This window comes from Paenibacillus sp. FSL H7-0703 (genome assembly GCF_038003485.1).
GTDB classification, from domain to species: Bacteria; Bacillota; Bacilli; order Paenibacillales; family Paenibacillaceae; genus Paenibacillus; species Paenibacillus polymyxa_B.
Genome location: NZ_JBBOPF010000003.1, coordinates 57,672 through 114,898 on the forward strand (window position 1 = coordinate 57,672; position 57,227 = coordinate 114,898).

General features: G+C 46.4%; 64 protein-coding genes and 1 other annotated feature (2 of these 65 cut by a window edge). Of the genes, 6 read left to right on the forward strand and 58 right to left on the reverse strand.

Going from position 1 to position 57,227, the window contains the following annotated elements; all coding sequences use genetic code 11:
• Window positions 1–201, forward strand: the end of a protein-coding gene (locus MHB46_RS25605; RefSeq protein ID WP_069289817.1) for a YitT family protein. Its footprint begins 669 nt before the window's first position; only the last 201 of its 870 coding nucleotides appear in the window; the start codon falls outside the window, past its left edge; it ends in the stop codon at window positions 199–201.
• 77 nt (window positions 202–278) lie between these two features.
• Here MHB46_RS25605 and MHB46_RS25610 read toward each other — a convergent pair whose 3' ends face one another.
• From MHB46_RS25610 to MHB46_RS25650, 9 genes are all read right to left on the reverse strand, one after another.
• On the reverse strand, window positions 279–1,124 hold the full coding sequence (locus MHB46_RS25610; protein ID WP_341163910.1) for a sporulation protein YpjB: 846 nt from the start codon (window positions 1,122–1,124) through the stop codon (window positions 279–281).
• An 18-nt stretch (window positions 1,125–1,142) separates the two neighbouring features.
• Entirely contained in the window at window positions 1,143–1,448 is a 306-nt protein-coding gene (locus MHB46_RS25615; RefSeq protein WP_341163911.1) for a hypothetical protein, read from the reverse strand.
• A 243-nt stretch (window positions 1,449–1,691) separates the two neighbouring features.
• A complete protein-coding gene (locus MHB46_RS25620) occupies window positions 1,692–2,336 on the reverse strand; it encodes a DUF1405 domain-containing protein (RefSeq protein ID WP_341163912.1) in 645 nt (214 codons plus the stop codon).
• A gap of 173 nt (window positions 2,337–2,509) precedes the next feature.
• Window positions 2,510–2,689 (reverse strand): IDEAL domain-containing protein, encoded by a 180-nt coding sequence (locus tag MHB46_RS25625; RefSeq protein WP_013371655.1) that lies wholly within the window; start codon window positions 2,687–2,689, stop codon window positions 2,510–2,512.
• Between the two features lie 22 nt (window positions 2,690–2,711).
• The gene (locus tag MHB46_RS25630; RefSeq protein ID WP_023989153.1) at window positions 2,712–3,218 is read right to left on the reverse strand and encodes a gamma carbonic anhydrase family protein; all 507 of its coding nucleotides are present in this window, start codon (window positions 3,216–3,218) and stop codon (window positions 2,712–2,714) included.
• A gap of 52 nt (window positions 3,219–3,270) precedes the next feature.
• Window positions 3,271–4,380: a hypothetical protein gene (locus MHB46_RS25635; RefSeq protein ID WP_341163913.1), complete on the reverse strand. Its 1,110-nt coding sequence runs from the start codon at window positions 4,378–4,380 to the stop codon at window positions 3,271–3,273.
• 165 nt (window positions 4,381–4,545) lie between these two features.
• The gene (locus MHB46_RS25640) at window positions 4,546–5,148 is read right to left on the reverse strand and encodes a histidine phosphatase family protein (protein WP_068941607.1); all 603 of its coding nucleotides are present in this window, start codon (window positions 5,146–5,148) and stop codon (window positions 4,546–4,548) included.
• Window positions 5,149–5,218: 70 nt separating this feature from the next.
• Window positions 5,219–5,845, reverse strand: a complete 627-nt coding sequence (locus MHB46_RS25645; RefSeq protein ID WP_254325417.1) for an anti-sigma factor — start codon at window positions 5,843–5,845, stop codon at window positions 5,219–5,221.
• On the reverse strand, window positions 5,842–6,438 hold the full coding sequence (locus tag MHB46_RS25650) for an RNA polymerase sigma factor (RefSeq protein ID WP_172828252.1): 597 nt from the start codon (window positions 6,436–6,438) through the stop codon (window positions 5,842–5,844). The genes MHB46_RS25645 and MHB46_RS25650 overlap by 4 nt, the downstream gene beginning before the upstream one ends.
• A 681-nt stretch (window positions 6,439–7,119) precedes the next feature.
• On the opposite strand from MHB46_RS25650, the gene MHB46_RS25655 reads away from it, so the two are divergent.
• The gene (locus MHB46_RS25655) at window positions 7,120–7,734 is read left to right on the forward strand and encodes a class I SAM-dependent methyltransferase (protein WP_341163914.1); all 615 of its coding nucleotides are present in this window, start codon (window positions 7,120–7,122) and stop codon (window positions 7,732–7,734) included.
• Window positions 7,735–8,013: 279 nt separating this feature from the next.
• On the opposite strand, the gene MHB46_RS25660 is transcribed toward MHB46_RS25655, so the two are convergent.
• The 21 genes from MHB46_RS25660 to mtrB form a co-directional block, all read right to left on the reverse strand.
• A complete protein-coding gene (locus tag MHB46_RS25660) occupies window positions 8,014–9,102 on the reverse strand; it encodes a prephenate dehydrogenase (RefSeq protein ID WP_341163915.1) in 1,089 nt (362 codons plus the stop codon).
• Window positions 9,103–9,128: 26 nt separating this feature from the next.
• Window positions 9,129–10,232 carry a histidinol-phosphate transaminase gene (hisC, locus tag MHB46_RS25665; protein WP_341163916.1) on the reverse strand — a complete coding sequence of 368 codons (1,104 nt, stop codon included), beginning with the start codon at window positions 10,230–10,232 and terminating at the stop codon, window positions 9,129–9,131.
• Between the two features lie 57 nt (window positions 10,233–10,289).
• Window positions 10,290–11,096 (reverse strand): tryptophan synthase subunit alpha, encoded by an 807-nt coding sequence (trpA, locus tag MHB46_RS25670; RefSeq protein WP_023989161.1) that lies wholly within the window; start codon window positions 11,094–11,096, stop codon window positions 10,290–10,292.
• Window positions 11,093–12,289: a tryptophan synthase subunit beta gene (trpB, locus tag MHB46_RS25675; RefSeq protein ID WP_013310713.1), complete on the reverse strand. Its 1,197-nt coding sequence runs from the start codon at window positions 12,287–12,289 to the stop codon at window positions 11,093–11,095. The genes trpA and trpB overlap by 4 nt, the downstream gene beginning before the upstream one ends.
• Entirely contained in the window at window positions 12,286–12,957 is a 672-nt protein-coding gene (locus MHB46_RS25680) for a phosphoribosylanthranilate isomerase (RefSeq protein ID WP_341163917.1), read from the reverse strand. The genes trpB and MHB46_RS25680 overlap by 4 nt, the downstream gene beginning before the upstream one ends.
• Window positions 12,954–13,748, reverse strand: a complete 795-nt coding sequence (trpC, locus tag MHB46_RS25685; protein ID WP_069289827.1) for an indole-3-glycerol phosphate synthase TrpC — start codon at window positions 13,746–13,748, stop codon at window positions 12,954–12,956. Before trpC ends, MHB46_RS25680 begins: the two co-directional genes overlap by 4 nt.
• The gene (trpD, locus tag MHB46_RS25690; protein ID WP_025723078.1) at window positions 13,738–14,784 is read right to left on the reverse strand and encodes an anthranilate phosphoribosyltransferase; all 1,047 of its coding nucleotides are present in this window, start codon (window positions 14,782–14,784) and stop codon (window positions 13,738–13,740) included. Before trpD ends, trpC begins: the two co-directional genes overlap by 11 nt.
• Before the next feature lie 34 nt (window positions 14,785–14,818).
• Complete coding sequence (gene trpE / locus MHB46_RS25695; RefSeq protein WP_341163918.1) at window positions 14,819–16,369, reverse strand: anthranilate synthase component I; 1,551 nt, start codon at window positions 16,367–16,369, stop codon at window positions 14,819–14,821.
• 385 nt (window positions 16,370–16,754) lie between these two features.
• Complete coding sequence (gene aroH, locus MHB46_RS25700) at window positions 16,755–17,129, reverse strand: chorismate mutase (protein WP_013310718.1); 375 nt, start codon at window positions 17,127–17,129, stop codon at window positions 16,755–16,757.
• 2 nt (window positions 17,130–17,131) lie between these two features.
• Window positions 17,132–18,226: a 3-dehydroquinate synthase gene (aroB, locus tag MHB46_RS25705; RefSeq protein ID WP_322159782.1), complete on the reverse strand. Its 1,095-nt coding sequence runs from the start codon at window positions 18,224–18,226 to the stop codon at window positions 17,132–17,134.
• A gap of 1 nt (window position 18,227) precedes the next feature.
• Complete coding sequence (gene aroC, locus MHB46_RS25710; protein ID WP_341163919.1) at window positions 18,228–19,397, reverse strand: chorismate synthase; 1,170 nt, start codon at window positions 19,395–19,397, stop codon at window positions 18,228–18,230.
• Between the two features lie 229 nt (window positions 19,398–19,626).
• Window positions 19,627–20,427, reverse strand: coding sequence for a CheR family methyltransferase (locus tag MHB46_RS25715; RefSeq protein WP_341163920.1), 801 nt, complete (start codon window positions 20,425–20,427; stop codon window positions 19,627–19,629).
• A 30-nt stretch (window positions 20,428–20,457) separates the two neighbouring features.
• Complete coding sequence (ndk, locus tag MHB46_RS25720; RefSeq protein WP_061829211.1) at window positions 20,458–20,901, reverse strand: nucleoside-diphosphate kinase; 444 nt, start codon at window positions 20,899–20,901, stop codon at window positions 20,458–20,460.
• A 110-nt stretch (window positions 20,902–21,011) separates the two neighbouring features.
• A complete protein-coding gene (locus MHB46_RS25725) occupies window positions 21,012–21,986 on the reverse strand; it encodes a polyprenyl synthetase family protein (RefSeq protein WP_254325409.1) in 975 nt (324 codons plus the stop codon).
• Window positions 21,983–22,849: a menaquinone biosynthetic enzyme MqnA/MqnD family protein gene (locus MHB46_RS25730; RefSeq protein WP_165177225.1), complete on the reverse strand. Its 867-nt coding sequence runs from the start codon at window positions 22,847–22,849 to the stop codon at window positions 21,983–21,985. The genes MHB46_RS25725 and MHB46_RS25730 overlap by 4 nt, the downstream gene beginning before the upstream one ends.
• Window positions 22,806–23,465, reverse strand: coding sequence for a UbiX family flavin prenyltransferase (locus MHB46_RS25735; protein ID WP_061829214.1), 660 nt, complete (start codon window positions 23,463–23,465; stop codon window positions 22,806–22,808). The genes MHB46_RS25730 and MHB46_RS25735 overlap by 44 nt, the downstream gene beginning before the upstream one ends.
• Window positions 23,465–24,337 carry a UbiA-like polyprenyltransferase gene (locus tag MHB46_RS25740; RefSeq protein ID WP_028540635.1) on the reverse strand — a complete coding sequence of 291 codons (873 nt, stop codon included), beginning with the start codon at window positions 24,335–24,337 and terminating at the stop codon, window positions 23,465–23,467. The genes MHB46_RS25735 and MHB46_RS25740 overlap by 1 nt, the downstream gene beginning before the upstream one ends.
• Window positions 24,330–25,058: a demethylmenaquinone methyltransferase gene (locus tag MHB46_RS25745; RefSeq protein WP_061829257.1), complete on the reverse strand. Its 729-nt coding sequence runs from the start codon at window positions 25,056–25,058 to the stop codon at window positions 24,330–24,332. The genes MHB46_RS25740 and MHB46_RS25745 overlap by 8 nt, the downstream gene beginning before the upstream one ends.
• Window positions 25,059–25,067: 9 nt before the next feature.
• Window positions 25,068–25,937, reverse strand: a complete 870-nt coding sequence (locus tag MHB46_RS25750; RefSeq protein WP_341163921.1) for a heptaprenyl diphosphate synthase component 1 — start codon at window positions 25,935–25,937, stop codon at window positions 25,068–25,070.
• Between the two features lie 116 nt (window positions 25,938–26,053).
• Entirely contained in the window at window positions 26,054–26,605 is a 552-nt protein-coding gene (locus MHB46_RS25755) for a hypothetical protein (protein ID WP_061829217.1), read from the reverse strand.
• A gap of 98 nt (window positions 26,606–26,703) precedes the next feature.
• Entirely contained in the window at window positions 26,704–26,934 is a 231-nt protein-coding gene (gene mtrB / locus MHB46_RS25760) for a trp RNA-binding attenuation protein MtrB (RefSeq protein WP_013310730.1), read from the reverse strand.
• 37 nt (window positions 26,935–26,971) lie between these two features.
• Here mtrB and MHB46_RS25765 point away from each other — a divergent pair, with 37 nt between their 5' ends.
• Window positions 26,972–27,265 carry a hypothetical protein gene (locus tag MHB46_RS25765; RefSeq protein WP_250261099.1) on the forward strand — a complete coding sequence of 98 codons (294 nt, stop codon included), beginning with the start codon at window positions 26,972–26,974 and terminating at the stop codon, window positions 27,263–27,265.
• Window positions 27,266–27,336: 71 nt separating this feature from the next.
• Here MHB46_RS25765 and MHB46_RS25770 read toward each other — a convergent pair whose 3' ends face one another.
• The 5 genes from MHB46_RS25770 to MHB46_RS25790 all read right to left on the reverse strand — a co-directional run bounded on the left by MHB46_RS25770 (window position 27,337) and on the right by MHB46_RS25790 (window position 32,806).
• Complete coding sequence (locus MHB46_RS25770; protein WP_013310732.1) at window positions 27,337–27,609, reverse strand: HU family DNA-binding protein; 273 nt, start codon at window positions 27,607–27,609, stop codon at window positions 27,337–27,339.
• 247 nt (window positions 27,610–27,856) lie between these two features.
• Complete coding sequence (locus tag MHB46_RS25775) at window positions 27,857–28,843, reverse strand: ABC transporter permease (RefSeq protein WP_341163922.1); 987 nt, start codon at window positions 28,841–28,843, stop codon at window positions 27,857–27,859.
• Complete coding sequence (locus MHB46_RS25780; protein ID WP_341163923.1) at window positions 28,840–30,357, reverse strand: sugar ABC transporter ATP-binding protein; 1,518 nt, start codon at window positions 30,355–30,357, stop codon at window positions 28,840–28,842. Before MHB46_RS25780 ends, MHB46_RS25775 begins: the two co-directional genes overlap by 4 nt.
• 67 nt (window positions 30,358–30,424) lie before the next feature.
• Window positions 30,425–31,540, reverse strand: a complete 1,116-nt coding sequence (locus tag MHB46_RS25785; RefSeq protein ID WP_341163924.1) for a sugar ABC transporter substrate-binding protein — start codon at window positions 31,538–31,540, stop codon at window positions 30,425–30,427.
• A 333-nt stretch (window positions 31,541–31,873) separates the two neighbouring features.
• Window positions 31,874–32,806, reverse strand: a complete 933-nt coding sequence (locus tag MHB46_RS25790) for a zinc-binding dehydrogenase (protein ID WP_341163925.1) — start codon at window positions 32,804–32,806, stop codon at window positions 31,874–31,876.
• 131 nt (window positions 32,807–32,937) lie between these two features.
• Between MHB46_RS25790 and MHB46_RS25795 the strand changes: the two genes are divergently transcribed.
• Entirely contained in the window at window positions 32,938–33,849 is a 912-nt protein-coding gene (locus MHB46_RS25795) for an MmyB family transcriptional regulator (RefSeq protein ID WP_023989180.1), read from the forward strand.
• Window positions 33,850–34,180: 331 nt separating this feature from the next.
• On the opposite strand, the gene spoIVA is transcribed toward MHB46_RS25795, so the two are convergent.
• The 15 genes from spoIVA to MHB46_RS25870 all read right to left on the reverse strand — a co-directional run bounded on the left by spoIVA (window position 34,181) and on the right by MHB46_RS25870 (window position 48,086).
• Window positions 34,181–35,659, reverse strand: a complete 1,479-nt coding sequence (gene spoIVA / locus MHB46_RS25800) for a stage IV sporulation protein A (protein WP_023989182.1) — start codon at window positions 35,657–35,659, stop codon at window positions 34,181–34,183.
• A 421-nt stretch (window positions 35,660–36,080) separates the two neighbouring features.
• Entirely contained in the window at window positions 36,081–36,431 is a 351-nt protein-coding gene (locus MHB46_RS25805; RefSeq protein ID WP_165177234.1) for a 2Fe-2S iron-sulfur cluster-binding protein, read from the reverse strand.
• 39 nt (window positions 36,432–36,470) lie between these two features.
• Window positions 36,471–37,121 (reverse strand): hypothetical protein, encoded by a 651-nt coding sequence (locus tag MHB46_RS25810; protein ID WP_165177236.1) that lies wholly within the window; start codon window positions 37,119–37,121, stop codon window positions 36,471–36,473.
• 178 nt (window positions 37,122–37,299) lie between these two features.
• Window positions 37,300–37,575: a stage VI sporulation protein F gene (locus MHB46_RS25815; RefSeq protein WP_013310741.1), complete on the reverse strand. Its 276-nt coding sequence runs from the start codon at window positions 37,573–37,575 to the stop codon at window positions 37,300–37,302.
• A 166-nt stretch (window positions 37,576–37,741) separates the two neighbouring features.
• Complete coding sequence (locus tag MHB46_RS25820) at window positions 37,742–38,782, reverse strand: NAD(P)H-dependent glycerol-3-phosphate dehydrogenase (protein ID WP_039271042.1); 1,041 nt, start codon at window positions 38,780–38,782, stop codon at window positions 37,742–37,744.
• Window positions 38,775–39,383 (reverse strand): glycerol-3-phosphate 1-O-acyltransferase PlsY, encoded by a 609-nt coding sequence (plsY, locus tag MHB46_RS25825; RefSeq protein ID WP_039271041.1) that lies wholly within the window; start codon window positions 39,381–39,383, stop codon window positions 38,775–38,777. Before plsY ends, MHB46_RS25820 begins: the two co-directional genes overlap by 8 nt.
• 11 nt (window positions 39,384–39,394) lie before the next feature.
• Window positions 39,395–40,717: a ribosome biogenesis GTPase Der gene (der, locus tag MHB46_RS25830; protein WP_013310744.1), complete on the reverse strand. Its 1,323-nt coding sequence runs from the start codon at window positions 40,715–40,717 to the stop codon at window positions 39,395–39,397.
• 147 nt (window positions 40,718–40,864) lie between these two features.
• A complete protein-coding gene (gene rpsA / locus MHB46_RS25835) occupies window positions 40,865–42,091 on the reverse strand; it encodes a 30S ribosomal protein S1 (RefSeq protein ID WP_013371699.1) in 1,227 nt (408 codons plus the stop codon).
• A 120-nt stretch (window positions 42,092–42,211) separates the two neighbouring features.
• Window positions 42,212–42,805, reverse strand: coding sequence for a lysophospholipid acyltransferase family protein (locus tag MHB46_RS25840; protein ID WP_013310746.1), 594 nt, complete (start codon window positions 42,803–42,805; stop codon window positions 42,212–42,214).
• The gene (gene cmk / locus MHB46_RS25845) at window positions 42,802–43,509 is read right to left on the reverse strand and encodes a (d)CMP kinase (RefSeq protein ID WP_338532518.1); all 708 of its coding nucleotides are present in this window, start codon (window positions 43,507–43,509) and stop codon (window positions 42,802–42,804) included. The genes MHB46_RS25840 and cmk overlap by 4 nt, the downstream gene beginning before the upstream one ends.
• A 129-nt stretch (window positions 43,510–43,638) precedes the next feature.
• Window positions 43,639–44,298: a flagellar brake protein gene (locus MHB46_RS25850; protein ID WP_165177242.1), complete on the reverse strand. Its 660-nt coding sequence runs from the start codon at window positions 44,296–44,298 to the stop codon at window positions 43,639–43,641.
• A gap of 165 nt (window positions 44,299–44,463) precedes the next feature.
• Window positions 44,464–45,849: a germination protein YpeB gene (gene ypeB / locus MHB46_RS25855; RefSeq protein ID WP_061829227.1), complete on the reverse strand. Its 1,386-nt coding sequence runs from the start codon at window positions 45,847–45,849 to the stop codon at window positions 44,464–44,466.
• A 265-nt stretch (window positions 45,850–46,114) separates the two neighbouring features.
• Window positions 46,115–46,810 (reverse strand): glutamic-type intramembrane protease PrsW, encoded by a 696-nt coding sequence (gene prsW, locus MHB46_RS25860; RefSeq protein ID WP_165177245.1) that lies wholly within the window; start codon window positions 46,808–46,810, stop codon window positions 46,115–46,117.
• Between the two features lie 86 nt (window positions 46,811–46,896).
• A complete protein-coding gene (locus tag MHB46_RS25865; protein ID WP_013310751.1) occupies window positions 46,897–47,511 on the reverse strand; it encodes a genetic competence negative regulator in 615 nt (204 codons plus the stop codon).
• Between the two features lie 197 nt (window positions 47,512–47,708).
• Window positions 47,709–48,086, reverse strand: coding sequence for a hypothetical protein (locus MHB46_RS25870; RefSeq protein ID WP_165177247.1), 378 nt, complete (start codon window positions 48,084–48,086; stop codon window positions 47,709–47,711).
• A 94-nt stretch (window positions 48,087–48,180) separates the two neighbouring features.
• Between MHB46_RS25870 and MHB46_RS25875 the strand changes: the two genes are divergently transcribed.
• Complete coding sequence (locus MHB46_RS25875; protein ID WP_341163926.1) at window positions 48,181–49,107, forward strand: polysaccharide deacetylase family protein; 927 nt, start codon at window positions 48,181–48,183, stop codon at window positions 49,105–49,107.
• 139 nt (window positions 49,108–49,246) lie between these two features.
• Here the strand turns inward: MHB46_RS25875 and MHB46_RS25880 are convergent, their stop codons facing one another.
• A complete protein-coding gene (locus MHB46_RS25880) occupies window positions 49,247–49,588 on the reverse strand; it encodes a hypothetical protein (protein WP_039271029.1) in 342 nt (113 codons plus the stop codon).
• Complete coding sequence (locus MHB46_RS25885; protein WP_025723057.1) at window positions 49,585–50,172, reverse strand: type II CAAX endopeptidase family protein; 588 nt, start codon at window positions 50,170–50,172, stop codon at window positions 49,585–49,587. The genes MHB46_RS25880 and MHB46_RS25885 overlap by 4 nt, the downstream gene beginning before the upstream one ends.
• Before the next feature lie 185 nt (window positions 50,173–50,357).
• Window positions 50,358–50,607, forward strand: a binding site (T-box leader).
• Window positions 50,608–50,868: 261 nt separating this feature from the next.
• On the opposite strand from MHB46_RS25885, the gene serA reads away from it, so the two are divergent.
• A complete protein-coding gene (gene serA / locus MHB46_RS25890; RefSeq protein ID WP_039271025.1) occupies window positions 50,869–52,461 on the forward strand; it encodes a phosphoglycerate dehydrogenase in 1,593 nt (530 codons plus the stop codon).
• A gap of 220 nt (window positions 52,462–52,681) precedes the next feature.
• On the opposite strand, the gene MHB46_RS25895 is transcribed toward serA, so the two are convergent.
• The 6 genes from MHB46_RS25895 to MHB46_RS25920 form a co-directional block, all read right to left on the reverse strand.
• The gene (locus tag MHB46_RS25895) at window positions 52,682–54,124 is read right to left on the reverse strand and encodes an ATP-binding protein (protein ID WP_071641423.1); all 1,443 of its coding nucleotides are present in this window, start codon (window positions 54,122–54,124) and stop codon (window positions 52,682–52,684) included.
• 1 nt (window position 54,125) lies between these two features.
• Entirely contained in the window at window positions 54,126–54,842 is a 717-nt protein-coding gene (locus tag MHB46_RS25900; protein ID WP_029517311.1) for a response regulator transcription factor, read from the reverse strand.
• A gap of 109 nt (window positions 54,843–54,951) precedes the next feature.
• The gene (locus MHB46_RS25905) at window positions 54,952–55,710 is read right to left on the reverse strand and encodes a pseudouridine synthase (RefSeq protein ID WP_165177252.1); all 759 of its coding nucleotides are present in this window, start codon (window positions 55,708–55,710) and stop codon (window positions 54,952–54,954) included.
• A gap of 78 nt (window positions 55,711–55,788) precedes the next feature.
• On the reverse strand, window positions 55,789–56,319 hold the full coding sequence (locus tag MHB46_RS25910; protein WP_013310760.1) for a spore maturation protein: 531 nt from the start codon (window positions 56,317–56,319) through the stop codon (window positions 55,789–55,791).
• A gap of 7 nt (window positions 56,320–56,326) precedes the next feature.
• Window positions 56,327–57,070 (reverse strand): nucleoside recognition domain-containing protein, encoded by a 744-nt coding sequence (locus MHB46_RS25915; RefSeq protein WP_039271021.1) that lies wholly within the window; start codon window positions 57,068–57,070, stop codon window positions 56,327–56,329.
• A 59-nt stretch (window positions 57,071–57,129) separates the two neighbouring features.
• A protein-coding gene (locus tag MHB46_RS25920) for a D-alanyl-D-alanine carboxypeptidase family protein (protein ID WP_341163927.1) crosses the window boundary here: on the reverse strand, window positions 57,130–57,227 show its end. 1,165 nt of this gene lie beyond the right edge of the window; only the last 98 of its 1,263 coding nucleotides appear in the window; the start codon falls outside the window, past its right edge — the gene reads right to left on this strand; its stop codon occupies window positions 57,130–57,132.

The window sequence follows — 57,227 nt, forward strand, 5'->3', positions numbered from 1 at the left end:
ATTAGGGACATGGATCGTGGAGTTACTATTATTCCGGCTGTAGGTGCATTTTCCAAGCAGGCCAAGCATGTTGCCTATTGTGTCGTGCCTCGTCAGGAAATACGACGTTTGCACCAAATTGTTAAATCGGTTGATCCACGGGCGTTTATTATCATACAGGATGTGCATGATGTACATGGAGAGGGGTTCAAAGAGGAATAGCCCGGAAATCCGGGCGATGGGCTAACCTATATGGATGGCTCAGCAGCCAACGACGCGAATATTCGAATTTTGCATCGTTATCCAGAGAAACCAGCTCGATATTTACGATAACCTGCATAGGCCAGCGCCAGCAGAACAATCATGCCGATTGCCAATTCTGCCCGGCGCTCACTTTCACGCGGGATAAATGGCGCCAGGGCAGAAGCGTCTTTTTCACGTCCAAACAAGGCATTAAACGTCGGATTTCCCTGATCCAACGCCCCTCTAATCGCTGAGGCATCTGCATTTTGCTGATCCCCCAATCCTTTGACGTAGGAAATCCATGAATCAGCCCGGACAACTTCACTTGTTCTGCCATGAATCAATGCTGCTGTACGGATCGTCTCATAGTGGTCCTCCAGCACCGCGGCTCCAGCTTTGAAACCCTTCATGTTGCCTTTAGCAAACTGGCTGTTCAAGCCACTAACATCTTCTTTTAAAATCTTATAATACTGCTGCCATAAGGGCTGACGCGGATGTGCAAGCGCATCTGTCGCAAGTCGTAAATTGGCCGCAGCCTTCACCCATTCATCCGGTGATGCTTGGACGGACTGTGTAGCTTGCTGCACCTCAAGGATGCTGCCAGACAAAGCATGAATGGCCTCTACAGATAACGCTGCTTGCACCTGTCCAGTGCCAAACCATCGACTCACTTCGGCTACATCCGCGCGCGCTTTTTCAATGTTCCCGTCCATCACATCTCGGTACAGTATCGCAGCTGCATGATCCAGTTCCTCAATCTCTTTTGTATTTCCTACGGGTTTTGACTGATCACGCGCTTCTGCCACACCTGGAGGGACGCAGACGGACAGCAGCAGGACCATAGATAAAACAACACTCGAAACAATACGTATCATAATTTGAAACGCCTGACCCCTAATCATGGGACATCCCTCCTCACCTTACTGTATGGCAAGGTTACCGAGACTAGAACTTGCTTTAGGACAAATGGTATCCCCCTCAAAATCTGCAACCACAATCGTGTCATATTGAGGTATATACATAAATTTATCTTTAAAAAACGAGATGCCATAGAATAAAACCAGCCAATCACTACTTTTCGCAGCAAAAAGTGAATACGGATTTAATCTAGCGCTTTTATTTTTCAGTAAATTTAAATCCGACTGCTCCTCTATGTTCAATTTCTCAACTTTAATGTCTACGTTGTTTGCGGTTACTTTCCGGTTTAATTGATATTCTTGTGCCAAAACAAACCCGAATTTAGGATGAAAATTCTTCACCCTATCATTGCGAACAAATACATAGCATCACAGTTGCCCTGCCGTACGTAAGGGATATATTTATCATTCCAAAAGCCCAATTGATACCAAGCTTCAAAATCAAAGCCAAAACTTTGTTTGGCTAAATGATTAAAGCTCTTTCTTATTTTATGATCATCACGGTTCCTTTTTTAAATATATATTCTTTTTGGTTTATAACAATGTTCATCTTTATTTCTCCACTTCTACTCCCATTCGATTGCGCGCAAACATGGCAAGCCATGCCGCTATAATACTGACAAGGGTCAGCATATAGGTAAAAGCACGCACTTGTGGTACATCATCCGTTAGCGTCTTCGGAAGATACGGATATATACCAAATGTATAATCCATTGTATCATTTAACAATGTCCAGAGTGTGGCTAGGCATAAAGCAGTCCATTTGCAGGTGAAAAAACGCACGAACAGCAGTGCTTCGACCGCCATTGCCGTGTGAGATGCCACCAGCATCCAATCCTGCCATATCATATGTCCCCCCTGCGCAACTCCCCAAAAAATAATAGCTGAAGCCCAGATGCCATATTTTACACTCGTGACAACAGCCAACGCCTCGATGATCTGGCGAATGACCTTCAAACTCTTGAGACGCGGAGAATAGAGCAAAAATGCTATAGAGATCGTAAAAAACAGACTCGCCGTTGGACTATCAGGCACAAATACAATCTGCCACATTGGGTGATAATTTAGTGTATATTCCAACTGCCCCCCATACCATATGTACCCATACACCGTTCCAACCAGATTACACCAGAACAGCAGCCACAAAAAAGGCCGGCTCGTCAAGAACGACCGGCTCCACAAATAAGGTAACGACACGTCCTTCATCCTCCGTTCATACGACAGTTGCCTTGTACAGGTCCCATCCTACAAAGACTATATCATATCCAAGCGTATCAAAAAAACCTGACCGCCGCTACAGTCAGGTTTGATGATCATAATCTTGAACTAAAGATTCGTCTGAAATCCAACTTAGGATTCCTAAGATTGTTCTAACTCATTGCTTTCAGCTCATCCGTAAGATGACGAAAAGCTACTTCATCTCCGGAGGCTAGCGCCTCATCAATATCCTTGTAGAGTTTTTCACTCCGGTGTTTACGTAATGCCTCGTCCAAAACCATTTCAGCAGACAGGCCCAACATTACTTCATAAGTAACCTTCATTTTATCCATAGGATGCACCTCCAACATGAGTTTAAGAGATCCTATATTCTTTTCCTTTCGCCACATAGCTGAGTGCCGTTCGTGACATCCGCTGCAAATCTGCATCTGTCAATTCGCGCACCACTTTGGCAGGTGTACCGAGAGAAAGAGTATAGGGTGGTATTTTGGTATTTTCCGTAACGACCGACCCTGCTCCTATTAAAGCATATTCACCAAGCTCCGCTCCGTTGAGTACAATGGCCCCCATACCGATTAAAGTGCCTTTGCCTACCGTACAACCGTGGATTATTGCAGCATGACCTACCGAAATATCATCCGCCAGCAACAGGGGCTGATCCGTGTTCACATGTCCCACGACACCGTCCTGAATATTGCAGCGTTCACCGATGATGATAGGCGCCATATCTCCGCGCAGTACGGCATTAAACCATACAGAGGAATCTTGACCGATCGTTACTTTTCCGACAATTTTTGCTCCTTCTGCCATATAGACAGATGAATGGAGCTGTGGCATGTTTCCGTTATAGTGAATCAGCAACAACTTCACCCTCTCATTTTGGGTGAAATTCTATCAACATGTGTGCTGCTTGTCAATGGAGCCGTATACCCGAGTCGTTCCGCCCAATGCGGCACTCTCCCGCCAACTTCAGCCCCCAGGCCGTCATCTGTACAGATGGTCCCGTCGAATGTTCACCCTGACGAAGCATACCCAAGTGAAGCATCATTCGTATAATCCTCTGATCAAAGACCGAACGGGGCGTATCATAGTAAAACGGTCGAATCAGTGGGCCGATATGTACAAAAAGCGACTCTGAGGACGTCCAGGGCCTGGCACATTCTCCAATCCAATAGACTAGAGACAGCAAATTAGGAACGGCTCCTTTATACAATCTTAACCAAAACCTGAATAGCTGTATCATTTCTTCCTCAATTGTATGCTCCTGATGCGCTTCTCCCTTTGCCGTCAGCACAACTTGGTCCCCTTTCTCCTCAATGTACTTGGAGTGACGGGCATAATCATAAAGTAGTGCCATTCGGTCTGGATAAAACTTAAAAGAGGAGCCATACCCGAAACGCCATCCTCCCTTACCCAAAAGCGGCTCCGCAATGTGCAAATGTTCCATCAGCTGCTGCTGATTGCGACGATACCAAGCTCCCTCGGGATTTAGCGGAACCTCATGCTGCCCCATGTATTGAAGGAAAAGCCGTAAATCCTCTGCCAGCAGATGCCCTTCATCCCGGTACGACGGCGGTTCGCTTACCCGGGTCATTCCGTTTTGGAAGTCATGTACCATAACACGTCGAAAGCGCTCCTTCATATCCAACGGAATTTGGAACAAATACCTCGTATTGTGCGTCGAACCGTTGAACAACCAGCCACTAGAACGCAGACGGGTCACAATATCCCTTGGCCGCTCACCAGGATTCTCGTCCTCCTCAACAGACTGTTTGGCTATTGCAATCAATTCCTCCATGCTGAAATACGGTCGGTCATCGAACAGCAACGCGTTCAAAAACCTTACCTCTGACAACCTCAGCTCCTTGACCTGCGTCTCAAAAAAACTACTGCTGCCGAGCTTCGTCAAAATCCCCTGGATCAACTCATGTTTGGAATTAGGTTTACAGTCACAATCGTAATACACCGCGATTCTGTTCAAATGCACAATATCCGCAAATGTCAGCATATCCGCCAGATTCATTGTTCCATCGCCTCGTCACTGGACTGTCATCCGGAATTGATTCTTACCTGTTGTACCCACAGCTTTGACGGATTGTTCAGACTCTAAACCTCTTTTTTGCAAAGGTATAATTAAAAAACAAAAAAGACCACGACTCCTACGATAAGTAGAAGCCTTGGTCTTTTACTAACTTTTTGAGTTACAGTCACTTTTCTCTTGCAAATGCTTCGTGCAATTATACAAAAGTGGTGCCCAATCCATATCCTCACGCTGGAGTACACTAAGTGACAAATTGCCGATTCGTTCCGTGAATTTTTCCTGATACAGAGCCTTATACAAATTAGCCAAAAAACCGCCGTGGGAAACGACCAGCAGATTCTTGTCCCGATTTTCCGTCCAAATGGCTTCCATAAAAGCTAGTCCGCGAAGCTGAAGATCCGCATCGCTTTCCTGCCCTAGATCCAGCAGATGCCAGTCGACTCCCCACTTCTCTTCACGCTCGGCCTGGGTCATGCCCTCGACCTGACCATAAGCACGTTCTCTTAGTCGATCATCAGGCTCTAACAACGGGAGATGCAGAGCAGAAGCAATAATCTCCCCGGTCTCTTTCGCTCTGGAGAGACTACTTGTAATAAGCCCGTCCCAATGATAAGGTTCTTCCTTTAATCGTTCTGCCAGCAAGCGTGCCTGCCGACGCCCTTCCTCATTCAACGGAATATCACTGTGACCCTGGATTTTCCCTACCGCATTCCAATCCGTCAATCCATGTCTGATCAAGCCAATAAGCATCGTGTCGTTTCCTCCGCTGTTTTGTTATTCAGGCATTGTTATGAATTCATATTGGAGCCCAGCTGTCCTGCTAATTTCTGACCCTTCTCGCCCGATGGATCCAGCCCAGAGAAAATAAAGCAAGCGCAAGTGCCAATACAGACAACAACATCCAGTATTGCGGATAAGTAGGAACAATGCTAGCAACCAGCGGGTCCATAATGCCACTATTCACATCTTTAATGTGGTATTGATATTGTGGAGATGTACTTGTAGTTTCCAACAGGCCTGTCGGTAAAATACCTGTGTCCATGACAGGAGCTGCTTGAGGGGGATTTTCCTGAGAGGAGCTTCCGTTCCAGTTCAAAAACAAAAAGCTACATAAAAATACGGCCAAGAAGCCGGCGATCCATACAGACATATACTTACGGGCTGCTGGGTTCACACGCGCACGTCGATGCTCGCCCGGAACAAGCCACGGTGATTCTTCATAAATTCGATCCATGACTCTGCGATTCATTGCCTCTAGCTTATCATCTGTTATTTCAAAGGAAATATCACGAATGGCGGACCGATTTTCTTTTGACAAATTCCACTCTTTTTCTTCCGAACCATGCTCCCACCCAGCAGACGAGCTTTTGGCCCGTCTGCGCTCCGAGTCTTGTTTCGATACATTTTTGCCTGTAGCGAACAAATCCTCAGTGTCCCTGGATTTCATTGGCTGCTCATCCCTTCGTTTTCCTCATAGAGAGGCTCAAAAAAATAAGGCTCCAACTGCGTCTTCACACTGGATCTTGCCCGGAAAAGCAATGACTTCACTGCACTGACCGTCTGTCCTAAAATAGTCGCAATCTCCTGATAATCCAATTGCTCATATTCACGCAATATCAGTGCAGATCGCTGCTTCTCAGGCAATCTATTGATCGCTTCACGAACCATTTCTACCTTCTCGCCGCGAAGGACAGCCTGCTCCGGAATTACATCCGATGGAGCTACTGGTACATAACCGCTCTCCTCCAATGGAACCTGACCGCTACGGTGCTTGCGAAGCTCACTTAGCACCGTATTACGTGCAATCGTATATAACCAAGTGGAAAACGATGCGTCTACCTCGCGAAAAGAATGCAGGCTCCGATACGCTTTATAAAACGTTTCTGAGCACAAGTCCTCAGCAATCATTTCCAGGTTCGAACTTTTCAGCATATGATAAACAAAAGCTAAAATTTTACGTTGGTGCCGCCTCATTAATTCTGAATAAACCTCAACATTACCTTGTTTGATTTCCTGAATCATCTGGGAATCTGTCATCATCCGAGTGAGACCCTCCTCGCCCATACATGTGCTGTTTTCCCGTTCGATTCTGTCTATATATACCGAACAGGTCAAAAAAAGTTGCGCCCTCTGCGCAAATGGATGAAACAGCATCATGGAACATTTATTATTTTCTTACCCTATGTAGTGCCAACATTAACGGTGCTATCCCCAACAATATTCAACATCCAAAATGGACTTACCCATTGTACCACAAAATGTCCATCAGTAAAAAAGTCCAAAATCCCCACGATTTCTATCAATGCCTCCCTAACGCTGGTACCTGATTCATTTATACAGCTTTTCAGGGGATTTTAGATTTTTTCAAGATTAAATGACAAACCCATTGAAAGTGTTCTATTCAAATGCATCAATAAGGATAAATACACATAAAGAAAACGCTTTTAAAAAAATATTGACAAAATGAAAACGTATACATATAATAAAAGTACAGTATGGTTTCTCTCCACTCCTATCCTACTCAGCTACTTCACTAAAAGTAGCTACCACCCGGGGCTTTACCCGGGTGGTCTTTTTTTGTTTTCCAATACTCCTCTTTACCTTACTCACCTACCCCATATGTAGGTTGATAAAATACATCAATATTTTACCAATTATTTGGTTGTCCCATTAAAACACATTATTATATAATTAATTTTTTCAATAGATAGGGGGCAGGAAATGAATAATAAGTGGAACAAGGCTGTATATAAGATTTGGTCTCCAATTTATGATAACTTTTTCAATTCAGGTAGCTTCCTCAATTCTAGAAAGATCATATTTCAAGAAAAGTCATTTAATAGCGAGCAAAAAATACTTTTTGTAGGTGTAGGAACTGGAGCAGATTTAGAATTAATAAATCACTACGGGCTGGATATTACTGCCATAGATTATTCACCTGAAATGCTTAACAAAGAAAAGGGTAAATTTACCAACAAATCCATAAAATTCTTGGAAATGGACGCTCAACAAATGAATTTTATGGATGAGCAATTTGATATAGTAGTAGGAAGTTTAATTCTCTCAGTAGTACCTAACGCAAATAAATGCTTCGATGAGATGGTGCGGGTTTTGAAAAAAGACGGGGAAATTATTATTTTCGATAAGTTTTCTCCTAAAGGAAAAAAGCCCTCATTATTCAAAAAAACGATAAGGCCCGTTATTAAGGTGTTAGGAACCGATATAGGGTTGAATTTTGAAGAACTGCTTGAAACCCAAAAAACAAAACTGCGGATCAAAGAGGATGCACCTATAATGTTCAACGGTATGTATAGAAAGATAGTAATTACAAAATAACGCGTAGCTCCACTACCTCTTCAAGTAACAAAAAAGCGAGCGAAGAGAACCTTCACCCGCTTTAGATCTTTTCTTACTACTTCACTCCCAGAAAGTGTGGTGCTTTTAAGGCGGTCCATAGCGTAGAGGTTCATTTGAATCTGGAGAAGCGTAGCGTTCGCCTTTGCCGCCGGATTTTCCCATTAAAGAATCTGATCGAAAAAAATCCGGCGGCAAGAGCGATCGTAAGATCAAATGAATCGCGAAGCGGCCTCCTTAACGAACATCTCACTTTCCTTCCTATACCACCACTTTATACCCCATCGAATCCAGCAGAATCTTGGCACGCTCCCAATCCTGCTCTTGACGGAAGGAAAGCCGCATGATGCCTGGGACATCCTCCCGGCTTTCAATGATTTGCATATTGCTCAGATTAATGCTGTGATTACCGAGTTCCATAGCAATTCGCCCGATAATCCCTGGGGTATCCGGTACATCAATATACAGATCAAACGTGGAGACGATGACTCCTTTGCGACGCTCTGGCAGTTCACTGCGGAAGTGCCCAGCTGTCAAAAACTCGTCAGCTATTCCCTCACCGTCTTGTATTCTCAGTAAATGGGTAAAACGCTCAATCTGTTCGTTCCATTCTTCCAACAGGCCTAGTAAAACTTCACGATTGCTCAGTAAGATGTCCCGCCACACAACCGGATCACTAGAGGCTATCCGTGTAATATCACGGAACCCGCCCGCAGCCAATGTACGGTACAACGGATTTTCATCATTGTGCTTTCGCACCTGATTCACCAGCGCCGCTGCAATAATGTGCGGAAGATGGCTAATCGCACCGACAATATCATCATGCATATCAGGTTGGACACGCACAACATGAGCACTAGTATATTTTAATAAACGTTCCAGTGAACTGTATGCTTCCTCAGGCACACCCTCTGCCGGGGAAAGCACATAATATGCGTTTTCAAATAACAATGCGGAAGCTGCCTTTACACCGGAACGCTCCGAACCGGCCATCGGATGACCACCGATAAAGTAAGCGTTGCGCAAAGAAATTTCTGATGCTTTTTTGGCAATTGCCGATTTCGTGCTGCCTACATCAGTAATAATACAACCCGTTTTAAGCGGTAGCTTGCTTAACAGTTCGAGATAATGTTCCAATAAGCCCACAGGTACGCATAAAAAAATAAAATCGGCATCCTCTGCCGCTTCTTCAACCGAAAGAGTCGCGGTGTCCACGACACCACGGCTTAACATCGGTTCCATCAGTTCAGGGAGATGGGCATGGCCGACAACAGTAATATCCGGCTTCCCTTTAAAACAAAGTGCGAGGGACCCACCAATCAGTCCCACGCCGAAAATGGCAATCTTCATCAATTATCAAATCCCATCTGCGGAAATTATAGGCGTACTTTCGCCGCTTCCGCCCCCAGGACCTGTTCCAGCACACGAATAAACAACTCATTTTGCGGCTGTGATCCAACCGACACCCTAATATATGTCGGATATTTATGATGACCTGCGCGAATAATCACACCTTTACGAAGCAACTCCTGGAATACCTCACCGGATGGACGACGTACATCCAGCATAATAAAATTACCATGTGCCGGGAAAGACTCCAGCCCCAGACGCTTGAGTTCATTTTGCAAATAAGCTCTGCCCTCTGCATTACGATCCCGGCATTCTTGAACAAATTCCTGATCTTCCAAGGCAGCAATGGCCGCAGCCTGTGCTACCCGTGATGTATTAAACGGTTCACGAACCTGATTTATCAAGCGAATGATTGACTCAGCTCCCATACCATAACCAATGCGCAGCGAAGCAAGCCCATAGATTTTGGAGAAGGTGCGTAGTACAACCAGGTTTTCATACGCTGGCAACAAACCAATGCCGTCGGGATACGAGCGATCTGTCACAAACTCGGCGTAGGCTTCATCCAGTACAACCATGATATGCTTTGGTACTTGGTCCAAAAACGCAATCAGCTCTGCTTCGGGTACAATCGTGCCCGTCGGGTTATTTGGATTACAGATCCAAATAATTTTTGTACGGTCATTGATGTGGGACAGCATAGCATCCAGATCATGTACACCGTCACGCAAAGGCACCTCAACTGCAACCGCTCCCTCAATTTCCACATTACTTTTGTATACGGAAAATGTCTGATCGGCCATAATGCTTTCTTCCCCGGGAAGGAGAAAAGCACGCGTAATCAACGCAATTATTTCGTCAGATCCGCAGCCATAGATAAACTGTTCTTCTTTTAAACCCGTCCGTTTAGCTAGTGCCTGTGTCAAAGCTACCGCACTTCCGTCAGGATATACACTAATGTTAGCAAACTCCTGCTGAATGGCCTGTAACACTTTGGGAGAGCTACCATACGGATTTTCGTTCGAGGCGAGCTTGATGACTTCATCGAGTCCCAGCTCACGTTTTACGTCTTCAATCGGTTTACCGGGCTGATATACTGGCAAATGTACAATATGCGGTTTAGGTTGCATACCCCTACCTCCTCTATCCAATCAGAACATATTTATTACTTTCTATTTTGACAGCCATTACTGCTTTAATTGTGCCACAAAATTATGAATTTGCAAAAGACCTTCTTGCCTGCGCGCAGAATCATTCAGCAATGGAATGGCTTCTTCCACCTGACGTACAATAGCACTGCCGACCACAACTCCATCGCAAATGTTTGAAAACCGGGCCACCTGCTCTTGAGTAGAGATCCCAAAACCGACCGCTACCGGAATATCCGTATGCCGTTTGACCTGCGCGATAAAACCCTCTATCCCTTCAAAAAAGGAAGCTCTTTCCCCGGTTACACCCAGCGAGGATACACAGTATACAAATCCTCGGGCCTGACGGACAATTCGCTCGATCCGCTGTTCAGAAGTTGGAGCCACCAGAGGAATCAGATGCACACCCACCTCTGCTGCCCGTCCTCCCAGCTCCTCCGCTTCCTCAAGCGGAAGGTCCGGAATAATCAGACCACTGATACCGTGCTCCTGCAAGCCTGCGAAGAAAGCATCCATACCCATCTGTAATACAGGGTTATAATACGTGAACAGAATAAAAGGCAGGCTTGAACCTGCCGCCCTAGCCAGAGAAGCTGTCTCCATGCACGTGCGGATGGAAATTTGCCGTTTCAGTGCACGCTCAGACGCGCGCTGAATTACAGGACCGTCAGCCAATGGGTCGGAATAGGGTACACCCAGTTCCAATATGTCAGCTCCGGCCGACTCTAACTGCCTAATGATCTCTATTGTAGTATCCACATCCGGGTCGCCTACCGTCAGAAAAGGAATTAATGCCGTTTTGCCTTCATTTTTAAGGCGACCAAACGCCTGATCAATTAAATTCATGACGGATTTCCTCCCAAATACTTGATAATGGAGTCCACATCTTTATCCCCGCGTCCAGACAAACATATGACGATAATATCATCTGCCGTCAACGTAGGTGCCAGCTTGACGACCTGTGCAACTGCATGTGCCGACTCTAATGCAGGAAGTATTCCTTCGGTACGGCAGAGAAGCTGAAGCGCATCCAGCGCTTCCTGATCGGTAATCGGAACATACTTGGCCCGCTCAATATCTTTCAGGTATGAATGCTCCGGTCCAACACCTGGATAATCCAGTCCAGCCGAGATGGAATGCGCAGGCTGCACTTGTCCGTACTCATCCTGAAGCAGATAACTCATAGAGCCTTGGAAGACCCCTTGTGTTCCCTTGGTCATCGTAGCTGCATGGAATTCCGTTTCGACACCTTTTCCAGCGGCCTCCACGCCAATCAAAGCGACACCCTGATCCTCAATAAAAGGATAAAACATGCCGATGGCATTGCTTCCGCCACCGATCGCTGCCACGATGACATCCGGAAGTCTGCCTTCCTTCTCTAGGATCTGGCGACGTGTTTCATCACCAATCACACGCTGGAAGTCCCGCACCATCATCGGATAAGGATGCGGGCCGACAGCTGAACCCAAAATATAGAACGTATCATGGACATGGCTGACCCAGTAACGCAAAGCTTCATTCCCGGCATCCTTAAGTGTACGTGTACCTGATGTCACCGGAATGACCTCTGCACCCAAAAGCTGCATCCGAAAGACGTTCAGCTGCTGGCGCACAGTATCCTCTTCGCCCATAAACACCTTGCATTCCAATCCGAGCAACGCAGCCACAGTCGCTGTCGCGACACCATGCTGTCCCGCGCCTGTTTCAGCAATGACCTTCTGTTTCCCCATACGCTTCGCCAGCAATCCCTGAGCTAATGCATTATTGATTTTGTGGGCACCGGTATGATTTAAATCTTCGCGCTTCAAGTAAATTTTAGCTCCGCCCAAATGCTGACTCAGACGCTCCGCATGATAAAGTGGCGTTTCCCGACCAGAATAGTCCTTTAGGAGCCCGTTCAACTCTGCTTTAAACTCGGGATCATCCGCGTACTTACGGTAGGATTCCTCCAATTCAATCAGTGCGTTCATCAACGTTTCCGGTACAAAACGTCCTCCAAATGTTCCAAAACGTCCGTTGTTATCAGGTAATTGTGTCATGCCTGCTTCACCCTTTCTACGAATGCTGTGATTTTTGCAATGTCCTTGACTCCGTTCGTCTCTACACCGCTGGATACATCCAGCCCATCGGGATGATACTCATGAACTAGCTTTTCCGCATTATCGGCAGTCAGCCCGCCGGCTACAAACAAAGGAATTCCATGTTGATGAGTCCAAGCCTGATAGGCAGGAATTCGATCCCACGCAAACGTTTTTCCGGAGCCGCCACCATACAGGGGATCGTATGTATCCAGCAGTAAAGCGTCAATTGTCCCGACATAGGCATCCAATTCGTCCGCCGAGCGTTCTAGCTGCCCTTGACTGTCCACAGACCATGCCTTGAATACCTGTATACCAAAACGCTCCCTGATCTCCCGGCAGCGCTGCGGACTCTCCTGTCCATGCAGCTGTATGACATCCAAGGGTGCTTTCTCCATCACATCATTTAACAGTGCATCACCAGGGTTCACAAATACACCCACGCTGCGCGGTCTGCTGCCTGAGGTCCATTCATCTAATACGCGAAGCAGCTTTCCAGCCTGTACGCCGTCAATCCGGCGCTTGCTGTCAGCAAACACAAAACCTATATAATCGACCGGTAAGTTTACCATAGATTTTAGCACTTCAACGCTTTGAAGTCCACAAATTTTTACGCCCGTTTTGTTCATGCTTTAACCCCGTCCATCAATTCGGCTACAGCCTGTCCTACATCTTCCTTGCGCATCAGATGCTCCCCCACCAAGATACCGTGTGCACCTACCGAATGCAGATAATTAACATCTTCCGGTCCCGCAATTCCGCTCTCACTGATGAACGTAACCCCTTTAGGAATTAGTGAGATCAGCTCCTCTGTCGTCTGGAGACGAGTCTCGAATGTCCGCAGATTTCGGTTATTTACGCCAATTAAGGTTGCTGTCCCCAGCTCCAGCACCGCTTTAAGCTCCTCACTGTCATGCACCTCTACCAACGCGTCCAGCCCGAGGTCCTTGGCAATCTGTAAAAAAGACCCTAATACACGGGGTTCCAGGATAGCGGCAATCAATAGCACCGCATCCGCTCCCAGCAGACGAGCTTCATATATTTGCCGTTCATCAATGATAAAATCCTTTCGCAGCAGCGGAATCTTCACCTGATCGCGAATTTGCTGTAAATATTCAGGGCTCCCCTGAAAATACGTCACATCTGTCAGTACAGAAATGCAATCCGCTCCTGCTCCCTCATATGCACGTGCAATGTCCACCGGATGGAAATCCGGTCGAATCAGCCCTTTGGATGGGGAAGCCTTCTTCACCTCAGCAATCAGTCCGAGCGGACGATTGCGTCTGCTCGCGATCGCATTTTCGAATCCTCTCGTTGCAGGTAAATCAGCAATTAATCGTTCAGCTTTACTTATTTGAAAATGCTCCTTAAGCTGCTCCACTTCTTGTCGCTTCGTCACCACAATTTTGTCAAGATACATATTGATATTCCCCCGTTGCCTGTATTAATTGATCCAGCTTGGAAAGTGCCAGTCCCGAGTCAATGGCTTCTGCCGCTCGTGCTACTCCGTCCGTCAAGGTAGCCGCTGCACCTGATACATAAATGCACGCTCCTGCATTCGCTAGCACAACATCCCGATAAGCTCCATGCTCTCCGTTTAAAATTCGTCGTATGATATCTGCGTTAACCTGTGCGTCGCCGCCCAGCACCTGATCAAGAGAATGCGTCTGCAAGCCCAGATCCGACGGATGAAGCTCGAACGTGTGAACCTTGCCGTCCTTCAGTTCGGATACTCGTGTCGCAGCTGAAATACTAATTTCATCTAGCCCATCCAGACTACTGACAACCATGGCCCGTTTGGAGCCGAGCTGGTTCAATACCTCGGCAATGACTTCCGTTTTGTTGGCGTCATAAATGCCCAACAGCTGCCGATCCGCACCAGCCGGATTCGTCAAAGGACCTAGCATATTGAATACCGTCCGCACACCCAGCTCGCGGCGCGGCGCGGCGGCATGCTTCATAGACGGATGATACAGCTGTGCGAATAAAAAGCAGATGCCGATTCGGTCCAGGCAAGACCTAGCCTGATCACTCGTCAAATGAATGTTGACTCCCAATGCCTCCAGGACATCAGCGCTCCCGGCACGGCCACTTGCAGAACGATTGCCATGCTTTGCTACCCGTACAGACACCGAAGCTGCGATGATCGCGGATATCGTGGAAATATTAAACTTGTGAATCCCTGAACCTCCGGTTCCACATGTGTCCAGCAGACGACCGCTGCCTTCTTCAGCTTGCACTGGACTAGCGTAGCTACGCATAGCCTCGGCAAAACCAGTGATTTCATCTACCGTTTCCCCTTTGAGGCGAAGAGCCGTCAGCAGCCCGCCAATTTGCGCCTGTGTAGCACTTCCACTCATAATCTGTTCCATTACGCTACGGGCCTCCGTACGCGAAAGGTGCTGTCCCTCAATGATCCGGCTTAACCCCACTTGCATCATGTCATGTCGTTCCATTGTCGTCTCCTCCTCAAAATCAGATTTTTGTGTGTTACGGAGTGTACAAATAATCCTGGTTGATGACGCTGTTATAGGGCTGTGTCGTTGCCGGGAACATCACTTCTGCCGTACGGATTGCCTTCAGCAATGCCTTCGCTTTGTTCACCGTCTCCTGATACTCGCTTTCCGGAACCGAGTCCCACACAATTCCAGCGCCTGCCTGGACATAGGCCCGGTTCTTTTTAAACACAATCGTGCGAATCGTAATGCAAGCGTCCATATTGCCTGAGAAGCCTAAATATCCAATCGCCCCTGCATAGGGTCCGCGTGCTTCCCGCTCCAACTCAGCAATAATCTCCATGGCTCGTAGTTTCGGAGCCCCCGATACGGTGCCGGCTGGCAGACAAGACAGGAAAGCATCGAAAAAATCTTTGTCCTCCCGTAGCTCACCTGACACATTGGATACAATGTGCATGACATGGGAATAGCGTTCAATCTCCATGAACGTATCGCATTTGACTGTGCCAAACTGTGATACACGGCCCAAATCATTTCTTCCCAAATCGACCAGCATCAGATGTTCTGCACGTTCTTTTTCATCGTTTAACAGTTCTTCAGCAAGTGCCGCATCTTCTGTCTCCGTTACCCCACGCGGTCTCGTTCCTGCAATAGGACGGGTTTCTACCCGGCCGTTTTCCACCTTGACGAGTGCCTCAGGCGAGGTGCCTACGATGATCTCGTCATCCATTTTCAAATAATACATATATGGCGACGGGTTCATCGTGCGCAGCACGCGGTATACCTGTAAAGGAGAGGCCTCTGTATCAATGTGAAAACGCTGGGATAGTACAACCTGAAAAATATCACCGGAGCGGATATACTCCTTCGCCTGCTCTACGTTTGATATAAACTGTTCCTTCGTCATATTGGATTGGATCTCACCTAGTTCCACATCATCAGGAATGGAAGCCGATCCTAATCGCTCAGGCGGGGTCTGCTTGCGCAGATACTGCGCCGTTTCCTCCAACCTGCGTTCCACATCAGCATAAGCAGCACGAATGTCCTCATCGCGAAACCCTTCGCCTATATGAACATTGCCGACCAGCAAAATTTGCTGCTTCACATGATCAAAAACAATGACTTGATCGCAGAACATAAAACGAATATCATCCATATTCAAATCATCTACCGAATGCTCTGGCAGCTTTTCATAGTATTGAAGCAAGTCATATCCAAAAAATCCGATAGCCCCGCCTGTAAATGGAGGCATTTCTTTCAGTTTCGGACTACGGTATTTACGAAGCAATGCTTTGAGCGCTTCAATCGGCTTGTCGTTTAATATTTGCCGTTTACCGTGTTGTTCCAATATCAAACGTCCTTTTTTACCCGAGACCATTAGAAACGGATCTGTACCGATGAATGAATGTCGCGCCCACTGTTCGCCTCCCTCTACACTCTCTAGCAGAAAGGCACGGTCCCGCTCGGCATACCGACGGAAAATCCGAATCGGCGTCTCCATATCAGCCAGCACTTTTTTGTACACAGGAATCAGGTTAAATTCATTCGCCATCGTTATCACTTGCTCCACATGCGGCGTTAACATGAGATCACTTCCTTTCCAAATTGGCGCAGAACCAAAGGAGAGAATATAAAAAAGCCTCTACCGGTAAGGTAGAGGCTGTCAGTTATTGAAATTATAAGAATGCTCCATATGTAAATGACTACAGCAAATAGATAAGTATACACTCATCCCTTTTGTCTAACCGCGCAGGTTGCCTCAAATAAGCTTCTCTGTAGAAGAATATCTCTTCATAGACAAAAGCTTACCTGCTACCGCCGGTCTCTGTAATCTCATATGGAATTGACTAAGGCTGCACTCTTCTCATCTCAACTCTGTCTCTGGCTAACTCTACTCTACTTAACTCTGCTACACACACTATATCTCATGGAATGTTACTTTGGCAACCATCAACTTTAAAAACGGGCACTTATTTCCCTTGGGAAGCCAGATCCGGTCTTAACGCCTGTGCTCCGTTCAAATATACATGTTTAATTTCCCGCTGGGATTTATCGGTGTTCACCTGTACCATCAAACGGATGCACTTGGGTAAACTGCCTGCCACAGGAATTTCTAATGCACACATGAGCGGAACCATATCCCAGCCATCAAGCTGACGAATGGCCTTGGCTGGAAAGGCAGTATCCAGGTCATGGGTCACCGTAATCCATACGTTACTAATATCCTCCGGCTGAATTTCATTGTAGGATACAATTTCCTCCAGTAGTTGGCATGTTGCTTCCAAAATTTCGTTTTCTTCATTATTCACTACGGTCGTCGCGCCACGAATTCCCCGATTGTACATCGTTACGCCCCCTCTTTTAACTGTTCAATAACTTGTCGGATGTAAGAGACGGAAATATCCTTCACAACCTCCACGTGCCCGATGCTACGTGGGACGACAAAAGTAATGCTGCCTTCTTTGAACTTTTTGTCATGCATCATCGCGTCCAGCAGCCGATCTGTATCGAGATGTGACGGAAGGGAGGTCGGTAGCCGTAGCGAAGACAACATCTCCTTCGTTTCATCTACCAAAGAAGGATCTGCCCCCAGCTTCACGCCCAAAAGTGCGGAGCCGACCATACCAATAGAAATGGCTTCCCCGTGTAAAAACTCACCGTATCCCGCAATGGCTTCAATTGCATGACCAATCGTATGACCTAGGTTTAGAATAGCGCGCAAATCATTTTCTCGTTCATCGCGCGACACCACTTCGGCTTTTACGGAACATCCCTTTTCCAGACCGTACTCCAGAGCTGTCGCATCCAGCGCAAGTAAATCAGTCGCATGGTCACGGCACCACTGGGCGAAATCAGCATCCCAGATCAAGCCATGCTTGATCATTTCAGCAAGCCCCGCAGATACCTCACGAGGAGGTAATGTTGACAACGTATCTACGTCATATAACACAAGTTCCGGTTGGTGGAAGGCTCCTATCATATTTTTCGCCAAAGGATGATTGATGCCAACCTTACCGCCCACGCTGCTGTCATGGGCAAGGATCGTAGTGGGGATCTGTACAAACTTGACACCTCTCATATAAGAAGCCGCCACAAATCCAGCCAAATCGCCCACCACACCACCACCAAGTGCAATAACGGCTGAATTGCGATCCAAGCCGCCCTCAATGGCTGCTGTTATGACCTGCTCAAATACAGCAAGCGACTTGGAGGTTTCACCTGGTTTAACGACAAAGGACACTGTCTTGTAGCCAGATGCCTGAAGATTGCTCTCCAATGTTGCCAAGTAGAATCCCGCTACATTTTCGTCAGAAACAATCAACAACGGGCTTTTTTGCGCAATTCCTCGTTCCTTCAACAACTCTCCGGCTCGATGTAACAGCCCTCGTCCGATATGAATAGGATAAGAACGTTCCCCAAGCTGTACCGTCAGCGTACTCATCTTAGTACCGCCCCAGTTGTTCTTCGTAGGATGCAATATTCGCGCGAATCTCTTCAATCGAATCCCCGCCGAATTTTTCTAGCAAAGCTTTCGCAATCTCCCAAGTTACCACATGCTCCATAACTACGCTAGCCGCGGGTACTGCACATGCATCTGAACGCTCAACCTGTGCAGTGAACGCTTCCTTTGTATCAATGTCGACGCTTTGCAGAGGCTTGTAGAGTGTAGGGATCGGCTTCATTACGCCACGAACCACAACTGGCATTCCATTCGTCATGCCACCCTCAAAACCACCCAAACGATTGGTACGACGGTGATATCCACGTTCCTCATCATATAGGATCTCGTCATGCACCTGTGAACCGCGCAATTCACCTGCTTCAAAGCCAATGCCGATTTCCACGCCTTTAAATGCATTAATCGACATGACGCCTTGTGCGATACGTGCATCCAGTTTCCGATCATACTGTACATGACTGCCCAGACCAATCGGAACACCTTCTACAATACATTCCACTACCCCACCGACTGAATCACCTTCTTGCTTGATCAGATCAATGTATGCTTCCATTTTCTTTTCGGTTTCTGGATCGGTTACTCTCACCGAGGAGGCTTCTGTCACGGCAATCAGCTCATCAATCGGCAAATCACGGTAAGGAGCTTCGATTTCCCCAATACGGATGACCTGACCTGCCACCTTGATTCCGAACTCAGCCAGCAATTGACGGGCCAAACCGCCGCATGCCACACGAATTGCTGTTTCGCGTGCACTGGAGCGCTCCAGCACGTTACGAAGATCCTTCAGGTTGTATTTCATTCCGCCATTCAAATCCGCATGACCCGGACGTGGTCGGTGAACCCGACGTTTTTCTTCATCACTGCCTTCAATAGGCTCAATATTCATAATGTTCTGCCAGTGCTTCCAATCGTTATTTTCTACAACCAGCGCAATCGGTGCACCCGTGGTGTAGCCGTGACGTACGCCTCCGGCAATTTTCGCCGTATCTTTTTCAATCTGCATACGCCGACCCCGTCCATATCCTTTCTGACGACGGTGCAGCTGAAAATTCAATTCCTCAAAATCCAATTTTAAATTGCTCGGCATACCCTCTACAATGGCAGTTAGCTGGGGACCATGCGTTTCCCCCGCGGTTAAATAACGTAAACTCATGACGCGTTCCCCCTTTAAACTGTTAAACTGTGCATCGCTAAAATCTTTAACTGTGCTTCATTATAGTATACGCACCTTTCTTTGACAAGAAAAGCCACGTGTATGCAGATAAACAAAAACACGCCTCTTAGCCAAAGGGGCTAAAGGACGTGCTTTGCTGATAAGCCAACCATCAATTACTCAAAGATATAAATAAGTTCCTACAAAACTTTGGATGATATACGCAGGCTTATGCTTTTTTGCGATAAAAAAAGGTTTCCGTCGATTCCAGACCATATTGGTTAGGAGAAAAGATTTGCTCTGTGCTACCGACAAATAACACACCGCCGGGACGAAGACTGGCTGCAAACTTTTGATACAACGTATGTTTGGCCTCTTCTGTAAAATAAATCATTACATTTCGACAGATGATGAGATCATAGCCATCCTCAAACCGATCCAGCAGCAAGTTTTGCTTTTGAAATTTCACGGCTTGTTTTAAACGGTCATCAATTCGATACATCGCACCATCCGGCTTGAAATATTTTCTAGCTACCTGCTCAGGTACATCCTTGAGCGAACGCTCCAAATATTTACCTTCCTTGGCTTTTGCCAATGCACCATCATCAATGTCGGAAGCTGTAATGGAGCAATTTCCTAAAATCCCTTTACCGTCGAGAACCATAGCCAAGCTATAAGGCTCTTCACCAGTCGAGCAGGCCGCACTCCACAGCTTAAGCTTCTGCTTTCCCACAAGCAGTTGTGGCAAGATTGTATCCCGCAGCACTTCCCACCGATTGGGATTTCGCCAAAATTCCGAAACATTGATCGTCATCCGATCCAGAAATTCATAGAATAGAGGTTTTTCCTTCATCATGGCATCATAAAAAGAAACAAAACTGGGAAACCCGTTTTTGTTGCGAAGCGTAGTTAACCGCCTTTTCATCTGTGCTTCTTTGTATTGTGCAAGATCAATACCTGTGCTGTCCTTGATTTTGCGGATAAACGCTGTGTAATCGGGGTCCGTCTGACCCAGTTCCATATCCGTCATGCTACCATCCTTCTTCATACGTAATTAAACTTATACCCAGGTCGCCACACTTTTTTCATACCGAACGGATTCTTCCGGCAGGAAAAAATTTGCAATCTCGCGCTCTGCGCTCTCCGGTGAATCTGAACCATGAATGAGGTTAAACGGTGTATGTGCTGCAAAGTCTCCACGAATTGTGCCCGGAAGAGCTTCGGTTACTTGTGTTTTACCAATCAACAAGCGGGAGAGCGTAACGATGTTATCCCCTTCCCATACCATAGCAAACACAGGGCCTGATGTTATAAAGCCTACAAGTTCTTCAAAAAAAGGCTTGCCCACATGCTCTGCATAATGCCGTTCTGCCTGTTCTCTTGATACTTGCACAAGCTTGCCAGCCGCCATTTTGAAGCCTTTGTCTTCCAGACGACTGATGATACGTCCAATCAGTCCACGTTGTACACCATCCGGTTTAACCATCAAAAAAGTACGATCCATCGGCTCACTCCCAATCCAATCTAATGTATTTATACAGTACTAAACTGTATTGTAACAGAAAGCTTGGAAACGGTTAAAGCATTTTGTCACAGCAAACCCAAAACACAACTTTAGTAGGAGCGGCGTGTTACAAAATGAGCAATATCGCGTAGCGTCTTTTTTGTTTTGACATCCGGTAGTAAGTCCAGCGCGTTTAGCGCTTTATTAATATATCGGTCGGCGAGAATTTCAGCTTTAGCGATTCCTTCACTTTTTTTGATCATATCCACCGCTTTGCGTGCATCTCCTTGCCCATCCCCATCCTGAATGCGGCGGATTTCAGCCAGTAGATCTGCACGCAGCTCAGGCTGTTCGAGCGCATAAATCACTGGAAGCGTAATATTCCCCTGTCTCATATCGCTGCCCGGCGGCTTGCCAATCTTTTTTTCCGTGCCACACAGATCGAGCAGATCATCCTGAATTTGAAAAGCCATACCTACGTTATAGCCATAGCTGTACAGCAGGGAATTGATACCTTCCCGTGCCCCTGCAGCCATAGCTCCCAACTGGCAGCTAACCGCAATCAACAATGCTGTTTTGCGACGTATGCGAAGCAAATAATTACGCACACTCTGATCCACATTAAAAAAATCACGAATCTGTTCCATTTCACCAATGGACATCTGCACCAGCGCTTTAGACAGAACCCGGTGAATGTCGGGATTCGGCAGTCCAGCAGCAATAGACAGCGCACGTGCATATATGTAGTCTCCGGTGTACATAGCCACCCGATTGTCCCATTTGGACTTCACCGTGGGTTGACCGCGTCTCATTTCCGCATCGTCAATCACATCGTCGTGAACGAGAGAGGCAGAATGAATCAGTTCTAGAGGTACCGCTATACGCTTGAGCTTGTCCAGATCATATTCTCCAAACTTGCCTCCCAGCAATACAAATACGGGACGCAAACGCTTGCCCCCTGCTTTAAGCAGATGAAGCGACGTATCATTAATCAACGGCTCCGTACTGTCGATACTGCGGTACAACTCTTCTTCTATAAAGTTCATATCCTTCTTTAATAAACCAAACAAATCCAATCGTTTCATTCTTTCACCCGTGTCAGCGTATTGTCACTCCAGAGAAGCGGCTTCACTCGTCGGTCAAGCAGCCCCAGTTCATGCGCATACTGAAAATAAAGCTCTAAACCTTGTTGTTGCTTCTCTCCAAAATCATAACACAGATTAGTAAAGTAGCGCTCCCAATAATCTCGCAGACCTCCAATTTCCTCGCATGCTTCAGAAATAACAGGCGTCAGGTCCGACAGACTACGCTGCTTGCTTGCGCGGAACGCACTCGCAATTTCAGCCACCGCGGCAGGATTCTGAGCAGCAACAGCACGTCGTACTGCCCATACAGCAAAAGTCATACTGTAGCCCGTCCAGCGCTTCCACTCTTCTCCGAGGTCCGTAACATACAGATCTTCACTTCGCCAAGATGCCTTAATCGCGTGATCTCCAATCAATAGCCCTGCATCTGCCTGTTCCAGCATCAAGTCAAGATCCGGTTCACAGTCAAAATAGGAAGGATGGCCTTCCCATGCCTTTTGCATCAAAATTTTCAACAAATTCACGGATGTAGCAGACGTATTCGTAAGTGCAATGGTTCCGTTTTTGATTTCGTCCAGCGGCTTGCGTGAAAATAGTAAAATGGATTGCACAGGACCATCTGCACTGACGGATAAATCTGGCAACAATAGCATTTCCTCAGCACCCGATGCATACGCAAAGGAGGACATCGCACTGATATCCAAACTCCCAGTCAGCATACCTCGATTCAATTCAGCCGGAACTTTAGAAACCATCTCCGCCGAATGGAGAAGCTTAGAAGGATTAAAAAAATGAAAAATAGGCCAAGCGTTTGTATATTTAATTTTTCCGATTGTGATTGTCTTGGTGTCCGGTGTCGGCATCGGAATCCCCCCATCTCGTAAACAGTTGATGTTCTATACGCAAGCTGTCCAATACTTTGCCTACGAGGAACAGCACAATATCATCCAGCGTCTTGGGATGAAAGTAAAAAGCCGGCATAGCCGGAATCATTTTGACGCCGAGTCTCGCAAGCTTAAGCATGTTTTCCAAATGAATGGCATGTAGAGGCGTCTCACGAGGCACAAGGATCAGCGGCCGACCTTCCTTCATCATCACGTCCGCTGCCCTCGCCATGAGATTATCGGACGAACCGTGTGCTACTGCTGACAACGTCCCCATCGAGCATGGCATGATAATCATCGCATCCACCAAATAAGAGCCGCTCGCAATCGAAGCTCCAATATCTGTGAACGGATGGTATACAAGAGAACCGGGACGGCCTCCGAATTGTTCATTCAAAGCCCCTTCCCGGTCAGTCACATTCCAGCCCAACTCCTCTTTCAACACCCGCCAGCCAGCATTGGAAACGATCAGGTGAACTGTGTATTGCAAGTCCAGCAGAGTCTCTACCAGTCGCACACCATAAATGCTTCCGCTCGCGCCTGTAATGCCAATAACGATTCGTTTGCCTTGATGTCCGCTCACCTGATTATTCATTAGTACTGACGCACCACCAAATCAATCAGTGTAAAGGCAAATACGACAGTGCTAAGTACACCGTTCATAGTAAAGAATGCCGTCTGCAATCGACTCAAATCTTTTGGAGATACGATATAGTGTTCATAAAATAAAATAATGTACGAAATAATCATGCCCGCCAGATACCACCAGCTTAAATCTGCAATAAAGAACAATACAATAAATCCGATTGCCGTAATGACGTGGAATGCCCGAGCGATGTTCAACGCACCTGCTACACCAAAACGGGCAGGAATAGAATAAACTCCTTCGTTTTGGTCAAAATCTATATCCTGACAAGCATAAATTACATCAAATCCCGCCGTCCAAAATGCAATCGTGAGATATAGTACGATAGCGGTCAAATCTATTTGTCCCGTTACTGCAACCCACGCGCCGAGTGGCGCCAAACCAATGGTCAGACCAAGTACAATATGGCAAAGCCAAGTGAAACGCTTGGTGTAAGAATAAAAAACGAGCATAAAAAAGGCCAGCGGGAACAGCTTGAACGCCAGCGGACTTAACTTGAATGATGCCCAGAATAACAACACCAAACTGACGATAATGAAAATCACCACTTCGCTCGATTTGAGCAACCCCGCCGGGATAGCGCGTCCTGCTGTGCGCGGATTTTTTCCGTCAATCACCCGGTCAATCATACGATTGAAGCCAAAAGCCGCGCTACGTGCGCCAACCATAGCTAGCAGGATCCAGCCGATCTGCGGCCAGGAGGGAAGGTTGCCTGTCACGATAACAGACCCCAATACAGCCCCCATGAATGCAAATGGGAGCGCAAATAACGTATGTTCAATTTTAATCATTTCCAAAAAAATAGCAATTTTCTTAAACATGCTGACTCTCCTTGATTCCAATGTGCAATGCCGCAATGCCTCCGGTGAGAGAATGAGCCTGGACATCCTTCAATCCGACTTCACGGAAGATGCCAGCCAACTCATCCCTTCCTGGAAAAAGCGCCAACGAATCAGGGAGCCATTTATACTGCTCATAACGTTTGGCGAACAATTTGCCGAGCATGGGCAAGATGTGTTGAAAATATGTGTAGTAAATCCCCTTGAACGGCTGCCAAGTAGGTTTGGACAATTCCAGACATACGACCTGCCCGCCAGGTTTGACGACTCGTTGCATCTCCTGTAACACTTGGCGCAGGTCAGGCACGTTGCGCAGACCGAAACCAATCGTCGCATAATCAAATGAATTATCTTCAAAAGGTAGTTCCATCGCGTTGCCCTGAACAAGCTTAATTTGCTTTTCACGGGATTCTGATGTAATCTTACGCTCGCCAACATTGAGCATGTTCTGACTAAAATCCAGTCCTACGATGTGACCACTTTCACTTGCACGCGCCATCGCAAGCGTCCAGTCACATGTGCCACAGCAAAGATCGATTGCCGTATCGCCGCGATGCATGTTCATTTTTTTCATCGTAAATTTCCGCCAAGCCTTATGTCTGCGAAAGCTCAGTATATCGTTCATCAAATCGTATTTACCTGCTATGCTTTCAAACACACCATGAACGAATTGCTCTTTCGGCTTGGTGTCGCTTGATCCCATCACGTTCACCTAACCTTCCCTCACAACTGGGTGCGGACTATTTAGCAGCTTCTGGAAAGGCTCAAGCATGCGTTCAAATTCCTCGATCCCTGTATTTTGATCATCTGACAGGATATGCCTGATGTGTGTAACAGCCGTGCGAAGCTTGTCCAGTATCGCATCCTCGGCTTTGTATTTCAGAACCAGCTTACGCCATGCTTCAGTGTCAGTACCATTCCCTGAAAGCAATGCCTGCTCGTTCCGGTCCCCGTTACCATAAATATGCCAGAACATATATCCGAATCGGGACTTGTCCGGTTCTGCCCGCTTGCCCCATTCCTCCACCAAGGTATCACAGAGAGCAAATTTGTTGAGAAGCTGCTTCCAAATTTCCTGATCCTGTTCTGCTACAAGTGAAGTGAATGATAAAAAAAGCTCCTTTTTGAAACGAACCATCTGAGTTAAATACTGAGTTGCATCCAATCGGAATTGCTTCATTCCCCAGTACAGACTCATTTTCCCTGCGTTCACTTCACATACAGCATCACTCAGCTTCGAAATGGCCGTGATGCGGCCTGCCAGTGCAAGCAGCTGGTAAAAACGACTGCTAAAATAGTCCCCTGCTAACACTTTCAGCTGTCTGGAACGCATCTCCTCCGGGCTCCGTATACCGGATAAAGTATCAATCATATCATGCGTATCCAGCCCCATCTGCACAAGTGAGGTTACCAATGCGTACAGTTCGTCCTCACTGGCATGCAGCTCCTGCGCATTCCGGTTCAAAAACACAAACATCAAACGGGTACGGCTGTCAGGAAAAGCCGGCATTTCCGTATGTTGTTGAATCATGTCGTATTCCACATATTTCCTTGCTAATTGGGGTACGCGATACGGTTTCATCCTAAGCCTCCGAGACATGACTTTCTGCTATACTCAAATAATTGCAATGCCTTATATTATATCACAATTTAAAATGATTCGCGACTAAAGTACTGTAGGTCCACCGGCAGAAACATCTAATCTGTATATACACCGTTAAACCTGTTTTGCCACATGGGCGTTACTGTAATGCGGAAACGGGATTTCAATTCCTCTGGCAATTCCGCGCCTTCCCGGCTTCTCAGCTGTTCCAATGCCTCGTTCGTCCACTCGTTCCGGCGTATATCTGATGCAAGCAGCAAATGACGTTCTCCTGACCATTCGTCCTGCGTCACCACCCGAAGCAGCAATTGCCGTACATTCGTCGTTCCGTAAAAGCTAAAAGCGGCAAGCTCCGCCATGTTTTGATAAATCTCTAGTGGGGCAGTTTCTTCCTTTGACAGCTTGACATCCAGGGTCAGGACTGAATGTTCCCAGCTTGCGCTTGCAATCGGTGTGGTCAACGGCAGCTCGTTCAGCGTATCCACCAGATTGTCATCCGACAGCAGCACCCGTTGCTGAGGCGAAATCGTCGCCTGTGTCTCACGAACTGCTGCGGTTCCTGAGTCCAGCACCTGTAAGGACGGTAGCAACACAGCTGCTGCGATGGTTATGAGAATGGAGCCACCGAATACAATCCAAGGTTTCATCAGAGCCTCCCCTGACCTCTACCTCATAATGTGGGTTTGCTACGGTAAAGGTCCTCACTCTCATTCTACAACAAAAAAAAGCAGGCTATGCCTGCATTTTAATCCTCCGTATCTACTACCCCGTGCTTAGTCATCACAACGGCTTTGCCTCGAATTTTAATAGCAGAAGTATGATCCGTAAATTGGACGATCAGTACCTCGCCCTTGTCCAATTTTTCTGAATGATGCAAGCGTGTATCCTGACCTCTAGTCAGACCAAAAACCTGACATCCGTTGCTTTTCGCTTTAATTACGACGTACTCACTGCTACCCGTCACGTTATCTTCCATGTCCTTTTCCTCCCTGAGAGCCGAAGCTATACTTTTTATGATGGAGATTCAAGCTAGTTTTGTCAACTACATGCTTCCCGAGCTACCTGCAACAATTAGCGTGTCCCGAGCCATACTATCCGTGCAGTCCCATCCATTAAAGAAAGGAACGGATCTGATGAAAAACTATCTTCCCGCCAATCTCAGCCCTGCCCAAATCGAACGGCTTCAACAGCTAGAGCATGAATTTGCTGAGCTAACGGGTGAACCCCTGGTGCTGATCGCTTATGCCTCGCGAAACGCCAGAACAGCTTCCTCTTCTTCAGACCATAGCACATCTACCACGAAGTAAACAGGGCAAAAAGAAAAGGCCGTGAATCAAATTCACGGTCTTTTCAGCGCATTGGGAATATGTAAGAAATCTTATTTAATTCCGTCTTTGAGCGCTTTACCCGGTTTAAATGCCGGAATTTTGCTCGCAGGGATTTCGATTTCTTCTCCTGTTTGCGGGTTACGTCCTTTACGTGCGGAACGTTCACGAACCTCAAAGTTCCCAAAACCTACCAGCTGCACCTTATCTCCGCTTTGCAGCGCTCCAGAGATCGCCTCAAATACTGCATCGATTGCTTTGGTTACGTCCTTTTTGGACAATTCAGTGCTTTCAGAAACCTGATTGATCAAATCCGTTTTATTCATAATATTCACCTCCCAATTCAAGTGTAGTCCAGCATTAAGGTTATCGGTGTTAATGACCGATATGAGGTCGCCTGTATAAAATAACCCGGGCGGCGTACTGCCTTCCATAATGTTATCATCTGTTTCCGTTTCGTCGTTAAATATACATAGAATATACCTAACCTCCGCAATATAGGCCGAAACTGGCGTTTTATGGCACCCTTCTTGCGTGGAACAAGGTTTATAGTAATACAGTCCACAGACAATTTCAAGTACGACGACGGTTTAACACGTAAAAAGTAACGGCCAGCGCAAGTACCAGCACTACTCCTTTGACAATATCATGGGCAAAATATTGCACATTCATCATCGTTAGTCCATTAACCAACACACCGATCAATACCGCACCAATAAATGTACCAATGACATTGGGTTTACCAGCACCAAAGACCGAAAAACCGACGAATACTGCAGCTACCGCCTCCATGAGCAAAGGGGAACCCGCGTCAATTTGGCCTGAGCCTACTCGCGAGGCATACAAAATACCGGCAATCGCCGCAAATACGCCTGAAGCAACATAGGCCAGAGTACGGACTTTTTTTACCCGTATGCCCGACAGACGAGCAGCTTCCTCATTTCCACCCGTTACATACATTTGACGCCCATGCTTTGTATAGGTCAAGAAAACATGCACCGCCGCCACAGCCAGTAACAGTAAAATAACCGAAATCGGGATACCCAACCATTTACCTTGCCCCAGCAAAAGAAATGCAGGAGATATCTCCCCCGGCGCCTTGCTGCCATCGGGAAACTGCATATGATTGTATATGGTATAGCCCTGAGCGTACGTTTTGTGAATCCCGCTTACAATATACATGATTGCAAGGGTTGCGAGCAAATCAGGAATACGCAATTTAATGATCAATAATGAATTTAACAGTCCTACCAAAGCGCCGACAATCAGAGACACAATAATGACCACCGCAACAGGCTGCTCATACCAGACCATCAAAGAAGCTGAAACGACCGTTGTCAAAGATACTGTAGCTCCCACCGACAGGTCAAAACCGTCCACGATAAGGGACAACGTCACACCAATGGCAATGAAAGTAACAATGGCAATCGAACCTAGAATATCCATTAAATTATCATAAGTCCAGAAATAAGGTAATGTAGATGAAAAAAACGCCAATACACCTATAATGACAACTACGGCACCGTAACGAAATGACACGTTTAACCATTTTTCCTTCATGAATGCACCTCTTCACCGCCGCTGGCATACAACAGAAGCTGTTCCTGTTCCACTTCGCCCCGCGCAAATTCCTTTATAATTTTGCCATCATACATCACTGCAATCCGATCACCAATGCCAATCCCTTCAGCAAATTCACAGGTTAGATAGATGATCGCTTTTCCTTGCTCCGCCAACTGGCCAATAATACGGAAAATATCACTTTTTGCCCCTATATCCACACCCTTGGTTGGCTCGTCAAAAACAAATACATCCGCTCCCGAATGCAGCCATTTGCCAATCGCAACTTTTTGCTGATTCCCGCCACTCAAATATTTAACATTCTGGCGGAGTGACGGCGTCTTAATACCGAGAGAGGCGACAATCCCATTACCGTTATTTCGTTCTTTACGCCGACTGATGAAACCAAGGACACTCAGCTTCCCCAATAGCGGAAGGCTGAGGTTTCTTTCTACACTCTCCTCAATCAACACCCCCTGCTTACGTCGCTCCTCGGGTATGGACACAATTCCTCGAGCTATCGCATCCGCTGGCTCTCTCAATCGAATGGAGCGACCTTTAAAGGTCAGTTCTCCCTTATCCGGCTTGTCTGCTCCTGTAAGAAGCCGTGACAGCTCTGTCTTGCCTGCACCAACCAAACCCACTATAGAGAGAATTTCACCACGTCGGGCCTGTAAATCAACGCCGTGCACTCGTAATCCTTTGTGAAGCCCTTTTGCTTCCAATATCGTTTCACCAATCGGTACCTCTGTTTTTGGGAATTCCTCTTCAAATGTTTTTCCAAGCATATGCGTAACGATGTCGCCTACACTTAAATCAGAAGCAGGTCCCGTGAACACGCGCTCGCCATCACGCATCACCGTAACACGGTCACTGTGTTCGATAACCTCCGGCAATCGGTGTGTGATGAGAATACATGCAACTCCCTCATCCTTGAGTGTATGGATTGTACGGAACAAACGTCGCGTTTCTTCTTCGCTGAGCGGCGCCGTAGGCTCATCAAAAATGATGGTATTTGCTTGCTGTGTCAGAATACGTGCGATAAGTACAAGTTGTTTTTCTGCCAATGTCAGTTCAGACACATATCGTCGAACGTCAATATCTACCTCTAGACGTGCTAATGCCTCACGCGCTCGTCTGCGCATAGCCCCCGGCGCAGCCCACCATCGACCATCAGGTGCAGACAAATCGTCCATTACAATGTTTTCAGCGACGGTTAACTGAGGCACAAGCGCTGAATCAACCTCCTGATACACACAGTGGATTCCCGCCCTTTTGGCCTCCCAGGGTGAACTAATGTTTAGTTCCTTGCCACCAACTACGATAACTCCCTGATCGGAACAATACGCACCGGACAAAATCTTCATCAATGTGCTTTTCCCTGCCCCGTTGGCGCCCAGCAGAGCGTGAATTTCGCCACCCTGCACCGTAAAATCCACGGCTCGCAGCGCATCTACACCAGCAAACTGTTTGCTGATTTTCTTCATCTCCAATGTATATACTTGTGAACTCATGGTGCCCCCTCACGCCTGCTTATGATAAAAGCGCGCCGAAGCGCGCCTTTTGCATGATGCAAACTTTTTATTTGGACGTTTCATATTCCTTCATCCAATCCTTATAGCCCTGCTCACTTTGGCCCCATCCCTCCACATATTGGGACAGCTCGGATGTGGAAATTTGCTTATCTGGCAGCGCTTCGCGTTGCACATATACAGCCTTCAGTACAACTTTCTCCTCCGGATTATCCCCATGCAACTTCTGATATGCATAGCGCACTTGTACGCGCCCGATATCTGTTGGATCTACGGCTGCCGAGGCCACCCAAGGATTTTTCGGGTCCTGGATCATTTGCAAGTCCTCGTCGCTCATGTCAATGCCGTAGACTTTAATTTCCGTACGTCCCGCTTGTTGGATGGCACGGGCTGCACCTTTGGCAAACTCATCCCACGCCGCCCAGACGGCTGTAATTTCGCCCTTAGGATATTGCTTTAATACAGCTTCCATTTTGGCTTGCGTATCCAACGCAGGATTCTGAGCCGAACCAAAAGTCGCAATTTCTTTAATATCTGGATTGGATTTCAAAAATGCACCATAAGCAACCTGACGACGTTCCATCGGTGCAAATCCGGCAACCCATACTTTCACAATGTTGCCTTTGCCACCGATATCCTTTTTCATTTGCTCCAGCGTCAGCTCAGCCATGCTTTGGTCATCCTGTGAGAGCACTACCGCACCCGGAACATTGACGGCAGCATCAAACACGATAACCGGAATATTGCGGGAAATTGCCTTTTTCAGCCCTGTCTCCAGCAATGCATCACCGTGATCAGTCAAAATGACATCAAATTGCTGGTTAATCGCACTATCAAGCAGAGAAGCCATTTTAGCCTTATCGTTATCTGCCACAAACTTAGTCAGCGCACCGCCAAATTTCTTAACTTCCTCTTCCACACCTTGAACATATTGTTGCGAAAATGTGCCCGTGTTAAACTCCATGATCAACGCAACCCGTTTACCCTTTAGATTTAAATTGTCCGTTTTTCCGTTTGTTGTATTCGATCCTGCAGTGCTTGTCCCTTGAGTGCCGCTCTCTGTCTTCGGCACGCCGCATGCAGTAACCAGCAAAACCAGCACCAGTAGCATGATAGCCCCTAGCCCTAGCTTTTTGTTTCTTTGGAGCTCTTTTTGGATATTCATGATTTCATTTCCCCCTCGTTCAATCCACAAAATGATTCAAATTTGATACTTAATATATCGCTTTAAACCAAGTATGTAAATAGGTTTTATGAAATATAGAAAAAATTCCGACTACATATGACAAAATACGACAATTCCACAAAAAAATTAAACAACCGCCCCCGATTGAATAACGGGGAACGGTTGCTGCATAGAGGTGTCTTTTTAGTTCTCTACTTGACAGGGTACGCCACAGGGTCGATTTTTGCTTATGCTTAAAATGTGAACATCATGAGCGGAGACTAGCCTGGAGATACAATCTCCTTGTCATTTTCAATATGAGGACGCTCCCATCTAACTTATTTGGAGCACTGCTTTACCAGAAAACTTCCGATCTATCAGTTGTTGGGTAATAGTTCCAATTTCCTTCCACGATGCCTCCACTTCGATCCTTGGTACTAACTGGCCTTTTGAAACAAGCTCACCTAGTAATTTCAGATCTTCCGCTGGCGAATAGCGATTTATCTCCTCTCCTAGAAAGAAGCTATACAAGGTCCTACCCCCTAAGCCTCTGATATTAATCGTTGCGTAAGGTGAGGACGAATGTCCCATAGATACACATATCCCCTTTGGCACAAGCTGAGGTAGTAATGAAGCTAGCGTATCACCACCTACTGAATCCAAAATTAGATGATAAGGTCCAAATGTATCAACCGATAAAATCGCCGTATCTCCAACGACAACCTCATTAGCACCAGCCTCTTGAACAAGTAGAGCTTTTTCCTTGGTTCTGGCTACCCCTACTGTAAAAGCTCCTGATTGCGCTGCTAGCTGGTGTGCAAAAATCCCCACTCCGCCAGTCGAGCCAGTTACCAATATCCGCTTACCGAGCAGCATTCCTCCTTTTCTAAGCGTATAGAGCGCTGACAGACCGGCTACCGGTAAAGTAGCAGCCTGGGCGAAGGTAATATCATCGGGAAATTCAGCCAGTAATGAAGTAGGGGCAGCAACTTGTTCGGCCCATGCTCCCATTTGGAGAAGGCCTACCACACGGCTTCCTTGTTTCGGACCCGTGCCATCTTTGGCCTGCTCGATGACGATCCCAGCAAAATCCCAGCCTGGTCTGATCTGTCTTCCATTATTCCTTGCATCTACAACTTCACCCCGATTAAGAGAGAAGGCCTGTACTTGAACGATCGCTTCCCAAGGCTGGGCCTGTGGGGCGGCTACTTCCTTTATCGCGAAAAATCCTGAAGCAAACGGATCTGTTACAATTGCACGAACCATACGATCTCCTCCATGATTATCATTGAGAACCTCTTGTAAATAGCTCACCTTTTTCACAATGTAGTATACTGTAGGGAATCATCTGCACCAAGTGTAGAACTACACCTCATTATGAAAAGGATTGAAAAAGGATGACCATGCACAAGGACGAGGACTTCCAATATAAAACATTAAAAATCGTATTGGGAGAGATTGAAGCTGTTCGCATGAAACGTCAACGGGAATATACTGAGCTATCTCACCCGTTATTGAAACGATTTACTCAGCAGGAGCTTAATGATGAGGCATGTCCTACGTATAAAAATCTATTGGTTGGACGGTCTCGTCGAATACCGGATCGGCAAACGATGATCCATATTGCTGAGTATCTGGAGTGCACTTCAGATGAGCGCAATGATCTTCTCCTCGCCGCTGATTATCTTCCGATCCATTACGAATTGGAGGGACGGTCTCTGGAGCTGGCTCTGGAGCAAGCGCAGCAGATCATGAGTAATTTGCCATTTCCGGCAATGATCGTTACTCATACCTTAGATATCAAGGGGTTAAATGAGCCGTTTCGCCATTTATTTGATATCCCCTCCGATTCTTTTATGAATGGAAAACTGAATAAAGTTGATTTTCATTTTAACTCCGATTTTTCCATTCGTCCCCGTTCTACCTTCGATGCTGAGTCGTTCGAAGAGTGGGAGTCTCATGCTATTTACGGGATACAAGCTTTCAAAAGATATAACATGTTTTCCCGATACGACCATTGGTATAAAAAGTTAATTGACAGATTTCGAAAATACGACGATCTTAATAAATATTGGAGTATGCAGCCAAAGGACTCATCAAATGAAGTTGAGCACTCTAAAATCATTTTGGCCAGAATGGGAGCCATGGCCGATTTAGCCCCCATTCGCTACAAGCAAATTCATCTTTCTGTAAGCAGCCACATGTATCCTGGAATTGAAGTGTACTTACCGATTGACGAACCTGGACGCAGAGTATTTGAATATTTGGGGTGTCCTGCCGAATGCCAGAACAACGCTTTTAATAAATAGCCAGTCAATTGCTATATCGATTATAAGAATCGTTCATTGCAAATTAAATAAGCCTCGGTGCTACGTTGAAAGAGACCAAATATGAAAATGACTACCAGGGTAATCACGTTGTGAAACTCATTAATCGGATTGTTACATTTGAACCTAAATTCCGCTAGGAGAAACGAAAAGCTCAATAAAAACAGAGGTAGTCTAGGACTTTATTTTCTCGTCCATGGCTACCCCTGTCTGGTTTTAGAGGTCAGTCTAATATTTTGTTTTTGCGAACCATAGAGAGCCAATTGCTCTCCACGGTATTTCTCTTATACATTTTTTTGGGTGTGGCTTAGCCTTAAAGAATAATAGCAATGAGACCGCCGGAGCCTTCATTAATGATACGACCCAGCGTTTCCTGCAGCTTATAGCGTGCATTGTCCGGCATCATAGCGATTTTACCCTGAATGCCTTCCCGTACAATGGAATGCAGCGAACGTCCGAAAATATCTGACTCCCAAATTTTGATTGGGTCATTCTCAAAATCCTGCATCAGATAGCGCATAAGCTCCTCACTTTGCTTCTCTGTTCCGATAATCGGAGCAAATTCCGATTCCACATCCACACGGATCATGTGTATGGAAGGTGCTGTTGCCTTAAGCCGCACACCAAACCTTGTGCCCTGACGAATCAACTGCGGATCGTCTAGTGCCATTTCGGACAATGACGGCGCTGCAATGCCATATCCCGTTGTCTTGACCATTTCCAGCGCCTCGGCGAAGCGGTCGTACTCCCGTTTGGCATGGGCAAAATCCTGCATCATTTGCAGCAAATGATCCTTGCCGCGAATCTCTACCCCGACGACTTCGACCAAAATCTGGTCATATAGCTCATCGGGAGCATACAGATCAATTTCAGCTACGCCCTGCCCCATATTCATCCCGCTCAATCCGGCCCTGTCGATGAATTCATATTCCATAAACTGGCCAACCACTCGATCTACATCACGCAGACGTCGAATATCTTTAACCGTATCGCGAACGGAATTTTCATAATTGCTACGCAGCCAGTGCTCTTCGTTCAGTACCATGACCCAGCTCGGCAGGTTTACATTCACCTCATGCACCGGAAATTCATACAATACTTCACGAAGTACGCCTGTAACATCATCTTCCGTCATAGTCGCCGCGCTGAGTGTCATAACTGGTATATCGTACTTGGCAGCCAGCTCACTGCGAAGCTGGAGTGTTTCATCACTGCGCGGATGCGTGGAGTTGATAACCAAAACAAATGGCTTGCCAACTTCCTTCAACTCCTCAATGACGCGTTCCTCCGACTCTACATAAGAGCTGCGCGGGATTTCCGCAATCGTGCCGTCTGTAGTGACTACCACACCGAGCGTCGAATGCTCCTGAATAACCTTGCGTGTACCAATCTCCGCCGCTTCCTGAAAAGGAATGGGTTCTTCGAACCATGGTGTGGAAATCATCCTCGGACCATTTTCATCCTCGTACCCTTTTGCTCCTTCTACTGCATATCCTACACAGTCAACCAGACGTACATTCACGTCCAGTCCTTCCGTTACTTTGATCTGGACGGCATTATTCGGTACAAATTTAGGCTCCGTCGTCATGATCGTCTTGCCTGCCGCACTTTGCGGCAACTCGTCTACGGCGCGGGCACGGTCCGCCTCACTTGTAATGTTCGGCAGAACAATCGTCTCCATAAACCGCTTGATAAACGTTGATTTTCCTGTTCGGACTGCGCCGACGACCCCAAGATAAATGTCTCCTCCGGTGCGTTCGGCAATGTCTTTAAAAATGTCCACTTTCTCCAATGAAATCCCCTCCTCAAAAGTCTCCGAAGGAAAAATGCTTAAAGAGCATCCGCTTCGTGTTCAACCAACTGCTTGATCCCAGATGCGGCAGAACAGCCTTTAAAATGCCCGGAAGTCGTCCGCCGCCGAGATTCAGGAGACTGATGGAATCGGCGAAACGGCGTAAACTCGTACATGCATTTGGACTGATACCATCATATGTATCCCCTCCGTAAAATATGTTTAGTTTTTTAAAAAATAGATTACGACAGAGCGATCATTGCAGAAACGATATTTTACGTTTGGGTCCACTCACCTAATATATGCGGGGCAAGACTCTCCCATGACTTCGTCGCTAGACTAAATAAAAAAAGGATGTTTCTCCTGACCGTTTAGAGTCGTCGGAAACCATCCTTTTTTTATTCTCCTGACATAATCGGCATTACCACAGTTCATCATCCATCGCCTGACGCTCCAGTTGCCGCCTGATAGCCGCCTTGAGCTTATCCTCCGGTATGGTTACCTCCATATCGCCTTGGACACGGGCCTGGCAGGATAAGCGTATTCCTTCATCCAGTAAAGGTCCCAGCTTCCGCTGCTCTGCATCGCTGGGTTGACCTGCCAATTCAGCCCATTCCGGTGATATTTGTACTTTACACATCAGACAGGCTGCTTTTCCGTCACAACGAGTGGGAATATATACGCCCGCTTTACGAGCAGCCTGAAGCAATGACGTACCCTGACCGACCTGTACGCGCCTGCCTGACGGCTTAAACGTAATCTGCACATTCATGAACGGTCCTCCAGTCGTCTTTCTCCTAATACACACAGCTTATACTTCATTGCCCTTCTGGATGACAGAGTGCAACTCTGGCCAAGGCAGAAGTTCTGCAAGCTTGTCCAATTGCTCCTCATTAAAAATATTACTGACTAGTAACTGCTTCAGTACAATGATATGACGTCGCGGGTCGCGCTTCATGACATCGGCAATCGCTTTGTACCGGTCGGGTCGATTTCGCAATATATTGAATAAAAGTTCATGACTGAGCGGCATCAGACGCAGTGAAGCACTCCCCAGCTCAAGCTGAACACCAGTCGACCAAAGTAGTCGCTCGATCTCTAAGCGGTATAACGCTCCGCCACATAATACCTCAAATCCTCCCACCAACTCGACTGGAAATCCCTCCAGATCATAGTGGCTCAGCAATGAAACGTAAGAGCCGCTACGGTCAACCTGCTGTCGATCTATACTCATACCCAGGGGGTGCGAATGAAGCTGCTTTGCGGCATGAATATCCGCATAAATATCAATGTCCCGAGGCAGGCGATCCAGTTCAACTTCTTGCACAAGCAGTGAACAGCTCCCGCCCAGCATCCACGGAACCGACACTGTTGACCAGCTCTCTGCCAAGCTACTCAGCGCAACTGCCAGATTGTGAGGAAGCCTGTCTACTAACACTGATGATATTGCCTCCTTCAACATTATTGCCTCCTTTTCCGTCTTTCCTTCCGTTTCCTGATGGGCATCATTATAACATGTTCGACAGGGCAGTTCGATATTTTGTGTACTGAAAAAGAGGTTACCTACTCCAAAATACAAAAAAAACCGCGAACCTTCCCGGTTCACGGTGAATAATACTAACTGGCGTGCGACCAGCGGTCTATTTTTTCATCATCATTTTCATCAACGCTTCCATATTGGAAGGATTCATTCCGCTCTTTTTGACGGCACCAACAATATCCCTTACTGTATCTTCCGACACCGGAATGTTGGCCATCGCAGACACCTGCTTGATAAGCTGACGCAGTTGCGCTTCGCTTTGAAGCGTGTCCGCCTTTACCGTGCCTGCCAGCTTTTTCACTGCATTTTCGGATATGTTTTTGCCGCCTTTTTTGTTAATGGCCTTCAATGCATCTTTCGGAAAGTTTTTATTCACAATCTCCCCTCCTCCGCCATTGCTCAACTCAGTCTATGAGTGGCAGAGACAAAAGGTGATTAAGCATACATAAGACATGCCAAACGCCTAACTAAAAAAGGCTATCTCATTATAGAAAAAATCTACCATGAGACAGCTTTTATATTATTAAAGCTCATCCGAGCCCTTAAGAATGCCATTGCTCCCAAGTTTGAAGTGGCATGACTTCCATCTCGGTCTTAGGATCGCGACCCATCAGCGCCTCAACGGCCTTACGGACATCACGTCCTTCAAACAGTACTCCATACAGCACCTCTGTAATAGGCATCTGAACACCTAATTTTTGAGAGATGGCGTATGCCGCTTTTGTCGTTCGAATACCTTCTACGACCATGCCCATAGATTCCAGCACAGCATCAAGCTGTTGGCCCTGTCCCAATAGTGACCCTGCACGCCAGTTGCGACTGTGACGACTCGTTGCAGTGACCACTAGATCGCCAATACCAGCCAGGCCGGCAAAGGTTAGTGGGTTAGCGCCCATCTCAACTCCGGCACGGGTAATTTCAGCCAATCCACGGGTCAATAAAGCCGCTTTGGCATTATCACCGAAACCAAGTCCATCTGACATTCCCGCACCCAATGCGATAATGTTTTTTAGCGCCCCGGACAGTTCCACGCCGAGCAAATCACGGTTTGTATAGACGCGGAAATAGGAGTTCATAAACAGCCCCTGTGCGGCTTGTGCAGCCTTCTCATTGGAGGAAGCTACAACGACCGTTGTAGGACATTTCCTCACCACTTCTTCCGCATGACTCGGACCAGACAGCACAGCAATATCACCCTCAGCGACTTCCAGTTCTTCCGAGATCACCGTGGACATACGTTTAAGCGTTTCAGTTTCAAAACCTTTAATGGCATGCACTACCAGCATATCCTTGCTAAAATGAGCTTTCAGACTACGTGCCACCTGACGAGCAGCAGCCGAAGGAGATACGATAATCACTGCTTTAGCACCAGATACCGCAGTCTGCATATCAGTTGTAGCTGAAATGCGGTCAGACAAAATGGAGCCTGGTAAATAATGCTCATTCGTATGCTTCTCATTGATTTCAGCTGCTTGCTGCTCGTTTCTCGTCCAGACAGAGACATCGTTGTTATTGGCCGCAAGAACGGAAGCCAGGGCTGTTCCCCAACTCCCCGCGACCAGCACAGCTATTTTCTCAGACAAGACGATCTCCTCCTTTGGAGCCAAGCTTGTTCTCATTCCCACGTACCAGCTTGACTATGTTGGTACGGTGTCTCCACACAGCGAACAGACAAATGATTAGAGCCGTCCAGAATAACGGCCATGCATAACCAAGAACGAGTAATATCCAGGGAGTCAAAATGACAAATATGAGCGATCCCAAGGATACGTAACGCGTCATTACGATTGCAAGTATCGCAATGATTCCGGCATATAGTGCGGGCAGTAAGGCAAGCGATGCCAATACACCAATAGCAGTCGCAATACCTTTTCCTCCACGGAAGTGAAAATATATCGGCCAGTTATGGCCCGCAATCGCTGCAATGCCGCACAAACCCGATACCCAGGATGATTCTCCACCTAACCAGTGACCTATTAGCACTGCAATAACCCCTTTAAGTACGTCCAGCAGCAGTACCAGAATAGCTGGGCCTTTTCCAAGCACACGCAGCGTATTCGTCGCACCGGCATTGCCGCTTCCATGCTGGCGAATGTCGATTCCTTTTAATTTTCCATACAGCAAACTAAAGCTGACAGAGCCAAGCAAGTAACTGAGTACGATGGCAACGATTTGTAAAATCAACCTATTCGCTCCTAACTTTCGTCAGACTTGCGCCGTGTAAAGATACGAATTGGAGTTCCTTCAAAATTGAAGGCGGCGCGAATTTTGTTCTCCAGATAACGCTCATACGAGAAGTGCATTATTTCTGGATCGTTTACGAATACAACCATCGTTGGCGGCTTAACAGCAACCTGGGTCACATAGTTAATACGCAGACGACGTCCCTTGTCTGTTGGTGGAGGATTGATGGCAACCGCGTCGGAAATTACATCATTCAGCAAATGTGTCTGAATACGCAATACATGCTGCTGTGCCACATGCTGTACAACAGGAAGCAGCTTTTGCAGGCGTTGCTTCGTTTTTGCAGACAAGAACACAATCGGAGCATATGTCATAAACAGAAAGTGATCGCGAATTTTCGTTTCAAACTGGTGCATCGTTTTATCGTCCTTGTCCACGACATCCCATTTGTTAACGACAAACAGCGACGCTTTACCCGCTTCATAGGCATAGCCAGCAATGTGCTTATCCTGCTCAATAATGCCTTCCTCGCCGTTAATAACGACCAGTACAACATCTGCACGCTCAATGGCACGCATGGCACGCATTACACTATATTTTTCGGTCGTTTCATATACTTTGCCACGTTTACGCATACCTGCCGTATCAATCAGCACATACTTTTGACCGTCTTTTTCAAAAGGTGTATCAATTGCATCACGCGTCGTGCCCGCAATGTCACTAACGATAACCCGTTCTTCTCCCAGAATGGCGTTAACCAGTGAAGATTTACCTACATTCGGGCGGCCGATCAAGGCAACACGAATAACGTCTTCATCATAGTGATCTTCTTCCAGCTCAGGCAAATTGGACGTAATGGCATCTAGCAGGTCGCCTATCCCTGTTCCATGACTACCAGAAACAGCAATTGGATCACCAAATCCATAAGAATAAAACTCATAAATCAGATCGGCGCGACTGAGGTTGTCCACCTTATTGACAGCTACGATGATCGGTTTACCCGAACGATATAACATTTGAGCTACCTCTTCATCTGACTGTGTAATTCCTGCTTTCGCATCACTCATGAATACAATTACATCTGCTTCTTCTATTGCAAGTTCGGCCTGCATACGGATGGATTTTAAAATGACATCCTCACCATCAATCTCAATGCCGCCGGTGTCAATAATACTGAAGGATTTACCATTCCACTCCGATATACCGTATATACGGTCACGAGTGATTCCGGGTTTATCTTCCACGATGGACAAACGATCCCCGATAATCCGATTAAAAATAGTGGACTTACCCACATTCGGACGACCAACGATAGCCACAACGGGTCTTGCCATAAATTCACTCCTCCTGTCAATTCTTCCGCTATCATCATAGCAAAAAACATACCTATTGGCGATATGGTCACGTAACAACAATCGGCGAACCCTCTGGGTCCGCCGATGGTGTACGTTATGCTTATTATAAAATGTATTGATTTAAACTCATTTAAATTTGTTCAGCTTATCGCCAAAACGCTCGCCGAGCGTAATGCTCAGACCGGAATTATTGAGGGAAACGTTAGGATTATTCAGTTCCTCACGAGGTGCACGAGATGCACGTGGTGCTCTTTCTGCTTTAGGAGCAGCTTCAGGAGCTTCCTCAGTTTCTTTAATGCTCAGGCTAACACGTTTTTCGGAAGGATTCATTTCAAGAATTTTAACTTTCACTTCTTGTCCTTCTTCCAGAACTTCTTGTGGAGTTCCAATGTGTTTGTGGGAAATTTGGGAAATATGAACCAAACCTTCCACGCCAGGAGCGATTTCAACGAATGCACCGAAGTTAACCAGACGTTTTACAACACCTGTTACGATGTCATTGTTGTTGAATTGTCCAGCAGCCGATTCCCAAGGACCAGGCTGTGCAGCTTTCATGCTCAGGCTGATTTTCCCTTTTTCAGGATCTACTTTCAAGACTTTCACTTTCACTTGATCTCCTTCAGAAACTGCATCAGAAGGCTTATCGACATGAGTCCAAGCAATTTCAGATACGTGAACCAGACCGTCCACGCCGCCAACATCTACGAAAGCACCGAACTGAGTAAGACGTTGAACCGTACCTACGATTTCTTGGCCTTCTTTCAGCTCAGCCATTACTTTAAGCTTGTTGGCTTCGAATTCTGCTTCCAGAACGTCTTTTTGAGAAAGGATCACTTTGTTATTTTCACGATCCAGTTCTTTTACAACAACACGCAATGTGCGGCCTTTGTAATCACTGAAATCTTCAACGAAGTGGCGTTCTACCATGGATGCAGGGATGAATCCGCGCAGACCCACGTCTACCACGATGCCGCCTTTAACGACATCATTCACAACAACTTCAAATACTTCTTTGCTTTCGAACAGTTGCTCCAACTTTTCCCAAGCATTTTCACTGTCGATTGCACGTTTGGACAGAACAAGTTTTTCCTTGCCATCGTCAATGCTGATAATTCTAGCTTCAACCTCTTGGCCTACTTGTACTGCTTCTTCTGCGTTATCCAAACCAGAAGACAACTCGCGAATTGGAATAACTCCATCGTATTTATATCCAATGCTTACTACCGCTTGGTTATCTTCCAATTTCACGATTGTACCCTTAACGGTGTCACCTTTTTTCAGGGAGACGATTTGATCGAGCTCGTCTTGATTTGCCGCTTCAGCAGCTTCTTGATTTTTAATTTCTTCCGACATGTCAATACCCTCCTCAATTCAAAAAAAACCATTTATTTAAACCTGCGCATGGCAGAGTTCAAAACATAAATAAACTTTTGTTCTAGTTTTCCGAGCTTAGACACAATTCATGCAAGCCTTTCAGTTATTCGTAGGCTTACCCGTTTCCTTCATCGTGCGAATACGAGACATAATTGCTTCTGTTGCAAGTTCAAGCGGATCTCCTTCGATATCGGCACCCTTTTGGTAAGCGTCCAAATTGACAGGTTTACCGTATAACACTTTCGTTTTACGGAAAAGCTTGTAATCACCAATAATGGCGACCGGAACGGCAGCCGCTCCACTGCGTAGCGCAAAGCTTGCAGCACCCTTTTTACCGATCCCCCCAGCTCCTCTGGAGCCTTCGGGAAAGATCCCCATAACCTTACCATCACGCAAAATGTTCAATGCCAGCTTAATGGATTCCTTACTTACACCGCCGCGTTTGACTGGAAAAGCTCCCAGTTTCCCAATTAGTGGACCCAGTACAGGAACATTAAACAGCTCGGCTTTTGCCATAAAGTGAACCTTTCGCTTCAGCAAAATACCGACTGTAGGAGGGTCAAGATTACTAATATGATTAGAACACAACAGCACTCCGCCCTCGGCAGGAACATTTTCCCTGCCTACCGCCTCAAGTCTAAACAGAACGCGGTAAATAAGACGCAAAATACTGGCGCATACAGTATATATCATTGGCTGATCTCTCCATCCTTCTCCGTTAAGCAATAAGATACGATCGTATCAACGACATCCTGAATGCCCATATGGGTCGTATCGAGCACGATGGCGTCCTCACTGCAACGAAGCGGGGATACCTCCCTCTCCTCGTCAAGCTTGTCACGTGCCGCAATGTCACGTTCCAGTTGCTCCAGAGTGATATCATCAGTTTCGCTCAGTTCTTTAAAACGGCGGGAGGCACGTTCCTGAACACTTGCGGTCATGAACACCTTGACTTCCGCATCGGGAAGTACAGTTGTTCCAATATCGCGACCATCCATAACGACACCCTTGCGTGCAGCCATCTCACGCTGGTTTTCAGTCAAACGTGTACGTAAACCAGCAATACTTGAATACTGTGACACGTTGCTAGTCACTTCCATCGAACGGATCACAGTGGTTACATCTTCCCCGTTACAATAAACCTTTTGGCCTGTGGGGTCCGGTACTAATTCAATCACCAGCTCAGGTACATGTTGAAGCACTTTTTGTACATCTTCTGCAGGAATTTCCTTACGCATCATGTACCAGGTTGCTGCTCGGTACATGGCTCCAGTATCTACATATACATAAGAAAGTGCTTTCGCCACCAGGCGGGCCACTGTACTTTTCCCTGCACCAGCAGGTCCATCAATGGCTACATTTATTTTGTTACTTGAAGATACATGTTGCCTTGCCAACAGGGAATTCCTCCTAACCTAACCTCAAGAAAAAAGCAGGCATTGCCTGCGACGTGAAAATTATACCACACATTTATAGGCGATGCAAAATAAGCGACAGGTTTACTAAAAAAGAAAAATTTCGGATGATTAAGATTTCCCCCGGAATTCCAGCTGTCTTTCAAAGCAATATTTAATCAGTTTTTGGCGCTCCTGATCAGCGATTTCCTCATATTTCAGCATAATGAGTTTGCGACCGTTTTCCATCTGCTGAATGCGCACAATTTCAGATTGGAACGGAACATGCTCCTGAGTACCGTTTTTATATGGAACTAAAATCCAGCAAGACAATGATTCTCCTTCTTCAAGATGATGAGTTCCCTGGGTGTGAAAAGAAACACCCCCGCCTCCTACATCATGTGTCTCTGCTACAAATCTGGACTCGTTCGCACCATGCTTTACTGCAATTTCCAAGTTGGCCTTAACCCGAAGAAAGTTGCGGCGCTGAATTTTGCTGATGCTGTCTGGAGCAGGTTTGTGGATACGAACCATCCGGAGGATATCCTCTTTAAAACCCGTAACGTGGGTATTAAAATAATTTTTAATCCCACCCTCGCTCATAAAAAATATAGACAGTTCTTCCCCTAGAAACAATTTTTTCAAATGCCCACTTGTTTGTGACATAGGAATTTCAATTAAAAAGTTCTGTGACTCCTCTTCTGCAATACGAGACTTAAATTCAAAAATCTCGTCCTTATGGTCAGTACCAGCCACTTGTATGTATAACACATCATTAATTTTAGGAAACAAATGATCCACCATCCTTGTCCATTAAAAGCTCTAATTAAGGTATATAATACCACGACTTTATGCCTATATTAAGCATTTTATTTGTTCTATCTATGACTAAAGCACAAAAAACCTCCTTCATGAAGGAGGTTTAGAGTGACTATTGATTCATTTTCATGTAATCAACTACGCATTACTTGCAGTAACCTGAGGTTCATCTGAATCTTTAACCTCTTCAATCGTTTCTTCCATCCCCGTATTGGCGTTAATATATATCCGGTAAACGGAACCATTGATTTTACCACCAAATTCATAACATAGAACTTCATTCGAAAGTTCATTTTCAATTAAGGCTTTACGGTGGTAAGTTTCACGAAACTCAGGATTCAATTTTGCTCGTGCTGCATTCAAATTCAATTTTGCTTGCGGAATGCGGCGGAGATGACTATGCTCATACACATAATCACTGGATTGAAAACCGATCACTTGTCCGTTATCAAGGCCTGATCTGACTGTGATTTTTTCTGGATAGATAATCACGTCCCCTTGTTGGCTCGCAAATGTAATATTAGCTAAATTCCCGCTCTCATCATACGCAACTGGCTTCATTCCTTTGTAACCTTTTTGTTCAAGGTATTCACTAGCATAGCGAATCGCTTCATTACGTGTTGCTTTTTTAGGACCTACTGCCCTCATGTCATGATAAGAAATAAGCTTGCCGCCTTTTTTCGTGAAATCCATACTGGCCACGGGTTGCTTCTTATTTAGCAGGGTAGCTGTATAAGATGCCCATTCCGTTCCTTTACCGTTTTCGTTCACACGGATCTGACTTTCCGGTTTTCCTGTAAATTCAGCGGCATTTCGTTTAATTTGTTCTGCATTCACTGCCGGGAGACTCAATTTTTTCACAGAGCGTTTATCATAGATGCTGGCTACAGACGGTCCCCAATCCAGCTCCTTGTAGTTTTCCACCTTTTTGTCCACGGTTTTAAAGCCATCAATAATGGTATTGTCCTTCGGCCCAGTTTGCGAACCTGCCGCCATATCTACATCCATCCATCGCAAATTTTTGCTAAGGACCTTTTGCTGCACTTCCTGCATGTTTTTCGAAATTTCTTTGGAATTGTTATATAGCGTTTTCAGGTTCGAAATTTCTTTCTCGTTTAAAGGCTCGTGATCCAGATCACGGACAGCGGTCTGATACGAAAACGCGGATAGATGTGACAGTAAATCCTTGGCATGATTAAAAGGCATTACATTCAGAGGCAACTGATTAACCTCATTTTGGGCCTCACTTGCAATCCTCCACACGTTCATCAAACATTTGCGGTGCATCGCGTGTGAAGTATTATGGACAGCAACCGCGTTCCCGAGTTGAGAATGCAGCTGATCCATATGAAACGACAAATCGTGAAACGCACGCTGGTATTGATTTTCCGCTTTTATCGACATGCTATTTGCCTGAAGAGACACCTCTTTTCTCATCTGGCTTTGCTGATAACCCCACACAAATGCTCCTATCATCATCAGGGTAACCACCGGGAACAATACGGCACTAAGTCGCTTATACATATTGGGAGTCTCCTTTCTTCAAGTACACTACCGATAGTGTGACAAGAAGAATGCTCTCTTATGCATGGTTTTCCATGACTTCAACAATAAACTCACAGTTATCGCAAATGCAGCGTTTAAAGCCGGTCTGAATCTGTCCTTGCTCTATACGTCCTCTCAGCACAAAACGTTCCCCACATCTTTTACAATGAATTCTTACTTTTATACGCAAAAAAAAGACACCTCTTTCTCTAACAGGTTTGTCAGATCAGTGTGTCCCATTTCGTTACATATTAACCTTTTCTTCCCGTTTTAACAAACGAAAAGGAGAACGGTTATTAGCTCGACTGATCTTCGCCATTCCTCCATACCATAGAAATGCCATAAGTGGAATGATAAACCAGATCCAGTCATGTGAAAATTTCGTTAAAATCAAATCGTATACTCCGTGCCAGAACCATGGAAGCACCAATGACAGCAGCAACATGTATTTGCTCCTCAAGCCCTCTGAAAACTTGGCCTTCCCCATGTAGTAGCCCATCATTACGCCAAACATCGCATGACCGGATACCGGTAGCAATGATCTCATCAGCATCAAGCTAATCGAAGCATGACCCGCCCAGGCATATAACAGATTTTCAACCGTTGCAAATCCGAGTGAGACTGCGGCCGCATACAAAATACCATCATAAGGCTCGTCGAACTCGGTATGATTATAGATGATGTGATACAACAGAAACCATTTAAAAAACTCTTCCACTCCGGCTGAAATGCCGAACACCTGGATTAACGTGTGATCCCCTAGCCAAAGCAGCAGCCCGCGTTGAAAAATCATGACAGGAAGAACCACCAAAAAGCCGAGCAAAAACACTCTAATAACCATGTGCAGTGGCTCCGAATCATACCTGTCCTTCAAGTAAAAATACATCAATAAGGCGAGACCCGGCGCTGTGGCTGCCGCTAAAACCGAAAACAGAAGCACCGATCATCCCTCCATAAAAATGAGTCGGCCCTGCTTTCAGCGCAGAGCCGACAAATTCACTTCGATATCACTTTCGATAAAACGAATCAAGAACGGCTGTCAAAATGAGTGCAGATGACAGCAACTGCCTGCTCAGGAATGACCAGTTTGCCGTACTCTTCCAACATAGCTGGTGTAACGGATGAGCCTTCTCCAAATTCAGCAAGAACCGCGATTAAAGCCGCAAGCTTGGACTCCTCTACTTCTTCTGGTTCCAAGTGCAGAATCCATTTTCCTCTATAATGATACAGCTTACCTGCTTCCGTAGTGTTACTACGAAGCATATGAGCCGCTTCTATGAGTACTTCGAAATCGCTAAACGCGTAAACGATGGAATCGCTATGCTCCAGCGTGACTTCCATTTCGTAGACTTCCTCTGGAAGCTCCTCATCGGGACCCGAACCATACTGTTGATGGTCGTATTTTCCCCGGGTGACGATAACAACCATTCCTTGAGCAGGAAGCGCAAAGACTTCGACAGCTAACGGTCCCGTGGCGTCGAAGCCCAGTTCGCTGTATGCCTGATCCATCATTTCGGTAAACAGCTCATGAACCCTTGGAATTTCTTGCCACATATCGTCTTTTTGAATACCGCGTTCGCTCAAATCGTCAAAGGTAAGGAAAATCCGTATCTTGTCCTGACTTAATCTTTCTATTTTCATACTGGACCCTCCTCCTGGCAGCCGAGTGTTATTAACAGATTATGATGCAATTATGATGCCTGTGATGAAAATGGTTCTATGTAATCATGTTATCATTTTATAATCGTAAATGCACGCAATAAAAAGATAAAAAAAAGAATCATTTGAACGGCTTTTACAAAAAAGCCGCAAAATGATTCGGAATAAAGGTTTCTGGTTTACAATCCCGGTACGGCTGTATGAGTTTCTTTCAAAATTTGCTCGACCTCACGTTTAACATCGGGACTTGTGCTGATGAAGTCTTTAATCAACTTCATATTTTCTTCTTTGTTCTTGGCAGTATGGGCGTTATGAGCGGTTTTATCTGTTTGTGAATGATGGTCTTGATCCTTATGGGTGTCTTCTTTATTGAGCGTTATCTCGCCCATTCCGGGGAATGCCGCGTCCATCATTTTAGTACGGGCTTTCTGCACTAAATTGCCGCTTTTTTTCCCACCCATGTCCATGGATAAGCCCAACATGTCGCGGTTGCGGGAGATCAAAGAGCTTGCTACAGCGCCCAAGACGATTCCCAGGAAAAATGAAGATGTTTTCACAATTAGAACCTCCCTTTGTGGTAGAATCAAGCATAGTGTTCGTCAGTAGTGACAAACTCATACGGTATAAAATACAGGAAGGTGAGATGAAATAATGGGTACAAAAACAGCAGCCATTTTGTTCACAGCATGTCTGCTGCTTAGTGCTTGCACTGCAACCAAGCCGGAATCTGCGGCAACAAGCAACCAGCAGGATTCGGTAGCGTCTGACTCAGGTAACAGCGCCAAAGATCAGTGCAGCGTCTCTTCCCCAAAAAGCAGCAGTAAGCAAGCAGGCAGTGATGATCATAATTCAGCGGGTAAAACCAATGCACAAAATGATAAAACCAGCGAAAGCAACGAAACAGGAGCTGCGACATCTGCAACTACCAATAACAAAATGTATCACTTGAACAAAGCCTACAATGTAATTCCTAACCAACAAGGCACCGAAAAAAAAGTCGTGTTACTGACCTTTGATGATGGTCCTAAGGAAGCAGCCATGATCAACAAAATCATAGATGTATTGGATAAACACAAAGCGAAAGCGATTTTCTTCGTAAACGGTTACCGTGTAAAAGAGCATCCTGAGTTGCTTAAGCTTATCCATGACCGTGAACAGCCCATCGGCAACCATAGCTGGGATCACATCGTGCTGAAGAATAAATCTGAGCCTGAGGTCAAAAAACAGATTGAATCGGTACAAAAAGTTGTTAAGGACATTACAGGACAAGCCCCCGTATTCTTCCGTCCCCCTCATGGTGCCGGCGGAGACGTAGGTCGCAAGGTCGCTAAGGAAAACGGTCTCCTATACATGACATGGTCCGTCGGTTCTCTGGACTGGACAATGAAAAAGAATCAGCCTAATAAAACGGAGGCACTTCTCAAAAACGTAACGGAACAACTTCATCCAGGCAGCAATATTTTGATGCATGAACTGCCATGGACAGCTGAGGCTCTGGACAGTCTATTGACACGCCTCGAGCAAAAGGGTTACCAATTTGTTGATCCTCAAAGCATTGAGGTTCCTGCCAGCAAATAGACACTTGCGTATACTCAGTCTTAACTGTAGATGATGCAATAAAGGCCTCCACTCTCCGCTATTCATGCGGAGATGGAGGCCTTTTTACCGTATCATTACGCGCCTTGACCTAAGCACAGACGTCCATACTTACTTTATATTACCAAAGCATTTCACTGATGGGTGGTGCACCCTTGATGCCCCACCACAGTAACGCTGCAGTAATCAGCACAAAAAGAGTACTCAAAAAATTTAAAAACCACTTGCTTACCCGAATACGGCGGGACGGAAACATTTCTGCCCGCGTTCGGTACTCACTGGCAGGAGTATCATCCTCCATCGTCACAGCAACTTCTGGTACAGCGGCAACGTGAGCCAATTCTGGCACGGGCCGTGAAGCACGGGAGCGAACTGGTTTAGATTTTGACCTGTCCTCCTCCTTGCCTTTGCGACCATTTCGGCGGCTACCATAGGTCTGCACTCTGCTAAGTTCCTGATTCATTCTTCATACCTCCGAAAACGTAACGCTAAACCAGATATAAGGTCAATCACAAAATGACAAATGATCGGTGCCCACAGACTACCGGTCTGCACATATATGTAGCCCAATCCATAACTGCTAAGAAAAACCCAGCCAGTGGGAATCCAATGCCGTAAATATCGGATATGAATCACCGCAAACAAAATGCTTGTCCAATAAGGACCAAAGCTGTACTGAATCGCACCTCTGAACAAGAGTTCCTCACAGATGGAGACGATAGCTGCTATACAAATAATATGCCAAACCGGACGATTTTGAAACAGCATTTGGTTAATACCGCCGTCATCCATAGCATCCTCAGGCATAATCCGGGATAACAACAGATCCACAAGTAACATAGCGGCGGCCAATCCCAATCCCCACCATAAGACGTGCAGAGTGTTCGGCAATGCAAATAGTTCTAACACATTTCTTTTCTGAAAAATAATCCAGATTGCGCCAATCAGCAGGGTCAGCCCCTGAGTTAGATACAAATTGTAAAGCAGCAAGCGGTCGTTCAATTCATGAATTTGCGCTCTTTTCCATTTCACTTTAAGCTTTTTCATAGTTAGTTAGTCCTCTGCATAGTCTTCTTTAGCATCATAGCCAAAAAGTCGGGCGGATTCAAGAAGACTTAAATCTTAATTTTCCGCATTCTGTAGCTATATATCTAGCCGGCTATCCACACATGTCGCATGTCCTATTGACATGCCCATGTAAGCCATGATACATTATGAAAAAATTATTAGCGACAACAACAATGATGGAGAAAAGGTATTGATTTCGTCCTCAGAGAACCGGTGCTTGGGTGGAAGCCGGTGACGAAGTAACTACTTTCAGCGCTCCTGAGTTATTGCACCGAGGTCTGTGGAATATTTCCCGGCATTAGATGCAATCGGCAGAAAACCGTTATCCTTTCGGTCATTTTATGACCGCTGAAGGCAGTCCATTGCGAAATGGCTGCGAATTAGGGTGGTACCACGATAACTCTCGTCCCTTACTATGGAGATAGTATGTGATTCGGGAGTTTTTTTGATGCCCGAAAACCGCAAAGCGTCTCTGCATAAGACTTTCGGTCGTTAGTTTGGTGCATACTGCTATACTATCCCTTTTCTGCGTCAATGCGTTATCACACTAGTATTTTACACCGCTCTCCTGTACTTTTAGAAGCATTTCAAGTTTTTTCATGTTCTTTATGGAATGTATTTCAGTTTGAAGTGCATCCTGTCCATAAAAGAAGTTAACTTTGAGGAGGAAACCAAATGTTTAAAGTGTTAGTATCCGATCCGATCAGTGACCTGGGCATCCAGCAACTGATGGATGCAGACGATGTCACGGTGGACAAGAACACAGGTCTCAGCGAGGATGAATTGGTTCAAATTATTGGTGACTATGACGCATTACTCGTTCGAAGCCAAACTCGGGTAACCGAACGCATCATGACGGCAGGTAAGAACCTCAAGGTTGTAGGGCGAGCTGGGGTTGGAGTGGACAACATCGACCTCGAAGCAGCAACACAACGCGGGATTATCGTTATTAACGCTCCTGACGGCAACACGATTACGACATGTGAGCACACTTTTGCGATGATGATGGCTCTAGCACGTCATATTCCACAGGCATATGCCAAAACCATTGGCGGTACATGGGATCGTAAAACATTCCTCGGTGTCGAACTGCGTAACAAAACACTTGGAGTCCTCGGCATGGGACGTATCGGCAGTGAGGTGGCTAAACGTGCTAAAGCATTTGGCATGAGCATCCTCGGATATGATCCATTTCTAACGGAAGAACGCGCTGAGAAGCTGGGCATTAAGCTGGCGAGCGTGGACGAAATTATCCGCAACGCAGATTTTATGACCGTACACACACCATTAACACCGGAAACGAAACATATGATTGCTCGTCCACAGTTTGAAGTGATGAAAAAAGGAATGCGCATCATTAACTGTGCCCGGGGCGGAGTTATCGATGAAATGGCTCTTGTTGAAGCCATTGATGAAGGTATCGTTGCCGGTGCAGCCTTTGACGTATTCGAGTCAGAGCCGCCAGCACAGGATCACCCATTCCTGAGTCATCCGAAAATTATCGTCACACCACATCTGGGTGCCTCGACTGTCGAAGCTCAGGAGAATGTAGCTATCGATGTGTCCGAGCAAGTGCTGCATATTTTGCGTGATGAGCCTTTTAAAAATGCGGTCAACATGCCTCCAGTACCCTCCAACGTCATGACGCAATTGCAGCCATATTTCTCGCTTGGAGAGAAGCTGGGCAGCTTTGCCGCTCAGATCACGAATCAGGCTGTACGTGAAATTCAGGTAGATTACGCTGGTGATTTGTCCTCTGTGGATACACAGCCGCTGACACGTTATATTTTGAAAGGTGTACTTAGCCGTCATCTGGGCAGCGATGTGAACATTGTAAACTCAGTACATCTGGCCAAAACACGTGACATCCATCTTGTCGTGTCTCAGGCGCCCGCCACCAAGGGATTTACCAACCTGATTACCGTTACACTCAAAACCCAGAGCGGCGAAGAGCAACGTGTATCTGGCACCCTGCTGGCAGGTTATGGCGAACGTATCGTTCGGTTGAACCAGTTCCCGGTAGATGTGGCACCGGAAGCTCATTTCCTGCTCATCTCCCACAATGATAAACCAGGCATTATCGGTCGTGTCGGCACCTTGCTTGGGGAGAACGGCGTCAATATCGCTTCCATGCAAGTAGGGCGTAAAATTGTCGGCGGTGAAGCCATCATGATCCTGACCGTTGATAAAGCTGTACCAAAAGACGTGCTGATTCAACTCGTTGGTTTGCCAGAACTAAATACTGCCCAAGAAGTAGTGTTAAATTAGTTCCAGAGAATAGAGAAGTCCATGGTTTTATAATAAAGAGAGGCGCCTGGCTACCCAGGCGTCTTTTTCTCTTATACCGTTATCTGTCATGAGAGCAATCATCATGCATGAAACAGGATGTTCCACGTTGAACAAGATAAATGTTGATTTTTCAACAAAAAGCACCCTCTTCCGAGGATGCCTGCAAACCGGGGTATATCAGCTGGGGCTTATAATTCTGTTACAGACCCAGCTTTGTTTTGTTGGAGATGGGCAGCAAAATAGTAAATTCCGTCCCTTCCCCCAATACGCTGGCAGCAGAGACAGAGCCTCCGTGTGCCTCTACAATGTTCTTGACAATAGCAAGCCCCAAACCAGTCCCTTTATCCTCACCACGTACTCTGGCCTTATCTGCCTTGTAGAAGCGGTCGAAAATATAAGGTAGATCCTCGCTGGCAATGCCTACACCTTCATCCTTAATCCGAATACGGATTAACTCATGCCGTTCTCCCAAAATTCGATCCGCCGCAATAGTAACCTTTTTCCCGCCGGGTGTATGTCTGAATGCATTATCCAGCAAATTGGTCAATACCTGCTCCAGTCGATCTTCATCTGCCTCAGGCAGCAGCAAACGTTGGCCTTGCTCATGGTAATCGAGTGTCAGTCCCTGTTCCTTCGAACGTACCGTAAATTTACGGTGAACACGCTCGATTAGCTCATTCACATCCACTTCCTGTCGGTGCATGTCTGTATGACCAGCCTCCATTCGGGCCAGATCAAGCAGATCCTTGACTAATCTTCCCATGCGTAATGATTCATCATGGATGACCTGTACCAGCTCCTCGGATTCTTCAGGTGAACCCGCCATACCATCCAGCAACGCCTCGCTGTAGCCCTGCATCATAGATAAAGGTGTACGGATTTCATGAGAGACGTTGGCCACAAAATCGCTCCGCATCTTCTCAAGCTTCACTTCTTCCGTGATATCTCTAAGCACAGCTACTGCACCGCGGATTGCATTATCCGTATACAGAGGCGCCATCTGCACCGACCAGGAGCCCTTCTTGACATGGATATAGTCTCCGACATCCTCTCCCCTGTCCATAACGGTATGGAACAGAGACTGCAAAGGCTCAGGTACAGAAGCTCCAAACTCCTCCAGATCACGCTCCTGCCACTCCAGCTTTTTCCAGATATCCAACAGACTTTGTGCCGGCGGATTCGTCAAGATGATTTGTCCGCTTCTGTCAAAGGTGATTACGGCATCAGACATGCTTCGCAGTACGCTGGATAAATGGTTTTTCTCCTCATTCAGACTGCGGATCGTTGCTTCCAGTTCCGTAGACATATGATTAAAAGTTTTCGCCAGTTCTCCAATTTCGTCACTGGTCACCAACGAAAGCCGAGTATCATACCTTCCCTCACGAATCGCATTCGCCGCCTGAATCAACAGCTGCATAGGCTGTGTGATTTTAGTAAAAAGGAATAAGGCAAAAAAGGTCGTCAATAAAAATCCGACAATGCATGTATAGGTGAACAAATGCTTGATTTCCGTCGATTCATACGCCGCAAAATTTCTGTTGATGTACGGCAATAAAAAAAGCCCTAGAAAAATAAGCACAGAGCCTACAAGACAAATGATGGTGATCCACAGCTTGCCTACCAGCGATCTCCAGAAGTTCACGTTATTTTGGAACCTCCAGCTTATAACCTACGCCCCACACGGTCGTAATCATAGCCGCTGCCTCTGGCGATACTTTATTCAGCTTTTCACGAAGCCGTTTCACATGCGTATCCACAGTGCGCAGATCACCAAAAAATTCGTAATTCCAAACGTCTTTCAGCAGTTCCTCACGCGAGAAGACTTTATCTGGCGACACCGCCAAATAGTGCAACAGCTCGTACTCTTTAGGTGTGAGACTGATTTCAATCCCGCCCGCAGTTACCCGGTGCGCATCATGCTCAATGATAAGATTCGGAAAAACAATACTATTGCTTGGTACCGCCTCTTTCGTTAAAAAGGCAGTTTCCGACGAACGGCGTAAAATCGCCTTCACCCGGTAAATGACTTCTCGCGGGCTAAAGGGCTTAACTACATAATCATCGGCTCCGACTTCAAAGCCTTGTACACGGTTCACTTCCTCACCTTTGGCAGTCAGCATAATCACAGGTGTAGCTTTGGTCTGACGCAGCCGTGTACACACCTCAATCCCATCCATCCCCGGAAGCATTACATCCAGTAAAATAATGCTGTAATCGCTTGCAGTCGCTTTTTGGAGGGCAATCTCACCATCCTCAGCTTCGTCAATTGCATATCCTTCTTTTTCCAGATACATCCGCAGAAGGCGGCGAATGCGTTCTTCATCATCTACAATTAATATGCGGTTGCTTTGTTCTGACATATTCCCAGCCCCTTCGCTAAAAAAACCATTCTCTCTATTTTACTATTTTCCCGTGCTTGGTCAAACTTTACTCTCATCCAACAGTCTCTTTACACCAAAAAGGCCGGGGTTATGACCCCCGTCCTGTCCGTTTCTTTTTCGTGTTGTCTGATTTGGCAAGTTGAATGAGACGGTTGATTTCGTCCTTGGTTAAGGGTCTGGTCAGACCGCGCTTCAAGTTTTGTAGCAAAAGATCACCGAAGGCAATTCGCTTGAGTCTGATGACCGGGTGTGAAATGGCCTCAAACATCCGTCTTACCTGGCGATTTCTGCCTTCATAAATGGTAATCTGGATCACAGACTCCTTACCATTCGGATCTACATCTTTATATTCTACCTCGGCTGGTGCAGTAATGCCATCTTCCAGCACGATTCCTTTTTTCAGCTTGTCCAGCTCAGTACCATGCGGAACGCCTTTGACTGTTGCCACATATGTCTTGGGCACATGATGCTTGGGATGGGTGAGCAGATTGGCGAACTCGCCATCATTGGTAAGCAACAGCAGTCCTTCGGTGTCGTAATCGAGACGCCCTACCGGATATACGCGTTCCTTAACGCCTTTCAGATAGTCTGACACGATTTTACGGCCTTCCGGATCGGAAGCACTCGTAATGACTCCTTTAGGTTTGTTCATCATCAGATAGATTTTTTTCTCGGTTTTGATCGGGCGTCCCTTTACCGTAATCATATCTTGATCAGGGTCTGCCTTCGTTCCCAGTTCAGTTACGACAACCCCGTTCACTTCCACGCTGCCCGACTGAATAAGCTCTTCACATTTACGTCTGGAAGCTACACCAGCTTGGGCCAATATTTTCTGCAATCTTTCCATGTTCGCTAATTCACCTCATGCTAATGATACCCATCCATGAGCAAAATCACAACCCCCGTTCAAAAAACGATGCAGAAATTAAAATACAAGCAGGCAAATGGCAATGGCTGCCACAAAACCAACCACATCTGAAAATAGTCCTACCTTCAAAGCATACCGTCCATTGCGGATACCTACCGCACCAAAATATACAGTTAGCACATATAGCGTCGTGTCTGTGCTGCCCTGAATCGTTGAGGCGATCCGACCGATCATGGAATCCGGGCCATAAGTGCGAATTAGATCCGTCGTGAACGCAAGTGAACCGGTGCCCGTCAATGGACGAAGCAAGCCTAAAGGCAGTACCTCACCGGGTACACCCCAGTGTTTAATCCATGGGGTTACCCAGGAGATCAAATAGTCTAAAGCGCCGGATGCTCGAAAAATGCTAATCGCCACCATCATGCCTACGAGATGAGGAATAATGCTGATGGCGGTAGAAAAGCCGTCTTTGGCTCCATCCACAAAAGAATCGTAGACAGGTACCTTTTTAGCATATGCATATAAAGGAATAAAAGCGAGAATAACCGGAATGGCCCAAGTCGATACGAGGTTTATAAAATTAAGCATGCCTCCCTCATCCTTTCCAAGTGGTGTCCCTGCCCTTGGCAGCCGTGATTCCCGTTCGCGGAACGGCAGGTGAAGATACGGGCAGCGTCGTTGAAGAGGCAGCAGATGTTGGTGCTGATGAGGTGAGTGGTGCCAAGGATGTCTGGGACGGCGGAATCGCTGGAGGACGGCGGCGCAATTCTCGACTACGGTACCAACGATCCGCCGCAATAGCAGCAAAGGTGGCTATTGCGGTCGCTACCAGCGTCGTACCGACGATTTCTGCCGGATGTGCGGAATGAAAATTAAGCCGTATCGCGATCAACGTCGTAGGAATAAGCGTAATACTGGCTGTATTCAGGGCGAGCAGCGTACACATGGCTGGTGTGGCGGTTTGCTTATCTGGATTGAGCGTCTGCAACTCTTGCATAGCCTTGATTCCCATCGGTGTGGCTGCATTCCCCAGGCCCAGCAGATTGGCGCTCATATTGGACAAAATGTAACCCATAGCGGGATGATTACGTGGAACATCAGGGAAGAGAAAGGCAACCAAAGGAGAAAGCAACTTGGATATTTTCTGTAAGAGCCCACCATCTTCAGCCAGCCTCATCATGCCCATCCAAAACACCAGCACACTTATCAGTCCAAAGCACACTGTAACCCCCGTAGTTGCCCCGTCAAAAGCTGCTTTCGTCACCACCTCAATATTTCCCTGCGCGGCAGCAAATACAAATCCAATACAAATCAAAGCCACCCATATGAGATGAATCATGGCTGATTCCTCCTTTTCCCAATGATGTGACACGTCCCAGCTCTAATTTCCTGCTTGCCCTAGGCTCCAAACAAATTTTTTAGGATTTCGTTCCATCTGCTCGTCCAACCTTGTTGCTGAGTATTGTTCGCAGGATCTTGTGCAGTTGGAGCCTCTT

What these genes read in the sequence shown, in the direction of transcription:
- MHB46_RS25805 (WP_165177234.1), bottom strand. Translation starts at nt 36,431, where the DNA reads ATGAATGTGCAGATTACGTTTAAGCCGTCAGGCAGGCGCGTACAGGTC.
- MHB46_RS25905 (WP_165177252.1), bottom strand. Translation starts at nt 55,710, where the DNA reads ATGGAAAGATTGCAGAAAATATTGGCCCAAGCTGGTGTAGCTTCCAGA.
- MHB46_RS25785 (WP_341163924.1), bottom strand. Translation starts at nt 31,540, where the DNA reads ATGAATATCCAAAAAGAGCTCCAAAGAAACAAAAAGCTAGGGCTAGGG.
- der (WP_013310744.1), bottom strand. Translation starts at nt 40,717, where the DNA reads ATGGCAAGACCCGTTGTGGCTATCGTTGGTCGTCCGAATGTGGGTAAG.
- MHB46_RS25610 (WP_341163910.1), bottom strand. Translation starts at nt 1,124, where the DNA reads ATGATTAGGGGTCAGGCGTTTCAAATTATGATACGTATTGTTTCGAGT.
- trpC (WP_069289827.1), bottom strand. Translation starts at nt 13,748, where the DNA reads ATGTATCTTGACAAAATTGTGGTGACGAAGCGACAAGAAGTGGAGCAG.
- trpA (WP_023989161.1), bottom strand. Translation starts at nt 11,096, where the DNA reads ATGAATTTAATTGATCAGGCGTTTGGTCGCCTTAAAAATGAAGGCAAA.
- MHB46_RS25625 (WP_013371655.1), bottom strand. Translation starts at nt 2,689, where the DNA reads ATGGATAAAATGAAGGTTACTTATGAAGTAATGTTGGGCCTGTCTGCT.
- MHB46_RS25775 (WP_341163922.1), bottom strand. Translation starts at nt 28,843, where the DNA reads ATGAAGGAAAAATGGTTAAACGTGTCATTTCGTTACGGTGCCGTAGTT.
- MHB46_RS25910 (WP_013310760.1), bottom strand. Translation starts at nt 56,319, where the DNA reads ATGCTTAATTTTATAAACCTCGTATCGACTTGGGCCATTCCGGTTATT.
- MHB46_RS25660 (WP_341163915.1), bottom strand. Translation starts at nt 9,102, where the DNA reads ATGAAGATTGCCATTTTCGGCGTGGGACTGATTGGTGGGTCCCTCGCA.
- MHB46_RS25730 (WP_165177225.1), bottom strand. Translation starts at nt 22,849, where the DNA reads ATGCCGACACCGGACACCAAGACAATCACAATCGGAAAAATTAAATAT.
- MHB46_RS25640 (WP_068941607.1), bottom strand. Translation starts at nt 5,148, where the DNA reads ATGCTTATTGGCTTGATCAGACATGGATTGACGGATTGGAATGCGGTA.
- MHB46_RS25680 (WP_341163917.1), bottom strand. Translation starts at nt 12,957, where the DNA reads ATGAACAAAACGGGCGTAAAAATTTGTGGACTTCAAAGCGTTGAAGTG.
- hisC (WP_341163916.1), bottom strand. Translation starts at nt 10,232, where the DNA reads ATGCAACCTAAACCGCATATTGTACATTTGCCAGTATATCAGCCCGGT.
- MHB46_RS25875 (WP_341163926.1), top strand. Translation starts at nt 48,181, where the DNA reads ATGGGTACAAAAACAGCAGCCATTTTGTTCACAGCATGTCTGCTGCTT.
- rpsA (WP_013371699.1), bottom strand. Translation starts at nt 42,091, where the DNA reads ATGTCGGAAGAAATTAAAAATCAAGAAGCTGCTGAAGCGGCAAATCAA.
- aroC (WP_341163919.1), bottom strand. Translation starts at nt 19,397, where the DNA reads ATGAGTTTACGTTATTTAACCGCGGGGGAAACGCATGGTCCCCAGCTA.
- MHB46_RS25900 (WP_029517311.1), bottom strand. Translation starts at nt 54,842, where the DNA reads ATGTCAGAACAAAGCAACCGCATATTAATTGTAGATGATGAAGAACGC.
- ndk (WP_061829211.1), bottom strand. Translation starts at nt 20,901, where the DNA reads ATGGATCGTACTTTTTTGATGGTTAAACCGGATGGTGTACAACGTGGA.
- MHB46_RS25740 (WP_028540635.1), bottom strand. Translation starts at nt 24,337, where the DNA reads ATGTTTAAGAAAATTGCTATTTTTTTGGAAATGATTAAAATTGAACAT.
- trpB (WP_013310713.1), bottom strand. Translation starts at nt 12,289, where the DNA reads ATGACACAATTACCTGATAACAACGGACGTTTTGGAACATTTGGAGGA.
- ypeB (WP_061829227.1), bottom strand. Translation starts at nt 45,849, where the DNA reads ATGTATAAGCGACTTAGTGCCGTATTGTTCCCGGTGGTTACCCTGATG.
- MHB46_RS25795 (WP_023989180.1), top strand. Translation starts at nt 32,938, where the DNA reads ATGACCATGCACAAGGACGAGGACTTCCAATATAAAACATTAAAAATC.
- mtrB (WP_013310730.1), bottom strand. Translation starts at nt 26,934, where the DNA reads ATGGAAGATAACGTGACGGGTAGCAGTGAGTACGTCGTAATTAAAGCG.
- MHB46_RS25725 (WP_254325409.1), bottom strand. Translation starts at nt 21,986, where the DNA reads ATGAAACGATTGGATTTGTTTGGTTTATTAAAGAAGGATATGAACTTT.
- MHB46_RS25645 (WP_254325417.1), bottom strand. Translation starts at nt 5,845, where the DNA reads ATGAAATCCAGGGACACTGAGGATTTGTTCGCTACAGGCAAAAATGTA.
- MHB46_RS25715 (WP_341163920.1), bottom strand. Translation starts at nt 20,427, where the DNA reads ATGACGGATATGGAACTGGGTCAGACGGACCCCGATTACACAGCGTTT.
- MHB46_RS25880 (WP_039271029.1), bottom strand. Translation starts at nt 49,588, where the DNA reads ATGAATCAGGAACTTAGCAGAGTGCAGACCTATGGTAGCCGCCGAAAT.
- MHB46_RS25765 (WP_250261099.1), top strand. Translation starts at nt 26,972, where the DNA reads ATGATGGAGATTCAAGCTAGTTTTGTCAACTACATGCTTCCCGAGCTA.
- MHB46_RS25750 (WP_341163921.1), bottom strand. Translation starts at nt 25,937, where the DNA reads ATGAAACCGTATCGCGTACCCCAATTAGCAAGGAAATATGTGGAATAC.
- MHB46_RS25790 (WP_341163925.1), bottom strand. Translation starts at nt 32,806, where the DNA reads ATGGTTCGTGCAATTGTAACAGATCCGTTTGCTTCAGGATTTTTCGCG.
- MHB46_RS25770 (WP_013310732.1), bottom strand. Translation starts at nt 27,609, where the DNA reads ATGAATAAAACGGATTTGATCAATCAGGTTTCTGAAAGCACTGAATTG.
- MHB46_RS25735 (WP_061829214.1), bottom strand. Translation starts at nt 23,465, where the DNA reads ATGAATAATCAGGTGAGCGGACATCAAGGCAAACGAATCGTTATTGGC.
- trpE (WP_341163918.1), bottom strand. Translation starts at nt 16,369, where the DNA reads ATGTTAACGCCGCATGTGGAGCAAGTGATAACGATGGCGAATGAATTT.
- MHB46_RS25745 (WP_061829257.1), bottom strand. Translation starts at nt 25,058, where the DNA reads ATGGGATCAAGCGACACCAAGCCGAAAGAGCAATTCGTTCATGGTGTG.
- trpD (WP_025723078.1), bottom strand. Translation starts at nt 14,784, where the DNA reads ATGGAACGACATGACATGATGCAAGTGGGGTTAAGCCGGATCATTGAG.
- MHB46_RS25635 (WP_341163913.1), bottom strand. Translation starts at nt 4,380, where the DNA reads ATGAATCTGGCGGATATGCTGACATTTGCGGATATTGTGCATTTGAAC.
- aroH (WP_013310718.1), bottom strand. Translation starts at nt 17,129, where the DNA reads ATGTACAATCGGGGAATTCGTGGCGCGACGACCGTAGTGAATAATGAA.
- MHB46_RS25780 (WP_341163923.1), bottom strand. Translation starts at nt 30,357, where the DNA reads ATGAGTTCACAAGTATATACATTGGAGATGAAGAAAATCAGCAAACAG.
- MHB46_RS25915 (WP_039271021.1), bottom strand. Translation starts at nt 57,070, where the DNA reads ATGATTCATCTCATATGGGTGGCTTTGATTTGTATTGGATTTGTATTT.
- serA (WP_039271025.1), top strand. Translation starts at nt 50,869, where the DNA reads ATGTTTAAAGTGTTAGTATCCGATCCGATCAGTGACCTGGGCATCCAG.
- MHB46_RS25655 (WP_341163914.1), top strand. Translation starts at nt 7,120, where the DNA reads ATGAATAATAAGTGGAACAAGGCTGTATATAAGATTTGGTCTCCAATT.
- MHB46_RS25865 (WP_013310751.1), bottom strand. Translation starts at nt 47,511, where the DNA reads ATGAAAATAGAAAGATTAAGTCAGGACAAGATACGGATTTTCCTTACC.
- MHB46_RS25840 (WP_013310746.1), bottom strand. Translation starts at nt 42,805, where the DNA reads ATGATATATACTGTATGCGCCAGTATTTTGCGTCTTATTTACCGCGTT.
- aroB (WP_322159782.1), bottom strand. Translation starts at nt 18,226, where the DNA reads ATGAGTACGCTGACGGTACAGCTTGGGGAACGTTCTTATCCTATTCAT.
- MHB46_RS25885 (WP_025723057.1), bottom strand. Translation starts at nt 50,172, where the DNA reads ATGAAAAAGCTTAAAGTGAAATGGAAAAGAGCGCAAATTCATGAATTG.
- MHB46_RS25650 (WP_172828252.1), bottom strand. Translation starts at nt 6,438, where the DNA reads ATGATGACAGATTCCCAGATGATTCAGGAAATCAAACAAGGTAATGTT.
- MHB46_RS25755 (WP_061829217.1), bottom strand. Translation starts at nt 26,605, where the DNA reads ATGAAACCTTGGATTGTATTCGGTGGCTCCATTCTCATAACCATCGCA.
- MHB46_RS25810 (WP_165177236.1), bottom strand. Translation starts at nt 37,121, where the DNA reads ATGTTGAAGGAGGCAATATCATCAGTGTTAGTAGACAGGCTTCCTCAC.